Genomic DNA, 44,534 nt, shown 5'->3' with positions numbered 1-44,534 from the left:
GCCCATCCCGACTCACCCTCGCGAATTTCCCGGTGACGGACGGCAACGGGTTATCGGGTGGGAGAGAGGGGTCAGATCCCTTTTCCGCAGGAAAAGGGATCTGACCCCGAGAGCCGCTGGCTGTTGCTTCTGCTTCTTTCTTTTGATCTTCCGTGGCTGGCGCACACGGAAACTGTCAGAGGCCGGGCGGGGTGGGTTGCGCAGGGGCGTGAGCCGCATGGATGCGGCGACCGAGCTTACATGGACGTGCTTGCAGCGGCCCCTGCGCAGCCCATCCCGCCCGGCCAAGCACGGCTGTTGCTTCAGCCTTGTCCCCAGCCAGCCACGAGGGGCTCCGCCGTTGGCCGTATCCGCGCCGAAGGCGCGATAATGACCGGATGGAAACCGTCCGCATCGCCACCCGCAAGAGCCCGCTCGCCCTCTGGCAGAGCGAACACGTCGCCGACCGCCTCCGCCAGGCCCATCCCGGCCTGCACGTGGAGCTGGTCCCGATGAGCACGCGCGGCGATGAAGTGCTCGACCGCTCGCTGGCCGCCATCGGTGGCAAGGGCCTGTTCCTGAAGGAACTGGAGCTGGCCATCCTGCGCGGCGACGCCGACTGCGCCGTGCATTCGCTGAAGGATGTGCCGATGGAACTGGATGCGCCGTTCGTGCTGCCGGCCATGCTGCCCCGTCATGACCCGGCCGACGGCTTCGTCTCCAACCTCTATGCCTCGCTTGATGCGTTGCCCATCGGCGCGCGCGTCGGCACGTCCTCGCTGCGCCGCCAGGCCCAGCTGCGTGCGCTGCGCCCGGACCTGGAACTGCTGGACCTGCGTGGCAACGTCAATACGCGCCTGGCCAAGCTCGACAACGGGGGCTACGACGCCATCGTGCTGGCCGTCGCCGGGCTGGAGCGCCTGGGACTGGGCGATCGGATCGTGCTGCGCCTGCAGCCGCCGCACTGGCTGCCGGCGCCGGCGCAGGGCGCCGTGGCCGTGGAGTGCGACGGCAGCAATGCGCCGCTGATGGCCTTGTTCGCTGCGCTCGATGACGCCGCGACACGCGCCTGCGTGGAAGCGGAGCGGGCAATGAACCGCGCGCTGCATGGCAGCTGCCATGTGCCGGTGGCGGCGATCGCGCAGTGGCAGGGGCAGGACCTGCACCTGCAGGGGCTGGTTGGCAGCGCCAGCGATGGCCGTGCGGTGCGCGCCGAAGGCGTGGGCCCGGCCAGCGACCCGGACGCGCTGGGCCAGCGCGTGGCGCAGAGGCTGCTCGATGGCGGGGCGGGTGAGCTGCTGAACGCCTGACCCGGCCGATTCCCTCGGCCAGGCGCTGCGGAGCAGAAACGAAAACGGGCGCCAGGCGCCCGTTTCGCTTATTTGAACTTGTAGACCACGTTCATGGTGGTCAGCGTATCGGTCTTGCGCTTGTCCACCGCGACGTCGCTGTTGTAGCGGGCCTGCCAGCCGGCCTTCAAGGCCAGGTGTTCATTCATGCTCACCGACAGGCCGAAATCGTTCTGGCCGAAGGTGTTGTACGACCCCGATTCGACCAGCAGCGTGTTGACCAGATCGGTGTTCTCGGTAAGCGAGTACTTCATGTCGAACAGGCCACGACCGATCAGCCCGGTACGGGTGCGATCATCCTCGGTGCTGTGGGTGCGGCGCACACCGGGGCCGACCTGGGCATCGAAATAGAAGCGCTCGGTACTCCACAGACGGGTGCCGTAACCCAGACCGAACGAGCTCTGGCGGTCGTAGGTGGCGAAGTCATCGCGCTCGGTACGCACCGTGGCGGTCAGCTGGCGGTGCTCGCCCAGCTGCAGCGCGCTGCCGGCGCTGCCGGTGTAGCGGTTGGCGGTGGTGTTGTTGCGGCGGGTGGTGGTGCCGTCGTCGTTGGTCTCGGTCACCTTGGAGCTGGAACGCAGGCCGAACAGGTCCATGCTGTGCACCCAGTCACCGTCGGTGTAGCGCAGGCGCAGGCGGCCGTTGAAGCTCTCGGTGCTGCTGTTGCCGCGTGCCGAGGCGAAGCCGAGCTCGCCGCCGCTGCCGCTCCAGGGCGAGGACATCGCCGCCAGTTCGGATGCATCCTGCGCGTACGCCAGCGGGGCGCAGAGCAGCAGGGGAATCAGCAGGGACACGCGCAGGGACATCGAGGCTTCTCCGAAGCGGTTAACAACCCGTGATGATACTGGAAGCGTGATGGCCGTCCGCCCCATGGCGCTGGCCGCTTCAGCAGGCGTTGTCACCGCTCCCCATTCAGGGCAGCTCGATGCGGAGGGAGGGGTCGTTGAAGCGCGAATAGCGCAGGCGCAGCTGGAACACCTTGCCGTTGCTGCTGCCGCTGCGCACGATCTGGCGTGGCAGGCCCTGCCCATCCACCCAGTACTCCAGGCGCTCGCCGGGGCCGGCGCCACGCAGCCGGTAGCGCCGGGTCTGGACCCCGTCCAGCGTCTGGCTGCCCAGATCCTCGGCCTGCAGCGCCGCGGGCGCGACGTCGGCCGGCAGCGGCGTCCGCCATTGCTCGAGCAGACCGGGCGGCGTCGGCACCTGGCGGATGGCCCCGTCGGCCTGCAGGAACATCGTGTCACCGATGATGGTCTGTGCACCGGCCGCGGTCTGTACCCGGAATCGGTCCGGGGCCACGAAGTCCATCGCACTGCGGACCGGCTGTGGCGTACCCAGCACTTCCAGTTCCGCGTGGAAGCTGCGCAGGGCGGCGAACCGTTGGCTGGCGGCCAGTACCGCCTGCGCCGGGTCGGCCTGCGGAACGACCGCGTCGCCGCCGGACGGCGCTGGGGGGCGACCACAGGCAGCCAGCAGCAGGCAGGCCAGCAGGGGCAGGGCGGGCAACCGGCGCATGGGAGGGCTTTCGCAGAGGGCGGGGCGCCCACGATAGCCCAAACCCCCCACACAAGACCCGCGACTCGGACATAATCGGGGGCATGGACCGATACGAACGCATCACCGCCCTGCATCGTCTGCTCAAGTCCGCGCGCTATCCGGTGACGGTGGCGACCCTGCAGGACAAGCTCGGTTGTTCCCGTGCCACCGTCTACCGCGACCTGGCGTTCCTGCGCGACGCGCTGATGGCGCCGATCGAGGGCGATGGTGAGGCCGGCTTCCGCTATCACGCCGACGAAAGCGACCGCTTCGAACTGCCCGGCCTCTGGCTCAGCTCGGAGGAGCTGCATGCCCTGCTGGCATCGCAGCACCTGCTGGCCCGTACCGGCGGGGGCGTGCTGTCTTCGGTGCTGGCACCGCTGCAGCAGCGCATCGAAAGCCTGCTGGCCGCCCAGGCGGGGGTTTCCAGCTGGCCGGTGGACCGGGTGCGGGTCATTCCGCATCGTGGCCGCAAATTCGACGAAGGCAGCTTCCGCAGCGTGGCTTCGGCCGTGCTCGAGCGGCGCCAGCTGGGCTTCGAGTACCGCGCCCGTTCCACCGACGAACCGACCAAGCGCACTGTTTCGCCGCAGCGCCTGACCCACTACCGCGACAACTGGTACCTCGATGCGTGGGACCACGACCGCGAGGCCCTCCGCAGCTTCGCGGTGGACCGGATCCACAAGGCGCGGGTGATCGACCACACGGCCCGTGACGTGGCCGACAGCGAACTGGACGAGCAGCTGGGTGCCAGCTACGGCATTTTCTCCGGTGCGCCGAAGGGCTGGGCCACCATCCTGTTCAGCGCCAAGGCTGCGCGCTGGGTCGCCGATGAGCACTGGCATTCCAAGCAGCAGGGCCGTTTCCTGGCCGACGGCCGCTATGAACTGAAAGTGCCTTACAGCGTGTCACGCGAACTGCTGATGGATGTGCTGCATTACGGCTCGGATGCCGAGATCGTCGAACCGACGATGCTGCGCGAGCAGGCCAAGGCGCTGCTCGAGCTGGCCCTGAGCAACTACGATAGATCCTGACCTCCCCCCGAGAATCATTCCGCCCATGAAGAAGACCCTGTTGCTGCCCCTGCTCGCCGCTGCGCTGGTCCTGACCGCCTGCGGCAAGTCCGGCGAGCCTTCGCAGAAGCTGGTGGTGGCCGCCACGGCCGTGCCGCACGCCGAAATCCTCGAGGTGGTCAAGCCGATCCTCAAGCAGGAAGGCGTGGAACTGGACGTGCGCGTGTTCAACGACTACGTGCAGCCCAACGACCAGCTGGTGCAGAAGCAGGTGGACGTGAACTACTTCCAGACCGAGCCGTACCTGGACGCCTACAACCGCGACCGCAAGACCGATCTGGTGACGGTGATCGGCGTGCACATCGAGCCGTTCGGCGCATACTCGCGCAAGATCAAGTCGCTGGCCGAACTGCGCGAAGGCGCGGATGTGGTCATCCCGAACGATCCGAGCAACAACAGCCGGGCGCTGATCCTGCTGCACAAGGCCGGTGTGATCGAGCTGAAGGATCCGACCAATGCGCTGGCAACCCAGCGCGACATCGTCTCCAATCCGAAGCAGCTGAAGTTCCGCGAGCTGGATTCGGCGATGCTGCCCCGCGTACTGGATCAGGTGGACCTGGCCCTGATCAACACCAACTATGCATTGGATGCGGGTCTGAACCCGACCCGGGATGCGCTGGCGATCGAGAGCAAGGACTCGCCGTACGTGAACTTCCTGGTGGCCCGGCCCGACAACAAGGATGATGCGCGCGTGCAGAAGCTGGCCAAGGCGCTCACCAGCGCACAGGTGAAGGCGTTCATCGAGACCAAGTACAAGGGTGCCGTGCTGCCGGCGTTCTGATGTTGGGGTAGCGCCGGTCCATGCCCGGCGGATTGGGGATTGATTCGCCGGGCATGGCCCGGCGCTACCGCCCTCAATCGACGTGGAAGGCCAGGGTGGCGGCGACCGCCTGCTGCCACCCGGCATACAGCGTCTCGCGCCGTGCTGCCGGCATCTGCGGCTCGAAACGGCGGTCCAGTCCCCATTGCGCGGCGATCTGTTCGCGGCTTTCCCAGAATCCCACCGCCAGCCCGGCCAGGTAGGCCGCGCCCAGCGCCGTGGTCTCGGTCAGCCGTGGCCGCAGCAGCGGAACGCCCAGAATATCGGCCTGGAAGCTGGCAAGGAAGTCGTTGCCGATCGCGCCGCCGTCGGCACGCAGCTCGCTCAGGCCGATACCTGCATCGGACTGCATGGCATCGAGTACATCGCGGGTCTGGTAAGCCATTGCTTCCAATGCTGCACGCACGAAGTGCGACCTGCTGGTGCCCCGGGTCAGGCCGAACATCGCTCCACGCACGTCGCTGCGCCAGTAAGGCGCACCCAGGCCCACGAACGCCGGCACCAGATAGACGCCAGCGCTGTCGCCGACCTTCGCGGCCAGCGCCTGGCTGTCGCTGGCCCGATCGATCATGCGCAGGCCGTCGCGCAGCCACTGCACCACCGAGCCGGCGATGAAGATCGACCCCTCCAGTGCGTACTCCACGCGCCCGCCCAGGCCCCAGGCGATGGTGGTCAGCAGGCCGTTGTGCGAACGCACGGCCTGCGTTCCGGTGTGCATCAGCATGAAGCAGCCGGTGCCGTAGGTGTTCTTCACCATGCCCGGCTGGAAGCAGGCCTGGCCGAACAGCGCGGCCTGCTGGTCGCCAGCGATACCGGCGATCGGAATCGGGTGGTCGAAGAAGAACTGCGGCCGGGTGTGCGCGTACACCGCGCTGGAGTCACGCACCTGCGGCAGCATGGCGCGCGGAATGTCCAGCAGCGCGAGCAGCTCGTCGTCCCAGTCCAGGGTGTGGATGTTGAACAGCAGCGTGCGTGCGGCGTTGCTGTAGTCCGTCACGTGTGCCTGGCCGCCACTGAGATTCCAGACCAGCCAGCTGTCGATGGTGCCGAACAGCAGTTCGCCACGCTCCGCGCGCTGTTGTGCGCCTTCCACGTGATCGAGGATCCAGCGCACCTTGGTGGCCGAGAAGTAGGCATCGATCAGCAGGCCGGTGCGTTCACGGATCAGCGCTTCGTGCCCCTGCGAGCGCAACCGCTCGCAGATGGCCTGGCTTTGCCGGGACTGCCAGACGATGGCGTTGTGGATCGGCTGGCCCGTGGCGCGTTCCCAGACCACGGTGGTCTCGCGCTGGTTGGTGATGCCCAGTGCGGCGATGTGGCGCGGGTCGATCTGTTCGCGGCTGAGCAGCTCGGTCAGCGTGGCGTAGACGCTGGTGAGGATCTCGCGCGGGTCATGTTCCACCCAACCGGGCTGCGGGAAAATCTGGGCGAACTCACGTTGCGCGCTGCCGACGATGTCGCCGGCGTGATCGAACAGGATCGCGCGCGAACTGGTGGTGCCCTGATCGATGGCCAGCACGTAGCGGGGCGTCATGCGGCGTCTCCGGTAGCGATGGGGAAATCCTACTGCATCGGCAGCGACGGGCCATGCCGGGTGTCACCGCGATCGGCCGGGCATGGCCTGGTGCTGCTGTTCCTCCAACCAGTCCTGCAGGCGTGCCACCTGTGCGGTGTCCAGCCGCAGTCCCAGCTTGCTCCGCCGCCACAGTATGTCCTCGGCGGTATGCGCCCATTCGTGATCGCGCAGGAACACGACCTCATGGGCGTGCAGCCCACCGCCGAAGTGTTCGCCGAGATCGTCCATGCCCTGCACCCCGTGCAGCAGCTCGGTGCTGCGGCTGCCATAGGCCTCGGCCCAGCGCCGCGTAGTGTCCTCAGGCAACCACGGTGCGAGTGTCCGCAGGTGAGAGCGTGCCTGCACGGCATCGCCCCAGTCGCTGCCCGGCAGCGGCGTCCCGGCTGCCGTCCATGCCGGCCCCATCTGCGGCAGGTGGGGCCGCAGCAGATCCAGCGCTTCTTCGGCCAGAACGCGGTAGGTGGTCAGCTTCCCCCCCAGCACGTGCACGGCGGGCGCGCCCTGCACCTGCAACTGCAGGCGATAGTCGCGGCTGAGTCGTGCCGCGCGCGGATCCGGGTCGGCCAGCAGCGGGCGCACGCCGGCAAACTGCCAGACCACCTCCGTCGCCGTGATCGGCTGGCGCAGATAGCGGTTGGCTGCCTCGCACAGGTATGTCACTTCCGAAGGCAGCACGTGGCAGCGCGCCGGATCGCCCTGATAGTCGGTGTCGGTGGTACCCACCAGCAGGTGGTCGTGGGTGAAGGGCAGCAGGAATACGACCCGTCCGTCGGGCTGCTGCAGCAGGCAGGCGCTGTCATCGGGCCAGGGCCGGCGCAGCACGATGTGGCTGCCCTGCACCAGGCGCAGGGCCGGTGTGCCGCTGCGCGCCTGCATGCGTTGCAGCAGGCCTCCGGCCCAGGGACCGGCCGCGTTGGCCACGGCATGTGCATGCACCGTCTGCTGCTGTCCCGCTGCATCGACCAGTACCGCCCGCCAGTGGCCCTGCTCGCCGTGCAGTTCGACGCAGCGGCTGCGGACCTGCACACGGGCACCGCGTTGCGCGGCATCCAGCGCGTTGAGCAGGACCAGGCGTGCATCGTCCACCTGCGCGTCGGCATAGCTGAAGGCCTGGTGCAACGATGGCGACAGCCACGTGCCCAACGGGTCGTGTGGCAGGTGCAGTGCGCGCGAAGCCGGAAACGCTGCGCCGCGATGGCCGAGGTGGTCATACAGCCACAGGCCGAGCCGCAGCATCCAGCGTGGCCGCAGGTGGGGTTCCCAGGGCAGCACGAAGCGCAGCGGCCGGACCAGGCAGGGCGCCTGCCTGCGGAGCACATCGCGTTCGCCGAGCGCCTTGCGCACCAGGCCGAACTCGCCCTGTTCCAGGTAGCGCAGCCCGCCATGGACCAGCTTGCTGCTGGCGCTGGAGGTATGTGACGCAAGATCGTGCTGCTCGCAGAGCAGCACGCGCAGGCCGCGGCCTGCGGCATCGCGCGCGATGCCGGCGCCGTTGATGCCACCTCCGATCACCAGCAGGTCGACGTTGTCCATCACGATCACCGGCCTTCCGTCCTTTGCAGAGTCAAGCCCTGCTCGACGTCCGGAGAAAAGCAGTCGAGCACGGCCCGACTCTACACAGAACGCGGGTGACGGAAACGACGACGGGCCCCGAAGGGCCCGTCGCGTACAGACAGTGAAGCAGGCGGTGCTTAGAAGCGGGCGCCGATACCCACGCCGACAGTCCACGGATCCAGCTTGGCTTCGCCGATCTTCTCGCCACCCACCTTCACGTCCGGGCGGGCGCGCATGTAGCGGGCATCAGCACGGGCGAACCAGGTGGAGTTGATGTTCATGTCGACGCCGACGGTGCCGATCACGCCCTTGGCATCCTTCAGGCGGATGTCGGAGCTGCTGCCGTCAGCCAGCGATTCGTTGCTGAAGGCCGACTGGAAGTAGCCCACGCCCACGAACGGACGGAACACGTTGTCGGCCTGGCCGAAGTGGTACTGGCCGCTCAGTGCGACCGGCTGCTGCTCGACGCTGCCCAGGCGGGTGTTGCCCGGACCCTTGACGCGGTGATCGAACTTGTCGGCAGCGCCCCACAGCTCAACGGCCCAGTTGTCGTTGACGTAGTAGCTGAAGCTGACGGTCGGCGCCGGGCCGCCATCGAGCTTCTTGACGCCGGTGATCGGATCATTCTTCGGCTGCAGCAGCGTGACGCCGCCAACCACGGCAAAATGCTTGCCCGAGGCGGTGTCGGTGGTGCTGCTGTCCTGGGCGAAAGCGGCCGGCGCGAAGGCGGCGGAGGTCAGCAGGGCGAGACTCAGGATACGGATGGAGCGCATGGGGGTATCTCCTAATGTTTCTTGTTTTTGGGCCCCCGGTTGCGGGGCGAGCACACCGTAGTCGCCTCAACATGAATCGAATCCGACGCGCGTTAAAAAATAGTTCGCTCTGTTCAGCGATGAGTTCGAAAAGCCTGTTTTCATGGGGTTTTTGCTCTGGAGGAATGTTCATGCAGTTGCACAAACCGTGAGCGCGCCAACGCTCTGCACCGGCCTGCCCGCGCAGGTGAACACGCGATCGCGCGTGTTGCTGCTTGGTTCGATGCCGGGTGCTGCGTCGCTGCACGCTGGCCAGTACTACGCGCATCCACGCAATCGTTTCTGGCCGCTCATGTCCGATATCTGCGGCTTTGACGCCGGTTTGCCCTATCCGCAACGCATGCGCGCGCTGAACGCCGCCGGTGTCGGGGTGTGGGATGTGATCGGCCGATGCGAGCGCCGGGGCAGCCTGGATGCGGACATCGTGCGTGGCACGGAAGTGGCCAACGCGCTGCCGGAACTGATCGCCCTGCTGCCTGAGCTGCAGCTGATCGGCTGCAATGGTGCTGCGTCGATGCAGGCATTCCAGCGCTGGGTGCTGCCTGTCCTGGGGGCGCCACCGCGTGTGCTGGCGCTGCCCTCGACCAGCCCGGCCAATGCGGCCTGGTCGCTGCAGCGCCTGCGTCAGGCCTGGCAGCCGGTGGCCGATGCACTGGCGACATGAAGCGGACATCGTGCGGACAATACGCTACCCACTGGAGGTGCCTGCGCCCCATGGGCAACAGCGTGTCCCGGCTGCGTGCGTACTGAAAACACCTGTAACGGTTGGCGCTGGCCCCCGCTGGCCGCACAATAGACGTTTCCCTACACCAGATTGCCGGAGTTATCCCCATGGCCGAAATCAAGGAAGCACTTGTCCCCGATATCGGTGACTACAGCGATATCCCGGTAATCGAGGTGCTTGTCGCCGTTGGCGATACGGTCAGGAAGGACCAGGGCCTGGTGACGCTGGAAAGCGACAAGGCGACCATGGAAGTGCCGTCTTCGGTGGCCGGTGTGGTCAAGGAGATCAAGGTCAAGGTGGGTGACACCCTGTCCGAGGGCAAGGTCGTGGCGCTGATCGAAGTGGCGGCAGACGAGGCCGCAGCGCCGGCCGCTCCGGCCGCTCCGGCCCCGGCCCCGGCCCCGGCCAAGGCCGCTGCCCCGGCGGCGGCCACCCAGAGCGCCCCGGCCCCGGCGGCTGCCGCGCCGGCCGCCCCGGCTGCCGGTGGCGGTGCGGTTGAAGCCCGGGTGCCGGACATCGGCGATTACACCGACATCCCGGTCATCGAAGTGCTGGTCGCCGTGGGCGACACCGTCAAGAAGGATCAGGGCCTGGTCACGCTGGAAAGCGACAAGGCGACCATGGAAGTGCCGTCCTCGGTGGCCGGTGTGGTCAAGGAACTGAAGGTCAAGGTGGGGGACACCCTGTCGCAGGGCAATGTGGTGGCCATCATCGAAGCCGAGGGTGCTGCTGCGCCGGCGCCGACCCGCGAAGCGGCTGCGGCGGCCCCGGCCGCTGCCGAGACCGCCACCCAGGTCGAGCCGGTCGCTGTGCCCGCCCAGCCGGACAAGCTGGCGGCTCGTGAGATCGCGTCGGCCGGCGCTCCGTCCAGCCCGCCCGTACAGTTCAACGCCGATGGCGTGCTGCCGGCCAAGGTGCCGTATGCCACCCCGGCGGTGCGCGTGTTCGCCCGCGAGCTGGGCGTGGACCTGCTGCAGATCAGCGGTACCGAGAAGGGCGGGCGCATCACCAAGGGTGACGTGCAGAAATTCGTCAAGGCCGCGCTCAGTGGTGGCGTTCCGGCCGCGGGCGGCACCGCTGCCGCCGCAGGCGGTGGGCTGAACCTGCTGCCGTGGCCGAAGGTCGATTTCGGCAAGTTCGGCGAGACCGAAGTGCAGCCGCTGTCGCGCATCAAGAAGATCTCCGGCGCGAACCTGGCCCGCAACTGGGCGATGATTCCGCACGTCACCCAGTTCGACCAGGCCGACATCACCGATCTGGAAGCACTGCGCGTGGCACTGAACAAGGAGAACGAGAAGGCCGGCATCAAGCTGACCATGCTCGCCTTCCTGATCAAGGCCAGCGCCGCAGCGCTGAAGAAGTTCCCGGAGTTCAACGCCTCGCTGGACGCCAGCGGCGAGAACCTGACCCTGAAGAAGTACTTCAACATCGGGTTCGCCGCCGATACGCCGAACGGCCTGGTCGTGCCGGTGATCCGCGACGTCGACAAGAAGGGCGTGGTGCAGATCGCGCAGGAAACCGGCGAGCTGGCCAAGAAGGCGCGCGACGGCAAGCTGGGCCCGGCCGACATGAGTGGCGGCTGCTTCTCGATCAGCTCGCTGGGCGGGATCGGTGGCACCGCGTTCACCCCGATCGTCAATGCGCCGGAAGTGGCCATCCTGGGCGTGTCCAAGTCCTCCATCCAGCCGGTCTGGAATGGCAAGGAATTCGCACCGAAGCTGCTGCTGCCGCTGTCGCTGAGCTACGACCACCGCGTCATCGATGGCGCCCTGGCCGCACGCTTCACCACGTACCTGTCGCAGGTACTGGCCGACATGCGTCGCGTGCTGCTGTAAGGCACCCGCTTCGCCCCCACCGTGTGGCCGTCGCCCTTGGCGCGGCCGCCTGACGAAACGCAGTGACAGCCCGCCGGCCACCCCGGCCGGGCATGAGGAAAACCACCATGGCCACGATTGAAGTCAAGGTTCCCGACATCGGCGATTACAGCGATGTGCCGGTGATCGAAGTGTTGGTCGCCGTCGGCGATACGGTGAAGAAGGACCAGGGCCTGGTGACCCTGGAATCGGACAAGGCCACGCTGGAAGTGCCGTCCTCGGCCGCCGGTGTGGTCAAGGAACTGAAGGTCAAGCTCGGCGATACGCTGTCCGAGGGGGCCGTGGTGGTCCTGCTGGACACCGAAGGAGCCGCCGAGGCCCCGGCCAAGGCAGCCGCACCTGCGCCTGCGGCCGCCGCCCCGGCCAGCAAGCCGCCGGTGACCCCGTCGCATCGTGCCCCGGCCGAACCGGCCGCACCGAAGCCGGCACTGGCCAGCGGCAAGCCGGCCGACATCGAATGCGAGATGGTCGTGCTGGGCTCCGGCCCGGGCGGCTACACCGCCGCGTTCCGCGCAGCCGATGTCGGCCTGGATACGGTACTGGTCGAGCGCTACGCCAGCCTCGGCGGCGTCTGCCTCAACGTCGGCTGCATTCCGTCCAAGGCACTGCTGCATGCGGCGGCGGTCATCGATGAAGTCGCCCATGCCGGCGATTTCGGCGTGGAGTTCGGCAAGCCGACGATCACGCTGGACAAGCTGCGCCAGTACAAGGAAAAGGTCGTCAACCAGCTGACCAAGGGTCTGGCTGGCATGGCCAAGCAGCGCAAGGTGCGCAACGTGCAGGGTGTCGGTCGGTTCCTGTCGGCCAACGAGCTGGAGATCACCGCCGCTGACGGCAGCACGCAGCTGCTGCGCTTCCAGAAGTGCATCATCGCCGCCGGTTCGCAGGCGGTGAAGCTGCCTAACTTCCCGTGGGGCGACAAGCGTGTGATGGATTCCACCGACGCGCTGGAGCTGGCCGAAGTGCCGGGTTCGCTGCTGGTTGTCGGTGGCGGCATCATCGGCCTGGAAATGGCGACCGTGTACGGTGCGCTGGGCAGCAAGGTTACCGTGGTCGAATTCATGGACCAGCTGATGCCGGGCGCCGACAAGGACCTGGTCAAGCCGCTGGCCGACCGCCTGAAGAAGCAGGGCATCGACGTTCACCTGAAGACCAAGGCGTCGGGCGTCACCGCCGATGCCAAGGGCATCACCGTGACCTTCGAGGCGGCCGAGGAAGGGCAGTCGCCGGCGCTGGCGCAGGGGACCTTCGACCGCGTGCTGGTCGCCGTGGGTCGTTCGCCGAATGGCAAGAAGATCGATGCCGAGAAGGCTGGCGTGCAGGTCACCGAGCGTGGCTTCATCCCGGTTGACCGGCAGATGCGTACCAACGTGCCGCACATCTTCGCCATTGGTGACATCGTCGGCAACCCGATGCTGGCCCACAAGGCCACGCACGAGGGCAAGCTGGCGGCTGAGGTGGCGGCCGGCCACAAGAAGGAGTGGGTGGCCCGCGTGATTCCGTCGGTGGCCTACACCAATCCGGAGATCGCCTGGGTGGGCGTGACCGAGACCGAGGCCAAGGCCAAGGGCCTGAAGGTCGGCGTGGCCAAGTTCCCGTGGGCGGCCAGTGGCCGCGCGATCGGCATCGGTCGCACCGAGGGCTTCACCAAGCTGATCTTCGACGAAGAGACCCACCGCATCATCGGTGGCGCGATCGTCGGTGTGCATGCCGGTGACCTGCTGGCCGAGATCGGTCTGGCGATCGAGATGGGCGCGGAAGCTGAAGACATCGGCCACACCATCCATGCCCATCCGACGCTGAGTGAATCGGTGGCGATGGCTTCGGAAATCTACGACGGCACGATCACCGATCTGTACATGCCGAAGAAGAAGTAAGGCGCTTGCGCCGGGCCATGCCCGGTGAAACGGAAAGCCCGGCGAAAGCCGGGTTTTTTGTTGGTGGCTTCTGTGGCTTCGGTGACTGTGGTCGCGAGCTTCCGGGCCGCTGCGCGGGTGGCAGGCATTTGGACACATGTCCCCCGTCGCCAGCCTGCGGCGGTCGCCTCCTCCTTTACTGTGTCCAAACGCCTGCCACCCACGCAGCGGCTCGGCGTGCGGACGCTCCAGCAGAGCCAGTTCAACAGACGCGTGGAGGCCTGACACGCGGAGGGAGAGGGGGCTGCGTGCGAAGTAAAGGAGGAGGTGACGGCCGCAGGCCGGCGCCGGGGGACATTCGCATGCAGCCTCCTTTCCCTCCTGCGCGCCAGCGATCCTGCGAGTGCGGCCTATGTGATCGCGAGCTTCCGGGCCTCTGCGCAGGCGGCAGGCATTTGGACACATGTCCCCCGTCGTCCGCCTGCGGCGGTCGCCTCCTCCTTTACTGTGTCCAAACGCCTGCCACTCACGCAGCGGCTCGGCTTGCGGAGGGTGCAGCCGCAGAGCCAGTTCAACAGACGCGTGGAGGCCTGACACGCGGAGGGAGAGGGGGCTGCGTGCGAAGTAAAGGAGGAGGTGACGGCCGCAGGCCGGTGCCGGGGGACATTCGCATGCAGCCTCCTCTCACTCCTGCGCGCCCGCGATCCAGCGATTGCTGCATGTGTAATCGCGAGCGTCCGGGCCGCTGCACAGGCGGCAGGCATTTCGACACATGTCCCCCGTCGTCCGCCTGCGGCGGTCGCCTCCTCCTTTACTGTGTCCAAACGCCTGCCACTCACGCAGCGGCTCGGCTTGCGGAGGGTGCAGCCGCAGAGCCAGTTCAACAGACGCGTGGAGGCCTGACACGCGGAGGGAGAGGGGGCTGCGTGCGAAGTAAAGGAGGAGGTGACGGCCGCAGGCCGGCGCCGGGGGACATTCGCATGCAGCCCCCTCTCCCTCCAGCGCTCGACCATGCCGCTTTACCCCGGCAGGACAAAGCAGCACAAAAAAACGCGGCCCCCGATGTTCCGGAGGCCGCGCCAGGAGAGAGTGCGATGGAAGGGGCAGGAATCAGAACACGAAGCTGACGCCGGCCACCGGGCCCTTGAATTCCTGCTTCAGACCGATGGTGCCGTCGCTGCCCTTCTTGTCCGCATCCAGCTTGAACCAGTCGTAGCCGGCGAACAGGCCGAAGTTCTTGGTCAGGCGGTAATCGACGATGGCATTGGCGCGGCTCAGGTCACCCTTGTAGTCGTCGAAGCTGCCCCAGCGGGTGTTGAGGTACTGACCCTGCAGGGTGATCATCCACTTCTCGGACGGGGTGAAGCTCAGGCGTGCACCGACCACCGGTGCCACACCGTCGGTCTTCTCGTCCAGGAACTGGCCTTCATACACGGTGCCCAGGTCCGCATAGCCCTTGGTGCTGACCTTGGCGTACTCCGCACCCAGCTGCAGGCCCAGATCGAAGGTGTCGGTGTCGACAACGGAGTAGTCGTAGACCAGGCTGGCCACCTGGTACTTCAGCTCGGCCTTGACGAAGCTGTCAGCCGGCACGTTGACGCCGCCGAAGGAGATGTCCTGGCCCAGCGTCTCGCGGCGGTCCTTGTCGTACTTGAAGTAGTTGAACAGGAAGCGCTGGCGGTCGCTGAGGCGGAACATGCCGTCTACCCGCGGTTCCCATTCCTTGCCGCCGAGCTTGAAATCTTCCGAGAAACCGACGTCCTGGCCGGCGACAGTGGTGTTGCCGCGCAGCGTGTTGTCCGAATCGATGTTCATCGCACCCAGGCGCAGGGCGAAACGGTCATCGCCTTCGGCGGCATGGGCGGCGCTGGCGAACGATGCGCCGGCGGCAAGCAGGGAGAGGGCGAGCAGGGTGGGGACGGAGCGCATCGAAAGAGTCCTTGCAGTGGTTCATCAGAATGAAGCCCACTGTGCAGGACGCGCTCGTCCACCATGCGTGAACGTATGGTCGATGGCGTGTGCACGGTTCAGCGCTGTCACGACCATGAAAAAGGATGGCCCCGGAGCCGGGCTTCGGGGCCATCGTGGACCTGCGGGGCGAAGCGTCGACGAGGTTGCTGCAGGCAGGTCGGAAGGTCGGACCGGCAAGGTCGCGGAAAGTTCCCAGGCGTGCGACCAAAGTTCAATACGCTGCACCGCAGCATCATGTGGACGTCATTGTCCCTTGGGCGGCACGCAAAAATGTAACCGTTACCGCAACTTGCGCCCTTCCGGGATGAACAGGCAGCGGTTGTCTCGCAAATTGTCCCATTGCTATAATTTGGCGGCTCGATGAGGCCCCCCTGCTGTAGCCGCCTCAGCCCTCCACTTGCAACCACGCGGGACGTCCTGTGCTGAACTCCGTTGAAGCGGGTCGGCGACTGATGCTGCGCGCCGCGGTCTACCCGCTGGCCGCAGTGGCTGTCCTGGCCCTGGCCTTCCTGCTGGTAGGGCCGAAGTACGCGCTCGGTGCCCTGGCATCCGGCGTGGCGATCTCGGCCGGTGGCTGGGTCGCGGCACGGATGGCGCTGGGCGGGGGTGCCCTGGCTGCGGGGTCGGCAATGGCACGGCTGATCATTGCGATCGTGGCGAAGTGGGTAGTCGTTTTCGGCGTCCTGCTGGTGGGGTTCCTGGTCTTCAAGCTGCCTGCATTGGCGCTGTTGGCCGGTATCGCCGTCGGCTTGATGTTCCAGGTCCTGGCGATGGCCAGGCGTTGACAGAATTCAATTAACTAAGGTTCCGGACACATGGCGGGCGAGGCTCTAACCCCTACCAGCTACATCCAGCATCACCTGCAGAACCTGACCGCACCGGTCGGCAACGGCGACGGGATGTTCTGGCATATCCACGTCGATACCTTCCTCACCGCGGTCCTGATGGGCCTGGTGATCGTGGTCGCCTTCTGGCTGGGCACCCGCAAGGCCACGGCTGGCGTGCCGGGCAAGTGGCAGGCCTTCGTGGAGATCTGCCTGGAGTTCGTCGACCGCCAGGCCAAGGACACCTACCACGGCAAGAGCAAGCTGGTCACGCCGATCGCCATCACGATCTTCTTCTGGATCCTGATGATGAACCTCATCAAGATGATCCCGGCCGACTTCATCGCCAAGCCGCTGGAGCTGGCGGGCATCCATTACTGGAAGCCGGTGCCGACCGCCGACGTCAATGCCACCCTGGGCATGGCCATCAGCGTGTTCTTCCTGATGCTGTTCTTCGCGCTGAAGTCCAAGGGACTGGGCGGCTTCATCAAGGAGTTCCTGACGGCTCCGTTCGGCAAGTGGATGATGCCGTTCAACCTGATCCTCAACATCGTCGAGTGGCTGAGCAAGCCGATCTCCCTGGCGATGCGACTGTTCGGCAACATGTTCGGCGGCGAAATCGTGTTCCTGCTGATCTGGGTGCTGGGTGGTGCCGGTTTCTTCGGCGCCATTGCCGGTGGTGCGTTCGGCCTCGGCTGGATGCTGTTCCACCTGCTGGTGATCCCGCTGCAGGCCTTCATCTTCATGATGCTGTCGATCGTGTACCTGAGCCTGTCGGAAGACGCTCACTGAGTTTCAAGCTTCAACGCGTTTCAACCTTCATCCGTTTCATCACCCTTAGCAACTTAAGTTCCTGGAGATAACCATGTACTTCGCCGTCCTGACCAACTTCGCGCAGATTCAGAGCTCCACCGCCCTCGCCGTCGGCATCATGATCGGCCTGGCCGCGCTGGGCGCCGGTCTGGGTCTGGCCATCATGGCTGGTAAGTTCCTGGAGTCGGCCGCCCGCCAGCCGGAACTGATCCCGGTCCTGCAGGTCCGCATGTTCATCACCGCCGGCCTGATCGACGCCGCGTTCATCATCTCGGTCGCCGTCGGCCTGCTGCTGGCCTTCGCCAACCCGCTGTCGGCCGCCTTCGCCGGTGCCGTCACCAAGGCTCTGGCCGGCTGATACAGCGGTTTGAGACGACCGGGTGCTGATGCACCCGGTTTCGGATGAAGGCCGGATGCGCCGCCCCGGCGGCGCGTCCACCCCGAAACCAGCGATCGAGCTAACCATGAATATCAATTTCACCCTTCTTGCGCAGGCGCTCGCCTTCGCTGGTCTGATCTGGATCATCGCGACCAAGATCTGGCCGCCGCTGATGAACGCGATCGAAGAGCGCCAGCAGAAGATTGCTGAAGGCCTCGCTGCTGCCGACCGCAGCCAGAAAGATCTGGCCCAGGCGCAGGAGAAGGTCAACGAAGCGCTGAAGGAAGCCCGCACCAAGGCCAACGAGATCATCGACCAGGCCCACGCGCGCGCCAACCAGATCGTCGACGCAGCCCGTACCGAAGCGATCACCGAAGCCACCCGCCAGAAGGAACTGGCCCAGGCTGAGATCGACGCCGCCGCCAACCGTGCCCGTGAAGATCTGCGCAAGCAGGTGTCCGCGCTGGCCGTGACCGGTGCCGAAAAGCTGCTCAAGCGCGAAATCGACGCCAACGCCCACAAGGCGCTGCTCGACGAGCTGGCCTCGGAGATCTAAGGATGAGCCAGGCCCTCACGCTTGCCCGCCCGTACGCCCGCGCCGCGTTCGCGACCGCGCGCGACGAAGGCGCGTTCGCGCCGTGGTCGGACGCCCTGGCGTTCTCCGCCCACGTCGCCGCCGACCCGCGCGTGGCGGCCCTGCTCGCCAACCCGGAGCTCGGTCGTGACGACGCTGTCGCCCTGCTGGCGCCGGCGACCCACGGCGAAAGCTTCTCGCGCTTCCTGGCCATCCTGGCCGAATCGCATCGTCTGCCGCTGCTGCCGGAGATCTCCGGCATGTTCGACGCCCTGCGCGCCGAATCCGAGCACGTGGTCAAGGCCACCGTGACCTCGGCCGCCGAACTGTCGGCCGGCGAGCTGGACGCGATCAAGGTCGCGCTGCGCAAGCGCTTCAACCGCGAGGTCGATGTGACCACCGCGGTCGATGCCTCGCTGATCGGCGGCGCCGTGATCGACGCCGGCGACGTGGTCATCGATGGTTCGCTGAAGGGCAAGCTGGCCCGCCTGCAGACCGCGCTCGCTAACTGAATTCATTTAACGTCCGGCCCCGCTGCCGGCACTAGGACTTGACGATGGCAACCACGCTCAACCCCTCCGAAATCAGCGAACTGATCAAGAACCGCATCGAGAAGGTCAAGCTGGCCGCGGAATCGCGCAACGAAGGCACCGTGACCAGCGTGTCCGACGGCATCGTGCGCATCTTCGGTCTGGCCGACGTGATGCAGGGCGAAATGATCGAACTGCCGAACAACACCTTCGCCCTGGCCCTGAACCTGGAGCGCGACTCGGTCGGCGCCGTGGTCCTGGGTGACTACGAGCACCTGCGCGAAGGCGACGTCGCCAAGACCACCGGCCGCATCCTGGAAGTGCCGGTCGGTCCGGAACTGCTGGGCCGCGTCGTCAACGCGCTCGGCGAGCCGATCGACGGCAAGGGCCCGCTGGGCACCGACGTGACCGCTCCGGTGGAGCGTGTTGCTCCGGGCGTGATCTGGCGCAAGTCGGTCGACCAGCCGGTGCAGACCGGTTACAAGTCGGTCGACTCGATGATCCCGATCGGCCGTGGCCAGCGCGAGCTGATCATCGGTGACCGCCAGACCGGCAAGACCGCCATGGCGATCGACGCGGTGATCAACCAGAAGGGCACCGGCATCAAGTGCGTGTACGTTGCGATCGGCCAGAAGGCATCGACCATCGCCAACATCGTGCGCAAGCTGGAAGAAAACGGCGCCCTGGCCCACACCATCGTCGTGGCCGCCACCGCGTCCGAATCGGCTGCGATGCAGTACATCAGCGCCTACTCGGGCTGCACCATGGGCGAGTACTTCATGGACCGCGGCGAAGACGCGCTGATCGTGTACGACGATCTGTCCAAGCAGGCCGTTGCCTACCGCCAGATCTCGCTGCTGCTGAAGCGCCCGCCGGGCCGTGAAGCCTACCCGGGCGACGTGTTCTACCTGCACTCGCGCCTGCTGGAACGCGCTGCCCGCGTGTCCGAGGAGTACGTCGAGAAGTTCACCGAAGGCAAGGTCACCGGCAAAACCGGTTCGCTGACCGCGCTGCCGATCATCGAAACCCAGGCCGGCGACGTGTCCGCCTTCGTTCCGACCAACGTGATCTCGATCACCGACGGCCAGATCTTCCTGGAAACCGACCTGTTCAACGCCGGCATCCGCCCGGCCGTGAACGCCGGTATCTCGGTGTCGCGCGTCGGTGGTTCGGCGCAGACCAAGATCATCAAGAAGCTGTCGGGCGGCATCCGCATCTCGCTGGCCCAGTACCGTGAGCTGGCTGCGTTCGCGCAGTTCGCTTCGGATCTGGACGAAGCCACCCGCAAGCAGCTGGAACGTGGCCAGCGCGTCACCGAGCTGATGAAGCAGAAGCAGTACGCGCCGATGTCGATCGCCAACCAGGCGCTGTCGATCTACGCCGTCAACGAGGGTTACCTCGACGACGTGCCGGTCAACAAGCTGCTGGCGTTCGAAGAGGGCCTGCACGCCCACTTCGCCAACACCCAGGGCGAGCTGATCAACAAGGTCAACGCCACCGGCGGCTGGGACAACGATATCGAAGGTGCCTTCAAGAAGGGCATCGCCGACTTCAAGACCACCGGCAGCTGGTAACAGCGCATGGGGAACGGGGCCTGGCCCCGTTCCACCGTTGAACAACGCGGGGCATCAGCCCCGCGCCACGGGAAACAAGAGATGGCAAGCGGACGCGAAATCAAAACCAAGATCAAGAGCGTGCAGAACACCCGCAAGGTGACGCGCGCCCTGGAGATGGTCTCGGCCTCCAAGATCCGCAAGGCGCAGGATCGGATGAAGACCTCGCGTCCGTACGCGCAGGCGATGAAGCAGGTGATCGGCCACCTGGCGCAGGCCAGCACCGATTACCAGCATCCGTTCCTGGTCGAGCGCGAGCAGGTCAAGCGGGTCGGTTTCATCGTGATCTCCTCCGATCGCGGCCTGGCCGGCGGCCTGAACAACAACCTGTTCCGCAAGATGCTGGGCGAAGCCAAGGCATGGCAGGACAAGGGTGCGGAAGTGGATCTGGTGACCATCGGCCAGAAGGCATCGACCTTCTTCCGCCGCGTCAAGGTCAATATGGTCGGCAGCGTGACCCACATCGGCGACGTGCCGAAGCTGGAATCGCTGATCGGTGTGATCAAGGTCATGCTCGACGCCTTCACTGAAGGCAAGGTCGACCGCGTGTACCTGGTCTACAACCGCTTCGTGAACACCATGACGCAGAAGGCCAGCTTCGATCAGCTGCTGCCGCTGCCGGCGGCCGAGAAGCAGGTCGCGCACCACGACTGGGATTACCTGTACGAACCCGATGCCGCGACCGTGCTCGAGCACGTGATGACGCGTTACATCGAGTCGCTGGTGTACCAGGCATTGCTGGAAAACGTCGCCTCCGAACATGCCGCACGCATGGTCGCGATGAAGGCGGCGAGCGACAACGCCAACAAGCTGATCGGTACGCTGCAGCTCGTCTACAACAAGGCGCGCCAGGCAGCGATCACCCAGGAAATCTCCGAAATCGTCGGCGGCGCGGCAGCAGTCTGACCGCGTTCGTTCAAAGCACACATTTAGAGGATGCAGCAATGAGTCAGGGCAAGATCGTTCAGATCATCGGCGCGGTCGTCGACGTCGAATTCCCGCGTGAGTCGGTGCCGAAGGTGTACGACGCACTGAAGGTCGACAACACCGAAATCACCCTTGAAGTCCAGCAGCAGCTGGGCGACGGCGTGGTGCGTACCATCGCCCTCGGTTCCACCGATGGCCTGAAGCGCAACCTGGTCGCCACCAACACCGGTCGTGGCATCTCGGTGCCGGTCGGCGCCGGCACCCTGGGCCGCATCATGGACGTGCTGGGCCGTCCGATCGACGAAGCCGGCCCGGTCGCTGCCAGCGACAACTGGGAAATCCACCGTGCGGCACCGTCGTACGAAGACCAGTCCCCGGCCACCGAGCTGCTGGAAACCGGCATCAAGGTCATCGACCTGATGTGCCCGTTCGCCAAGGGCGGCAAGGTCGGCCTGTTCGGCGGCGCCGGCGTCGGCAAGACCGTCAACATGATGGAACTGATCAACAACATCGCCAAGGCGCACAGCGGTCTGTCCGTGTTCGCCGGCGTGGGTGAGCGTACCCGTGAGGGCAACGACTTCTACCACGAAATGAAGGACTCCAACGTCCTCGACAAGGTGGCGATGGTGTACGGCCAGATGAACGAGCCGCCGGGCAACCGCCTGCGCGTCGCGCTGACCGGCCTGACCATGGCCGAGTACTTCCGCGACGAGAAGGACGAGAACGGCAAGGGCAAGGACGTGCTGCTGTTCGTCGACAACATCTACCGCTACACCCTGGCCGGTACCGAAGTGTCGGCACTGCTGGGTCGTATGCCGTCCGCCGTGGGTTACCAGCCGACCCTGGCCGAGGAAATGGGCGTCCTGCAGGAGCGCATCACCTCGACCAAGAACGGTTCGATCACCTCGATCCAGGCCGTCTACGTTCCCGCGGACGACCTGACCGACCCGTCGCCGGCGACCACCTTCGCCCACCTGGACTCGACCGTGACCCTGTCGCGTTCGATCGCCTCGCTGGGTATCTACCCGGCCGTCGATCCGCTGGACTCCACCAGCCGCCAGATGGACCCGCTGGTCATCGGCCACGAGCACTACGACACCGCCCAGCGCGTCCAGCAGACCCTGCAGAAGTACAAGGAACTGAAGGACATCATCGCCATCCTGGGCATGGACGAACTGTCCGAAGAAGACAAGCAGGCCGTGTCGCGCGCCCGCAAGATCGAGCGCTTCTTCAGCCAGCCGTTCCACGTGGCCGAAGTGTTCACCGGTTCGCCGGGCAAGTACGTGCCGCTGAAGGACACCATCCGTGGCTTCAAGGCCATCGTCGATGGCGAGTACGACCACCTGCCGGAGCAGGCGTTCTACATGGTCGGCGGCATCGAAGAAGCGGTCGAGAAGGCCAAGAAGATGGCCGAGAAGGCCTGATCCGGGAGGGGCGGGAGCGATCCTGCCCGACCTGACGCCGGCGCCGGGCAGCCGCCCGGGCCGGTGGACCTCCACGGTGGCATCGCGCCACCGCGAACAGCGAAGAGATTTGCATGAGCACGATCCGTTGCGACATCGTCAGCGCCGAGCAGGAAATCTTCCGTGGCGAAGCGACCCTGGTCGTGGCCACCGGTGAGCTGGGCGAACTGGGCATCGCGCCCAAGCACGCACCGCTGATCACCCGCCTGAAGCCGGGCAAGGTGGTGGTGACCACGCCGAACGGCGAGCAGCTGGATTTCGCCATTTCCGGCGGCATCCTGGAGGTTCAGCCGCAGGTGGTGACCGTGCTGGCCGACACCGCGATCCGCGCGCAGGACATCGACGAAGCCTCGGTCCGCAAGGCCAAGGAAGAAGCCGAGCGCATCCTGGCCAACCGTGGTGAAGCCATGGAAGTGGCCGAAGCCCAGCAGAAGCTGGCCGAGGCCGTGGTCCAGTTGCAGGCGCTGGAGCGCCTGCGCAAGAACCTCAAGCACTGAGGCTCGCCACACCCACAGGAACGCCGGCCTCGTGCCGGCGTTTTTGTTTGTGCGCCATCACCGCCGGTCAGCGGTAGACCACGTGGCGCATCAGCAGGAACGACACCGCCGCCAGTCCGCCCTCGACCAGCGGCTTGGCCAGCCACGCGTAGCGCAGGCCCAGAGCCTGGTCGACCAGGCTGACCAGCAGCGTGCTGGCCGCCGTCAGCAGCAGCCACAGCGCGCAGAAGCGCGCAAAGCGCTTCCAGCCCAGCTTGTGCGTGCCCGGCTCGGCGAACGTGTAGCGACCGTTGAGCCAGAAGCCCAGCAGCATCCCCGCCAGCCGGCCCGTGACGTTGGCCGGTGCAACCGGCAACCCCAGTGCGGTGGCCGCCACGAAGACCACCCAGTCGACCAGCAGCTGCACGAGCCCGATGACGAGGTAGGTGCTTCCCTGGCGGATGAGGCTCATCGGCATGCTGAAGAAGGAGGGGCATCCATGTTAACGGGCCACGCTCTAGAATCGGTGTCATCGAACCACGGATTCCCCCCATGACCCAACCCCTGCACGTGATCATCCTGGCCGCAGGTGCCGGCAAGCGCATGAAGTCGGTGCTGCCGAAGGTGCTGCAGCCGATCGCCGGGCAGCCGATGCTCGCGCATGTCATCGCTGCCGCCCGCGAGCTGGACCCCGCTGCGATCCACGTGGTGTATGGCCATGGTGGCGAGGCAGTGCGGCGCCACTTCGCCGACCAGACCGACCTGCAATGGGCCGAGCAGGCACAGCAGCTGGGGACCGGCCACGCGGTCGCGCAGGCGATGCCGCAGGTGCCCGACGCCGCGCAGGTGCTGGTGCTGTACGGCGATGTGCCGTTGATCCGCGCGCAGACGCTGCGCGACCTGCTGGCGCAGCCGGGCCGGCTGGCCGTGCTTGTGGCCGATGTCGATGACCCGACCGGTTATGGCCGCGTGCTGCGCGACGCCGAGGGCCGGGTCGGCGCCATCGTCGAACAGAAGGACGCCAGCGATGACCAGCTGCGCGTGCGCACGATCAATACCGGCATCATCACCGCCGAATCGACCGCGCTGCGCCGGTGGCTCTCGCAGCTGTCCAACAGCAACGCGCAGGGCGAGTACTACCTGACCGACGTATTTGCCTTTGCAGCCCGTGAGTTCACCCCGGCCGAGATGGCACTGGTGGCCGATGTGCAGGAAGCAGAAGGGGCGAACGATCCCTGGCAGCTGGCGCAGCTCGAGCGCGCGTGGCAGCGCCGCGCAGTACGTGCGCTGTGCGCGCAGGGCGCGCGCGTGCTGGACCCGTCACGGCTGGATATCCGCGGCAGCGTGACGGTCGGCAGCGATGTGCTCATCGATGTCGATGTCATTCTTGAGGGCAAGGTGGTGCTGGGAGATGGCGTGACCATCGGCCCGTTCAATCGACTCAAGGACGTGACGCTCGGGCCGGGCACCGAAGTGCGCGCGCACTGCGACCTGGAAGGGGTGGTCACCGAAGGTGCCGCATCGGTCGGTCCGTTCGCCCGGTTGCGCCCGGGCACCGTGCTCGCCGATGGCGTCCACGTAGGCAACTTCGTGGAGACCAAGAAAGTGACCCTCGGCGTGGGCAGCAAGGCCAACCACCTGACCTATCTGGGCGATGCGGTGATCGGCAGCAAGGTGAACATCGGCGCCGGCACCATCACCTGCAACTACGACGGCGTGAACAAGTCGACCACGACCATCGGCGACAATGCCTTCATCGGTTCCAACAGCTCGCTGGTGGCGCCGGTGCTGATCGGCGAGGGCGCCACCATCGCCGCCGGTTCGGTCATCACCCGCACCGCGCCGGACGGCAAGCTGACGCTGGCACGCGCACGGCAGGAAACCATCGATGGCTGGAAGCGGCCGGTCAAGAAATCGTGAGCCACGGGTTCCGCATGCCGACGAGCTCGGCGTGCTGCCGGCGATCGAACAGCGTGCCGGCGAACTGCTGAAGGGCCACGAAGCCTATCCGGTGTTCGCCGGCCACGGCCTGGATCTGCAGGCGCTGCGGGACGGCCTCCGGCGCGGCCAGCTGTGGGTGGTGGATGACGCCGACGGCGGCGGCATCGCCGGTTACCTGCTGGCAGGCGGGCTGTGCGGCGAATTCCATGTGCTGCAGATGGATGTGGACCCGGCGCATGCGCGTCGTGGCCATGGTCGTGCTTTGCTGCGGCACGCGTTGGCAATGGCCAGGACCCAGGGCTATCGCTCTGCGGTGCTGACGACGCTGGCAGACGTGCCGTGGAATGCGCCGTTCTATGCCGGCGAGGGATTCGTGGGGCTTGCGCAGGAGGAATGGGGTGACGGGCTGCAGGCCGTGATGGCGGAGGAAGCCGCATTGGGGTTTCCGATGCATCTACGGGTGGCGATGCGGCGTGTCCTGTCTTCGATGGATGGCTGAAGGTCGTTCCGGGGTGCCTTCGCCAATGATGTCGGGCAGCGCCGGGTCATGCCCGGCGAGTGGAGCGGCCGCTTCCGCTTCCCGGAGCGTCACCTCACCCCGCCGGCAGCAGGATCGAAACACACAACCCACCCTCACTGCGGTTCTGCAGCGACACCCGTCCACCGTGCGCCTCCACGATCTCCCGGGTCAGCGCCAGTCCCAGCCCGGTACCGTTGCGCTTGGTCGAATAGAACGGCATCAACGCATTCTGCAGTACCTGCTCGTTCATGCCTTTGCCGCGATCAAGCACATCCAGACGCAGCCACTGGGGCAGGCGGGTCAACTGCACCTGCACGTCATCGTTGGGCGGATCGGCTTCCGCGCAGGCTTCGTGCGCGTTCTTCAGCAGGTTCAGCAGTGCCTGCCCGAACTGCGCGATATCGATGCGGCTGCTCATCTCCTCGTCCGGCTCCTGCTCCATGCCGAACGGAATCTGCTGGCGCAGGCTGGACAGGAACGGGGCCCAGTGCACGGTCTGCAGCTGGGGCTGTGGCAGCTTGGCGAAGCGTGCGTATCCGCGGATGAACCCCTCCAGGTGGCGGGCGCGATCTTCGATGGTGGTGAAGATCTCCGGCAGGCGGTCGAACCGCTCACGCTTGACCAGTTCCCCTCCGGAATGCGCCAGCGAGGCAATCGGTGCCAGCGAATTGTTCAGCTCGTGGCTGATCACCCGGATCACCTTCTTCCAGGTCTGGACTTCCTGCCTGCGCAGCTCGGCGGTGAGCAGACGCACCAGCAGCAGATCATGGGGCCGTCCATTGAGATGGAACGCGCGCCGCGAGAGATGGTAGACCTGCTCGTCATCCTCGTCGCCGTCCTCGCCTTCGGCCTGCACCGCGAACAGGCTGTCGCCGCCGCGGGCGATGGCGTCGCGCAGTTCCACCGGCACCTGCTCCAGCACCTCCTCCAGGCGCTGGCCCTCCAGCTTCCAGCCACCATGCAGCAGCTTGCGCGCAGCCAGGTTGGAGAACACCACACGGGCGATGCCATCACCGCCTGATGCGATCAGCAGCATCGCCACGGGCGTGTTCTGCACCATCGTGTCCAGCAGCAGTTCGCGTTGCACCAGACCCTGGCGCTGCTCGCGCAGCACGTCGCCCAGCTCGCGATGTGCCTTCACCAGGTCACCCAGTTCGTCGTTGCCTTCCCAGTGAACGCCGAAGTTGTACTCGCCATCGCGGTAGCTGCTGGTGGTGCCGGACAACGCACGCATCAGCGAGCGGACCGGTGCGGTGGCGCGGCGCAGCGCCCACCACATCAGGGCAAGCAGGATCACCGTGGATACGATGGCCACCGCCCAGCCGTGGTCGAGCCAGTAGGCCAGCAGCCAGGGCAGCGCGGCAGCCAGCGCCAGCACCGGCAGCAGGCGCAGGAACAGGCGGAAGGTGAACGAGCGTCGCTTCATTCGCGCGGAATGCCGTGGCGGTCCATGCGCCGGTACAGTGCCTGGCGGCTGAGACCGAGTTCGGCGGCCGCCTGCGCGATGACCCCATGATTGCGCGCCAGTACCTCCTCGATGCGCGTGCGGTCCGGATCGTTGCCGGCGCTCGGCGCCGGGCGTGGCGCAGCCGGAGCGCGTGGCAGGTTGAGATCGGTCACTTCGATGCGGTTGCCGGTGGCCAGCAGCTCGGCGCGCTGGATCACGTTGCGCAGTTCGCGCACGTTGCCCGGCCACGGGTGCCGTTGCAACGCGGCAGCGGCGGCGCTGGACAACGGCTTGCCGCCCGCCAGGAAGCGTTCGGCCAGCGGCAGGATGTCGCCGGGCCGCTCGGCCAGCGGCGGCAGCACCAGCTCCACGGTGTTGAGGCGGTAGTACAGGTCCTCGCGGAACGTGCCGTCGCGGATCATCGCCGGCAGGTCGGCATTGGTGGCGCTGACCACGCGTACCTTGACCTGGCGTTCGCGGTTGGAGCCCAGGCGCTCGAAGCGACCGGTCTCCAGCACGCGCAGTAGCTTCATCTGCCCGCCCAGCGACAGGTTGCCGATCTCATCCAGGAACAGGGTGCCTCCATCGGCCGCCTCGAACTTGCCTTCGCGCGCCTTGTTGGCACCGGTGTAGGCACCTGCCTCGGCGCCGAACAGCTCGGCTTCGATCAGCTCGGACGGCAGCGCACCACAGTTGACCGTGACGAACGGTCCCTTTGCCACCAGCGAATTGGCCTGGATGATCTGCGCGATCTTCTCCTTGCCGGCGCCATTGGGTCCGGTGATCAGGACCGGCAGTTCGGAGCGTGCGACCTGGCAGGCCAGGGCGATCACGCGTTCACTGGCGGGATCGGCGAAGACGGCACCACTGAGGTCGTACTTCTGTTCCAGCGCGGCGCGCTGACGCTGCTCGCGTTCGCGCCGACGGTCCAGTTCGCGACGTGCTTCGGACAGTTCCAGCAGGTTGTTGACCGTGGTCAGCAGCTTGCGGTCGTCCCAGGGCTTGGCCAGGTAATCGGCCGCGCCGGCCTTGACCAGGTCCACCGCGCTGCTCAGATGGGTCCAGGCGGTCAGCAGGATCACCGGCAGGTCGGGGTGGCGTGCGCGGATCTGCGCGAACAGGGCTTCGCCTTCCTCGCCGGAGGTGGTGTCCTCGCTGAAGTTCATGTCCTGGATCACCAGGTCCACCGGCTGCGATTCGAGCAGGGCCAGGCCTTCGGCCGGGCTCTGTGCCTGCAGCGTGTCGATGTCGTGCAGGGAGAACAGCACGTCCAGCGCGGTGCCCACGCTGGCGTTGTCGTCGATGATGAGGATCGCGGGCATGGACCGGTTCTGGAAAAAGGGATGGGCAGCGCCGGAGAGAGCTGTAGGTTCCAGGGCGCCGGCAGGAGCCGGCGCCACCCATCAAGCATAGCTAAAAGCTGCCGCCCTGCAGCCGGTGCCGGATCACCGTCGTGGCGGCGGCGGAGCCGGCGGCGGTGGTGGTGCGGTGGGCGGTGACAGCAGGGGCCGCCAGCCAGCCAGGGACACCGGCACGGTCAGCGTCTTTCCATCGCGCTGCAGCAGCAGCCGTACGCTGGATGCGTCGGTGGCCTGCATCGCGGCTGTCAGCTGGTCGACCTGCTGCACGGCGGTATCGTCCACGCGCAGGATGCGGTCGCCACGGCGCACGCCGAAGCGCGCCTCCGGATGCGCCGCATCGACCCGCACGTGGCCGCCCGAGGACGCCAGCGCCACATGGGCGCCGTCGTCCTGCCAGCTCATGGTCTGCTGGTTGCTGCTGCCGGCAAGGGCCGGCAGCGGCAGCATCAGCATCAGCATCAGCATCATCGCCAGGAAAGGTGCGCGCATGTCAGGCCCCCCGCGTGGCGACGGCCGGAGGCACGGCGGCCGCCCGGCGCGCAGGGCCGAACACGGCGATCTGGCCCAGTGCCCACAGCAGCACCGCACCCAGCGGCAGGTACAGCAGCGGCATGCGAGGCAGCTCGTACATGTTCATCAACCACAGATTGATGGCGTAGGCCGCCAGCATGCCCAGCACGATGCCCAGCGAGGCCAGCAGGAAGTTCTCGGTCTGGAAGTAGCGCAGCACCTGGCCGCGGGTGGCACCGAGCGCACGGCGGATGCCGATCTGCTTGCTGCGCTGCTGCACCCAGAAGCTGGCCAGGCCGACGATGCCCAGCGCCGTCACCACCAGCAGGGCGATGCATACGGTGACCAGCAGCCCGACCATCGCCCGGTCGTTCTTGAAGTAGTCGTTGCGCTGGTCCTCATAGCTGAGCTTCTCGCGCACCAGGCGGTTGGGATCGTTGCGTTCAAGAGCCGCCAGGGCACCCTTCAGCACTTCATCGCGGCGTTCGGGCGTGGTGCGCAGCATGTACGGGCCGCCGCTGGCGAAGTCGGTGCGCACCGGCAGGATCATCGACAGGGTGGTGTTGTTGTTCCAGTCCGTCGGCGGCGCGAGGTGGGCAACCACGCCCACCACGTGCAGCGCCTGCCGACCCATGTAGAAGGTCTTGCCCAGCGGGTTCTGGCCCGGAAACATCTTCTCGGCCACGGCCTGGTTGAGGATCACTGCCGATGCCTTGTCCGGCGTGGTGCTGGCCGACTTGCGTGCGTCCTCGAAGTCGATGTACTCGCCGGGCAGGAAGTCACGGCCGGCCACCAGCTGCAGGCCCAGGGTGGACAACGCACCTTCGTTGAACATGTACAGCGTCGCCGAGGTCGTCGGCCGTTCCTGGTCGCGCTCGCGCGAGATGCTGGTATTGGACGAGCTGGGGCGGAACGGCAGCTGGTTGACCTTGGTCACGCTGGTCGCACCGGGAACGGCGCGCAGCGCGGCCAGGTCTTCCTGGGTACGCGCCATGGCATTGGTCTGGGTGCCGATGCCGCTGGTACGGACGATCACCAGTTCGTTCTCGGCCAGGCCGCTGGGCTGGGTGATCTTCTCCACGCGCTGGCTGACCAGGAACAACGCATTGCAGACGATGGCGCAGGTCAGCGCGATTTCCAGCACGATCAGGGCAGCGGCGGTCTTGTGCCGGCGCAGCGTGCTGAGGATGGGGCGGATATCCATGGCAGTGTCCTTGTGCTTACTGCGACTTGAGCTGGATGGCGGGGGTGACCTGCATGGCACGCCAGGCCGGAAGGAATCCGGCGGCCAGGCTGGCGAGCAGGGTCAGGCCGAGTGCGAGCAGCAGCATGCTGCCGTCCAGATGGGCCAGCTGGGCGTACTCCACCGGCTGCCTGCGCACTGCGGCCAGACCGATCAGGGCCAGGCCGATGCCGAGCACACCGCCGACCACGCCGATGGCACCGGCTTCGACCAGGCATTGCAGGAAGATCTGCCCACGGCTGGCACCCAGCGCACGCCGCACGCCGATCTCACCGCTGCGGCGCAGGAATTTGGCCAGCAGCAGACCGACCGTATTGACCAGGCACACGCCCAGGAAGCCCAGCGCCAGCCACATCTGCAGGCGCACGTCGCTGGGCACCGCACCGTTGAAGTCCAGCCACTCCATGACGCTGCGCACGCGCACATTGGCGGGACGCTCGAAGCGGCCTGCAGCGCGCTGCTGGTCGGAGTAGTTCACCAGATAGCGACGGTAGTCATCGACCTTGCCCGGCTCCAGCTCGACCCAGTACTGGATCCAGGTGCAGGCCGCACTGAGCGAGTGGCTGTCGCCGCCCGGGCCACCGTCGCGGAAGCAGTTCATGTTGCCGTTGTTGCCGAAATCCAGATCCATGGCGGTGGAGAACGGCACCAGCAGGTCCTCGTCCTTGCCGTAGGAACCGGTGGTCAGGTCGAAGAACTGCGGTTCGGGATTCCATTCCTTCATCACGCCGATCACGCGCAGCGACTGGCTGTTCACGCGGATCTCCCGGCCCACGCTGTTGGCGCCCTGGAACAGCTTTTCATTGATGGCCTTGGACAGCACCACCACGCGGCTGTGTGCATCGTCGTCGCTGGCAGACCAGGCGCGGCCGTACTGCATCGGCACGTTGAACATCGGGAAGAAGTCCGCCGAGGTCCAGCGCGTATCCACCGAGAACGGCTTGAGGGTGCTGCCCTCCGGCTCGACGATGGCACTGCCGCCACTCATCATCGCCTGGTGCACGGCGCGCTTCTCGCGCAGCAGGGCTTCGGCGTCGAACCGCGTCATCTGGCCTTCCGGCTCCTCGTCCGTCAGGTAGCCGGAGCGCGGCCGCGGATCGAGCTGCGCGTAGAACAGGCGGTCGCTCTTCTCCGGAATCGGATCGCCGGACAGGACATGGAACACGGTCAGGGTGGTCATCGAGGCACCGATGCCCAGTGCGATGGCCACCACCATCAGCGCGGTCAGTACCTTGTTGCGGCGGAAGCTGCGTACCGCCAGTCGAGCGTAGTAGGCGAACATGGGCATGCCCTCACTCGTTGACGGCGACGATGCGGCGCGGGGTGGCCAGCACCGGCTCGCGCACCAGGTCGGTGACCTGGCCATCGACGATGTGCACGTTGCGCTGCGCACGCGCGGCCAGTTCCGGATCATGGGTGACCATGACGATGGTGGTGCCGGCCGCGTTGATTTCCTCCAGCAGCTCCATCACGCCACGTGCCATCTGCGTATCCAGGTTGCCGGTCGGTTCGTCGGCCAGCAGCAGGCGCGGGCTGCCGGCGAGGGCACGGGCAATCGCCGCGCGCTGCTGCTGGCCGCCGGACAGTTCGTTCGGGTAGTGCTTCATGCGTGAGCCCAGGCCGACCTGGGTCAGCGCCTTCTCGATGCGCTCACGGCGCTCGCCGGCACTCATCTTGCGGTAGCGAAGCGGCACGTCGACGTTGTCGAACAGGTTCAGGTCCGGAATCAGGTTGAAGCCCTGGAAGATGAAGCCGATCTTCTGGTTGCGCAGGCGGCTGCGCGCATCGTCACCGAGCTGGCTGACATCCTCGCCATCAAGCAGGTAGGTGCCGCTGGTGAAGGTTTCCAGCAGGCCGGCGATGTTGAGGAAGGTGGTCTTGCCGGAGCCGGAGGGACCGGTGACGGCGACGAACTCGCCCTCCTTGACCTGCAGTTCCAGCGAGCGCAGTGCATGGGTTTCCACCTGTTCAGTGCGGAAGACCTTGGCGACCGAACGCATTTCGAGCATGTACATGGGGTGTCCTCTCTCCAGGATGTATCAGTTGACGGAGACGCGTTCGGCGTCCTTGAACAGGTCGCTGCCGGAGACCACGATACGGTCGCCCGGCTGCACACCCGACTTGATTTCCACTTCGCCCAGGCTGCTGACGCCCAGTTCCACCGGACGGCGCACCGCCGTGCGGCCATCCATCACGTAGGCCACGCCGTTGCCCTGTTCGACGAACGGGCCGCGCTCGACCTTCAGCACGTTCTTGCGGGTATCCAGCAGCACCCGGACCGACATGCGCTGGCTCTGGCGCAGGCCTTCGGGCTGCTTGTCGGCGAAGCGCACGCGGGCATTGACCTCGCCGTTCACCACTTCCGGCGACACCGCGCTGATCTCGCCCGGGAACGGCTGGCCGTTGCCGCCGGTGAGCTGTGCGGGCATGCCGATGGCCAGATCACGAGCGAAGCTTTCCGGAACCTTGATCTCGACTTCGAACTTGGACAGGTCCACCACGCCCAGCACCGGCGCATTGGCCGCCAGGTTGGTGGACTGGGTGGCCTGTACCTGGCCCACCTGGCCATCGAACGGCGCGCGCAGGGTCAGCGCATCGACCTGGCGCTGCACTTCGGCCACCACCGCCTTCTGGCGATCGGCCAGCAACCGCTTGTTGCGTGCATCCAGGTCGGCGCCCTGGCTCTGCAGGCGGGCATCGGTGGTGGCGTTGGCAAGGCTGATGTCGGCCTTCTTCAGGCTGTCCTGGGCCTTGGCCAGGTCGATCTGCGGCACGGCACCGCCGTCGAAGCCGCGCTGGTAGCGTTGCAGGTCGCGATCGGCAGCCTGGCGCTCGATGGTGGCCTGATCGGTTTCCTTGCGCGACTTGGCGCGGGCCAGCGTTGCGTCCAGCGCGGCGCGGCTGGCCTCGGCTTCCAGGCCAGCCAGGGTGGCCTGTTCCTGGGCCAGCTTGCTGCGCAGTTCCGGGCTGTCGATGATCGCCAGCTCCTGTCCCTTCTTGACCACGTCGCCGGCCACGACCTTCAGGTCCACGGTACCGGCGGAGATCGCATACAGCACCGGGCTGTTGGCGGCGATCACACGGCCGTCGGCAGCGATGTCACGCACCAGGTCGCCACGTTGCACTTCGGCGATGCGCACCCGGCTGCTGTCGAACGAGCGGCTGGCGTTTGCCCAGGCGTACACGGCCCAGCCGATGCCGGCGAGCAGGGCGATGCTGCCCAGTGCCGGCCAACGGTAGCGATGCCAGGCGGCGGCGGTCGGGCGGGCCGGGGTGGAGGAAACGATCTGGTCCTGGGCGGAAGTGTCGCGGATCATCGGGTTCGTGCCTGACGGTGGTGATCCATACCAAGCACGTTGCGTGCCAACTTTATTTCCTTTTTTATCAATGATTTGCAATTCGAGTGGCGGTGTCCGGGTGTCCGCGGACACCTGTGCGGACACATTCATTAAGCGGACAGGAGGGGGAAACCGGACACGCACGCTAGAATGCCGCGACCGTCTTCAAGGAAATGCGTGACATGTGTGGAATCGTGGGAGCGATCGCTGATCGCGACGTGGTGCCGGTGCTGATCGAAGGTCTGAAGCGACTGGAGTACCGCGGCTACGATTCTTCAGGCATCGCGGTGATCGACGCGACCGATCAACCTGACGTGCACCGCGTCCGCCGTACCGGCCGGGTCGCCGAGATGGCCGCGGCCGCCGCCGCCGAGGGGTTCAATGCGCAGCTGGGTATCGGCCATACGCGTTGGGCCACCCATGGCGGCGTCACCGAGGCCAATGCGCATCCGCACATCAGCCAGGGCGTGGCCCTGGTCCACAACGGCATCATCGAGAACCATGAAGAACAGCGCGAGCGGCTGCGCGCGCTGGGCTACACCTTCGAGTCGCAGACCGACACCGAAGTGATCGCCCACCTGATCCATCATCATCTGCAGAGCGGTGACGATCTGCTGGTGGCGCTGCAGCGCACCGTGAAGGAACTCACCGGCGCCTATGCACTGGCCGTGGTCAGCCGTGCCGAGCCGGAGCGCTTCGTCTGCGCACGCATGGGCTGCCCGCTGCTGGTCGGCCTGGGCGAGGGCGAGAATTTCGTTGCCTCCGATGTCTCGGCGGTGATCTCGGCCACCCGCAAGGTGATCTTCCTGGAGGAGGGCGACACGGCCGAGGTGCGCCGCGAGGGTGTGCGCATCTTCGACGAGCACGATCATCCGGTACAGCGCGAGGTGCACCTGTCCGACGTGTCGCTGGCCTCGCTGGAACTTGGCCCTTACCGCCATTTCATGCAGAAGGAAATCCACGAGCAGCCGCGCGCGCTGGGTGACACCATCGAGGCGGCGATCGACGCCGGTGGCTTCCCGGCCGAGCTGTTCGGCAGGAATGCCGAGGCGGTGCTGGCGGGCATCGAAGGCGTGCAGATCCTGGCGTGTGGCACCAGCTACTACGCCGGCCTGACCGCGCGCTACTGGATCGAGTCCATCGCCGGCCTGCCGTGCAGCGTGGAGATCGCCAGCGAATACCGGTACCGCGCGGCGTATGCGAACCCGAAGCACCTGGTGGTGACGATCTCCCAGTCGGGCGAAACGCTGGACACGATGGAGGCGTTGAAGTACGCCAAGTCGCTCGGCCACCGACACACGCTGTCGATCTGCAACGTGCCGGAAAGCGCGATTCCGCGTGCCAGTGAACTGGTCTGCTATACCCGTGCCGGTGCCGAGATCGGCGTGGCCTCGACCAAGGCATTCACTACCCAGCTGGCCGCGCTGTTCCAGCTGACCGTGGTGCTGGGCAAGCTGCATGGGCGCGTCGATGCCGCACAGGAGGCCGACTATCTGGAGCAGCTGCGCTTCCTGCCGGGCAGCGTGCAGCACGCGTTGAACCTGGAGCCGCAGATCGCGGCCTGGGCCGAGCGCTTCGCGCGCAAATCCAACGCGCTGTTCCTGGGTCGTGGCCTGCACTATCCGATCGCACTGGAAGGTTCGCTCAAGCTCAAGGAGATCTCCTATATCCACGCCGAGGCGTATCCGGCGGGCGAGCTCAAGCACGGTCCGCTGGCGCTGGTGGACGAGGACATGCCGGTGGTGGTGATCGCCCCCAACGACAGCCTGCTGGAGAAGGTGAAGTCCAACATGCAGGAAGTCCGCGCGCGGGGAGGCGAGCTGTTCGTGTTCGCCGACCAGGACAGCAACTTCTCCGAAAGCGAAGGTGTGCATGTGATCCGTACGCCGCGCCACGCGGGTGTGCTCAGTCCGGTGGTGCATACCATTCCGGTGCAGCTGCTGGCCTACCACACCGCACTGGCGCGTGGCACCGACGTGGACAAGCCGCGCAATCTGGCCAAGAGCGTGACGGTGGAGTAACCGCCATCGGCTGCATGGGATGCTTCAGGTGAAGGGGGCCGCGTGGCCCCCTTTCGTTTGCGCCGCTCACAGCGCCAAGTGGGACACCCGCAGGGTGTTCTGTCCGCGCTCGGCAGCAGGCAATCAATCTTTAACGTGCAGCTCCGCGTGTGTTCAGCGGCGGTTTCAGCCGCAGTGCCATTCTCTGGATCGTCGGCAGGTTCCCACGACGTACTGTCCTATCGATGCCGGTAGTGACCGAGGATCGCAGTCGTAGAATCGAGCCGACCGAGATACGGGTTGCGTTGCCGGACCCGCCTCGTTCGCGTTGCAGCACCTCGCCTTGCCGATGCATTTCCCATGGGCAGACCGGTGCGCCAGACGTGCGCTGAAAGGTCTGTTCCCGGGGAGGGGGCGAATCGGAAGAGCACACTTTTTTGACTTCAGTGACCTGCAACAGGAAACAAGAATGAACGTCCGCGAACTCCTGCAATCCAAGAAAGAAGCTGTCATCACCATCGATGCGGAAGACACCATCGGTGCCGCCGCCCACAAGATGAGCGCGAACAGGATCGCTGCCCTGGTGGTGATGAAGGATGATGCGCCGGTCGGCATCATCTCCGAGAAAGACATCGTGCGTACCCTGGCTGACGATGGCCCGCAGGCCGGCCGCCGGGTGATTTCCACCTTGCCATCCACGGGACTGGAAGGCATCGCACCGGAGGCCACCCTGAAGCAGGCCATGTCGTTGATGACGTACTCGCGGCGCCGTCATCTGATGGTCACCGATGGCGCGCGCCTGGTCGGCATCCTCAGCCTGGGCGACATCGTGAAGAATCTGCTGGGCGAGCTGGAGCTGGAAAAGGCCGTGCTGCAGGACATCTACATGGCCGCGCATTGACGCCGGCGCAGTAGAAAAAAAGAAGCCGGGCACTGCCCGGCTTCTTCGTTCACGGCAGCGGTGGAATCAGAACGTCACCTTCACCGAATCGGCGCTGTAGCGCGCCGGGCCGTGATAGACCACCTCGATGTTGTTGCCATCCGGGTCAAGCACGAACGCGCCGTAGTAGCCCGGATGATAGGGGCGCTCGCCCGGTGCGCCGTTGTCGGTGCCGCCAGCGGCGATGGCGGCAGCATGAAACGCATCGACGGTCGCCGCATCGCGCGCCTGGAATGCCAGGTGGTGGCGTCCGGTCAGCTGGCCGGCAGCGGCTTCGCTGCTGGCGGTGGAAATGAACAGCTCGTCAGCCCAGAAATAGTCCGGCCCTTCGCCGGCAACCGGAATGCCGATCGTGTCGAACACCGCCTGGTAGAAGCGGCGGCTGGCCGGCAGGTCGCGCACCACCAGCTGCAGGTGATCGATCAATCGACCGCGGTGCAGTTCCATAGTTTCCATGCGTACCTCTACAGAAAAGGGGACAGTGTGGATAGCGCCGGGCCGCGCCCGGCGAGCGCGCAGCGCGGCCTGCTTCCCGTGCGATGAATATCGGAGCAAGGCCGCCGGGCATGGCCTGGCGCCAGCGCAATTGTGCCCCTTTCCGGATCAGGCGTTGGCGATGATTTCCACCCAGTAGCCGTCAGGGTCCTTGATGAAGGCGATGTTCTTCATGCGACCGTCGGTCAGGCGCTTCTGGAACGGCACGCCCAGATCTTCGAAGCGCTGGCAGGCAGCTTCCAGCTCGGGCACCGAGACGCAGATGTGGCCGAAGCCGCGCGGATCGCTGTTGCCGTCGTGGTAGACCGGGCCATCCTGGGCTTCAGTGCCGTGGTTGTGGGTCAGCTCCAGCACGCCCGGCAGGCCGGCCATCCACAGGCGGCGCTCGGCATCGTCTTCCGGCACCACGGCGCCGGACGGCACGTAGGCCAGGAAATACAGGCTGAACTGCGCTTCGGCGAAGTCACGCTTGTCGATCAGCCGGTAGCCCAGCACGCGGGTGTAGAAGTCCAGCGAGGCGGTGATGTCCTTCACCCGCAGCATGGTGTGGTTGAACACGAAGCCGGTGGTTTCGGCCGGGGCCTGGGCGGCGACGCCGGGGACCTGTTGGAGGGAAGAAAGGCTCATGATTCGCGTCCTGTCAGCAGTAGAGGGAAATGACCCGCGGAGAGTGGCTGGAAGTTGCATCTGAAACCGGCAGTTGCCGGAACCCGCACTTCGCTTGCATCCTCGTTGTCGATCTGGGATCGTCGGGTCATGTTGCAGCGCAGGATAATCGGTGTGCGTCCGCAATGGGATGAGCGCTTCCGCAACGCCGGGTGAAATACCTGCAACCGGAGCAGTACGGCGCGGCAGTGGGACGCAGGGGAATCCGGCAGGGATGGCGAGACGCCCGCGCATCGTCGCGGGCGGTTGACAGCCCGTTGCCTGCCGCGCTAATGATTGTATGTATATACAAATAACCGAGGGTCTTCAGGGGTCCCATGCCTTACCGCCGATGGCTGCCGCTGCTGCTGATGGCCGTGCTCCTCTTCGAAGGTGTCTTCGGAGCGTGGGCGGGGACGCGCATGGCGCTACCTGGCGGGGACGCTGCAGGCTCCGCGGGCCGGGCGATTGCGGGCTGCCAGGCAACACCGCGCAGCGCGGCACCGGCGTCGGGCCACACCCGCCATGATCAGGCGCCGGTGGCCGCCGGCGACGTGCACAAGGATCACTGCAGCTGTGTCGATGCGGCCGGCTGCGACTGCCGCTGCCTGTTGAGTCTCTACCCTCCGATGCCATCGCTGCTGCTGCCCAGCGCCCATCCGCGCATCGCGCTGGACATTGCGCTGCCGGCACTGATCCTGCCTGCCAGCAAACTTTCCCGCGTATTCCGACCTCCCATCGCCTGAGCGGCTGTCCCCGCGTCGACATGACGCCGTCGTGTCCCTTTGCCCGAATCGTGGCGGGGGCACCCAGAGACAGTATTCCTGCGGGAGAGAGAACATGTATCTGAAGTCCAATGCCATGGCTGCGGCCATCGGCAGTCTGCTGTGCGTCTCCGTTGTCCACTCCGTCGCCGCGCAGGATGCGCAGTCGCCCGATGCGAAGGCACGCACGCTGGATACCGTGCAGGTGACCGGCAGCCACATCAAGCGCGCGCAGCTGTCAGGCGTCGGCCCGGTGAGCGTGGTCGATGCCGAGGCCATCGAACGTTCCGGCGCCACCTCGGTGGAAACCCTGCTGCAGCGCCTGCCGGCCTCGGCAGGGTTCGCGGGCAGCCAGAGCAATGCGTACTGGGCCGAGAACGGCTACGGCACCACCCAGGTCAATCTGCGCGGTCTCGGCATCAACCGGACCCTGGTCCTGCTCAACGGCCGGCGCATCGTCAATGGCGGCACCGGCGCCAACAGTTCGGTCGACCTCAATGTCATTCCGGTCTCACTGATCGAGCGCGTGGAGGTGCTCAAGGACGGTGCATCGGCAATCTATGGCGCCGATGCGGTGGCTGGCGTGGTCAACATCATCACCAAGCAGGGATTCGAGGGTGCCGAAGCGGTGGTGCGCTATGGCCAGACCAGCCAGGGCGACGGCGAGGAAACCTCGGTCGATGTCAGCTGGGGTGTCAGCAGCGAACGCGGCTCGCTGATGGCTGCGGTCAGCTACTTCGACAGCGGAGCGGTCAACATGGCCTCGCGCGCGCCCTGCGGCCTGATCGAATCCGATGGCCGGCTGGTCTGCTCCGGCAGTTCGTCCACCATCGGTGGTCGTGCACTGCTGGCAGATGGCCGACGGGTCAACTTCAACCAGGTGCCCGGGGGCGACGGCGATTTCTACGAGCCCTATTCGGCGGCCAAGCACAACTACAACGGCAATCCCACGCTCAACGCGGTCAACCCGATCGAGCGGCTCAGCCTGAGCGTATTCGGCGACAGCCAGTTGAATGACAGCACGCGTGCGTTCATCGAAGCGATGTACACCAACCGCCAGTCCAGGCAGCTGGCGACCTCGGGTGGACTGGGCGTCTACCGGCCGATCAACATCGCCGCTGATCACCCGACCAATCCCACCGGGCAGGATCTGCTGCTGCAGCGCCGGCGCCTGGAAGAGGCCGGTCCCCGCCACTTCTTCCAGGAGACCGACACCTACCGGGTGGTAGCGGGCCTGAAAGGCCAGTTCGGCACCAGCTGGGACTGGTCGGTGGCCTTCAACTGGGGGCGCAACACCGGCGTGGATGGTTCGGACAATGTCGCCAACCTCGATCGCGTCGACCAGACGCTGGACCGGTCCCTGTGCAGTACCGCGCCCGGCGCAGCGATTCCCTGCGGCGACTATCTCGGCTACGGGGACCTGAGCCGTGACGTGCTGGATTACATCCTGTACACCTCGCGCGATACCGGCGGAAACGAGCAGAAGAGCTTCACCGCCAATCTCAGCGGGCAGATCTTCGAGCTGCCGGCAGGCTGGGTTGGATTCGCCGCGGGCGTGGAGGTGCGCAGGGAGCGCGGTTGGCGTGATCCGGATCCGTTGACCGTGCTCGGCATCGGCAACACCAACCAGCAGGATCCGATCGCCGGGCGATACACGGCCAAGGAAGCGTACATGGAGCTGGCGGTGCCGCTGCTGCAGGACGCGGTCATCGCAGATTCGCTGTACCTCAACCTGGCCGGCCGCGTGTCCGACTACGACCTGTTCGGGCGCGACTTCAACTACAAGGCCGGGCTGGACTGGCAGGTCAGCCCTTCGCTGAAGCTGCGCAGCACCTATGCTACGGCATTCCGCATTCCCAACATCCCCGAACTGTTCGGTGGCGTGTCCGAGGGCAACCTCACCACCACCGACCCCTGCAGTGGCTGGAGCGGACTGCCGGCCAGCTCGATCGTGCGTGCGAACTGCCAGGCCGATGGCGTGCCGGCTGGTTACGTGCAGCCGGGCAACACCATCCTGACCACGTCCGGCGGCAATGCGGATCTCGAGCCGGAAGATGCGACCTCCTTCACCGCCGGGGTGGTGTGGACACCCACGTTCGCACCCGGGCTGACGCTCACCCTGGACTACTACCGCATCCGCATCGAAAACGCGATCCAGCGCATCGCCGGTTCCACCAAGTTGGCCATCTGCTACAACACTCCCTCGCTGGCGCATCCGTTCTGCGACGCCAGCAACTTCACCCGGGACCCGCGCACCGGCGAAGTGAACTACCTGTCGTCGCAGCCGGTGAACACGGCCGATGAACAGGTCAGTGGCTACGACCTGGGCGCACTCTACGAGTTCAAGCCGTGGGGCATGGACGCCAGCATCAGTGCCGACATCTCCTACCTTCAGCGTTATGACGTGCGCCCGTATGCCGGAGCAGAGGTGATCACGTATGCCGGCAGGATCACCGGCGGCCGTGGCAGCTATGCCAAGTGGCGTGGACTGATGTCGATGAACGCGTCCCGTGGGCAATGGTCCGGTACCTGGACCACCCAGTACATCGGCCGGGCCGACGACATCAATGCCGCGCGTGGCGACATCGGTGATCATGCGCCATCGGTGTTCTATCACAATCTCCAGCTCAGGTACGCGGTCAGCAAGGCGCTGGATGTGGCGCTGGGCGTGGACAACGTCTTTGATCGCTCGGCGCCGTTCATCCAGAGCTATACCGACGCCAACACAGACACCATGACCTACGACCTGCTCGGTCGTCGCTGGTATGCACGCATCGGCTACCGCTGGTGATCGCACGCGCCCCCGTCGCCTGCGGCGGGGGTGCTCCGCAAGGGAGAGAAGGTAGATGAAACCCGCATTCTGGGCGCGCCGCGCCCACAAATGGATCGGACTGGTGATCGGTGTGCAGGCGCTGTTGTGGATGCTCAGCGGGGTCTACATGACCGTGGTGCCGCTGCAGGTGATCCATGGCGACCACCTGGCGCATGTCCGTGGCGAACCGCTGGCGCCGGCGCATGATCGGGTCGGTGTCGATGTGCTGGCCGCGCGTTATCCCGGCCTGCAGTCGCTCCGCCTCAAGCGGCTGCTGGAGCGTGAGGTCTACGACGTCCAGCGCGGACCGGAACGCTTCCTGGTCGATGCCCGCAGTGGAGAGCGCCTGCCGCGGCTGGACCGGGATGGCGCCATCGCGCTGGCCACAGCGCTGTACCAGGGCGCAGGCGAGGTCGCGCGGGTGGAATGGGTGACCCGTGCGCCGTCGGAAGTGAAGACGCGACCGGTGCCGATGTGGGCCGTCCATTTCGCTGACCGCGGAAGCACCACGCTGTACCTGTCACCGGACAGCGGTGAACTGCTGGCGCGCCGGCACAGCCTGTGGCGCTGGTTCGATTTCCTGTGGATGTTCCACATCATGGACTACGAGCAGCGCACCGACGTCAACAATGGCCTGCTGCGCATCGCATCGGTGATCGGGCTGGCATTCGGTCTCAGTGGCGTGTGGCTGCTGTTCTACAGCTTCGGCCAGAGGAGGCGCGCATGACGCCGTGGCTGCGCCGGTTGCACAGGTGGATCGGGGTGCTGGTCGGACTGCAGTTCCTGGTCTGGCTCGGCAGTGGACTGGGCATGAGCCTGCTTGACCCGGACCGGATCGCTGGCACTTCGCAGCGGGCTGCGCCCCCGGCGCCCCCGGCATGGCCGGCAGACAGCGTCTCACCGGCCGATGCACTGCGAGCCGCACGATGGCCGGCCGCGACCCTGGACAGCGGCTGGCTGCTGCAGACGCCGGTGTATCGACTGCAGTCAGCGGAAGGCACCGAAGTGATCGATGCGCGTGATGGCAGGCGCATCACCATCGATCCGGTGATCGCGCTGCGCGTCGCGCAGGCCGCCTACCGTGGCCAGGGCGTGCCCGCAGTGCCGGTGCATCTGGCGCACAGTCTGGAGACGCGCAGCCATCCCGATCCGGTCTGGCGGGTGGACTTCGGTGATGCGCAGGACACCACCGTCTACGTCTCCGCCGACAGTGGACAGGTGCTCGAGCATCGCACCGCGACGTGGCGGCTGTTCGATGTGTTCTGGATGCTGCATATCATGGACTACGCGGCGCGGGCCAACTTCAACAATCCGCTGGTGGTGGGGATGGGGCTGGGGGGGCTGTGGATGGCCTTGACCGGCGCGTGGCTGCTGCTGGCAAGCGTCCGCCTGCATGAGTTCGTTCCACATCGATGGCGCAGCCGCCGGCAGTTGGCAGTGTTCGCCCCGGGAGGCACGCACCTGCGCACCGTGGCCGCGGCGCAGGGGGACAGTGTCTACCTGGCGCTGGCCCGCGAAGGCGTGAACCTGCCTTCCAACTGCGGCGGCGGGCAGAGCTGTGGATTGTGCGAAGTCCGGGTCCGTGGACAGGCTGGAACCCCTTCCGCCGCAGATCGGGCGCACCTGGCCGGATCGCGGCTGAAGGTCGGCTGCCGGCTCGCCTGCAACCTGCAGGTGGGGGCGGATATGGAGATCGAGGTGTCCGGCGGTGCCAGCCTGTGGACCGAGCATGAGGCAACGGTCGAGCGGATCGAAGCGGTGACCCCGTTCCTGCGCGAGATCCACCTGCGTCCGGACCACGCCGCCGACGCACTCTATCAACCCGGCTGCTACCTGCAGCTGCATGTGCCCGAATACGAGCTGCCCCGTTCCGCGCTCTGGCATCCGGACGAACACCGGCAGGACTGGGCACCGTTGGCCCTGCCGGAAACCCTGCACAACAAGGCGGCGGTGCGTCGTTCGTACTCGCTGGCGATGCCGGTTGCCGCCGAAGCGGGGCGCCTGGTGCTGCTGGCCCGGTTCAGCCCTGGCTGGCAGCAGGGCAAGCGGCATCCGCCGGGCAAAGGGTCCAGCTATCTGTACGCGTTGCGCCCCGGCGATCGCGTCCGCTACAGCGGACCGTTCGGTGATTTCGCGCTCAGCGGCGTGTCCCGGGAAAAGATCTTCATCGGAGCCGGCGCCGGCATGGCGCCGCTGCGGGCGATGATCGAACATCGGCTTTCCGAGGGAGGGCAGGAGCGCATCCACTACTGGTACGGTGCCCGCAGCGATCGCGATTGCCCCTACATGGCGCAGATGCAGGCCCTGCAGGCAGCGCACGCGAACTTCAGCTGGCATCCCGTCTGGTCCGGGCAGGGAACTGGCCGGCGCGTGCATGACGCCATCCATGAGGATCTGCTGCAGCGGCATCCGGATCTTTCCGGCTGCGAGTTCTACCTGTGCGGGCCACCACCGATGCTGGCCGCGACCCGGCAGCTGCTGCAGCGGCTGGGGGTGACGGAAGAGCGGATCGCATACGACGATTTCAAGATCTGAAGTGGAGGCGCCGTGGCCGTGCAGGGCGGCCGCGGCGCCCGTTGCAGCGGTGCGGGCGGAGTAGAATGCGCAGCTGTACTCACCGAAGTGGCGTTCCATGTCCCAGCGCGCCTGGGTGGCTGCGGCCATCCGCAAGATCGAAGCCGATTTCAACCGGTCCGCCGATACCCACCTGATCCCGATGGCGCTGCCCGGGTTCGAAGGCATCGATGTCTACCTGAAGGATGAATCCAGCCACCCCACCGGCAGCCTCAAGCACCGCTTGGCGCGTTCGCTGTTCCTGTACGCGCTGGCCAACGGCTGGCTGCGCGAAGGGCGGCCGGTGATCGAGGCGTCGAGCGGCTCGACCGCGGTGTCCGAAGCGTATTTCGCACGCCTGCTGGGGTTGCCCTTCATCGCGGTGATTCCGGCCACGACCTCTCCGGAAAAGATCGCTGCCATCGAATTCCATGGTGGCCGCTGCCACCTGGTCGAGCGCGCCTGTGATCTCAACTGCGAATCGGAACGGCTGGCGCGCGAAACCGGCGGTCACTTCATGGACCAGTTCACCTACGCCGAACGGGCCACTGACTGGCGCGCCAACAACAACATCGCCGAGTCCATCTTCAAGCAGATGGCCGAAGAGCCCAGCCCGGTACCCGAGTGGATCGTGTGCAGCCCAGGCACCGGCGGCACTGCGGCCACGCTGGGCCGCTACGTCAGCTACCGTCGGCACGACACCCGCATCCTCTGCGCGGATCCGGAGATCTCGGTGTTCTTCGAGGGCTACCAGGCGGCGGTGGCGGGCGAGCAGCAGTGGCGTGACCTGACCTGCAGCGGTGGCTCCCGTGTGGAAGGCATCGGCCGACCGCGGGTGGAGCCGAGCTTCATTCCAACCAGCGTCGATGCGATGGTGAAGGTGCCGGATGCATTGAGCCTGGCAGCCATGCGCCACGTCAGCCGGCAGCTCGGTCGGCGCGTGGGAGGCTCCACCGGCACCAACTTCATCGGTGTGCTGCAGGCGGCGCAGTGGATGCGCGACGCCGGCCGCCACGGCAGCATCGTCAGCATCCTGTGCGACAGTGGCGAGCGCTACGCGCAGAGCTATTACGACCCGGCGTGGTACGCACGACAGGGCATCGATGTGGACGGTGCCGATGCGCAGCTGGCCGCGGCCGTGGCGGGTCAGGGCCTGCCTGCGCTGCCGTGCTGCAGCCTGGAAGCGCTGTAAGCCTGCGGTGCCTCCGCCGGGCATGGCCCGGCGCTACCGGGATCGACGGG

The 44,534-nt window shown here is 66.3% G+C and carries 40 protein-coding genes; 24 read left to right on the top strand and 16 right to left on the bottom strand.

What is annotated here, in order from left to right:
* Positions 1-377: 377 nt before the first annotated feature.
* On the top strand, positions 378-1,289 hold the full coding sequence (gene hemC / locus N5J29_RS16960) for a hydroxymethylbilane synthase (protein ID WP_053520328.1): 912 nt from the start codon (positions 378-380) through the stop codon (positions 1,287-1,289).
* Between the two features lie 68 nt (positions 1,290-1,357).
* Here the strand turns inward: hemC and N5J29_RS16955 are convergent, their stop codons facing one another.
* Positions 1,358-2,134: a DUF481 domain-containing protein gene (locus N5J29_RS16955; protein ID WP_065175204.1), complete on the bottom strand. Its 777-nt coding sequence runs from the start codon at positions 2,132-2,134 to the stop codon at positions 1,358-1,360.
* Positions 2,135-2,240: 106 nt separating this feature from the next.
* Positions 2,241-2,843, bottom strand: coding sequence for a hypothetical protein (locus N5J29_RS16950; protein WP_065175203.1), 603 nt, complete (start codon positions 2,841-2,843; stop codon positions 2,241-2,243).
* An 83-nt stretch (positions 2,844-2,926) separates the two neighbouring features.
* Between N5J29_RS16950 and N5J29_RS16945 the strand changes: the two genes are divergently transcribed.
* Both N5J29_RS16945 and N5J29_RS16940 read left to right on the top strand, forming a co-directional pair.
* Positions 2,927-3,898, top strand: coding sequence for a YafY family protein (locus tag N5J29_RS16945; protein ID WP_053520325.1), 972 nt, complete (start codon positions 2,927-2,929; stop codon positions 3,896-3,898).
* 25 nt (positions 3,899-3,923) lie between these two features.
* Positions 3,924-4,718: a MetQ/NlpA family ABC transporter substrate-binding protein gene (locus N5J29_RS16940; protein WP_164150623.1), complete on the top strand. Its 795-nt coding sequence runs from the start codon at positions 3,924-3,926 to the stop codon at positions 4,716-4,718.
* Positions 4,719-4,791: 73 nt separating this feature from the next.
* Here the strand turns inward: N5J29_RS16940 and glpK are convergent, their stop codons facing one another.
* The 3 genes from glpK to N5J29_RS16925 all read right to left on the bottom strand — a co-directional run bounded on the left by glpK (position 4,792) and on the right by N5J29_RS16925 (position 8,660).
* Positions 4,792-6,291, bottom strand: coding sequence for a glycerol kinase GlpK (gene glpK, locus N5J29_RS16935; protein ID WP_164150625.1), 1,500 nt, complete (start codon positions 6,289-6,291; stop codon positions 4,792-4,794).
* A 63-nt stretch (positions 6,292-6,354) separates the two neighbouring features.
* A complete protein-coding gene (glpD, locus tag N5J29_RS16930; RefSeq protein WP_164150627.1) occupies positions 6,355-7,866 on the bottom strand; it encodes a glycerol-3-phosphate dehydrogenase in 1,512 nt (503 codons plus the stop codon).
* Between the two features lie 158 nt (positions 7,867-8,024).
* On the bottom strand, positions 8,025-8,660 hold the full coding sequence (locus N5J29_RS16925) for an OmpW family outer membrane protein (protein ID WP_053520322.1): 636 nt from the start codon (positions 8,658-8,660) through the stop codon (positions 8,025-8,027).
* 187 nt (positions 8,661-8,847) lie between these two features.
* Between N5J29_RS16925 and N5J29_RS16920 the strand changes: the two genes are divergently transcribed.
* The 3 genes from N5J29_RS16920 (at position 8,848) to lpdA (ending at position 13,174) form a co-directional block, all read left to right on the top strand.
* A complete protein-coding gene (locus tag N5J29_RS16920) occupies positions 8,848-9,363 on the top strand; it encodes a DNA-deoxyinosine glycosylase (RefSeq protein WP_053518745.1) in 516 nt (171 codons plus the stop codon).
* A 167-nt stretch (positions 9,364-9,530) separates the two neighbouring features.
* Positions 9,531-11,258 (top strand): dihydrolipoyllysine-residue acetyltransferase, encoded by a 1,728-nt coding sequence (gene aceF, locus N5J29_RS16915; RefSeq protein WP_279924485.1) that lies wholly within the window; start codon positions 9,531-9,533, stop codon positions 11,256-11,258.
* Positions 11,259-11,365: 107 nt separating this feature from the next.
* On the top strand, positions 11,366-13,174 hold the full coding sequence (lpdA, locus tag N5J29_RS16910) for a dihydrolipoyl dehydrogenase (protein ID WP_164150630.1): 1,809 nt from the start codon (positions 11,366-11,368) through the stop codon (positions 13,172-13,174).
* A gap of 1,089 nt (positions 13,175-14,263) precedes the next feature.
* On the opposite strand, the gene N5J29_RS16905 is transcribed toward lpdA, so the two are convergent.
* Positions 14,264-15,082, bottom strand: coding sequence for a hypothetical protein (locus N5J29_RS16905; RefSeq protein ID WP_053518741.1), 819 nt, complete (start codon positions 15,080-15,082; stop codon positions 14,264-14,266).
* Positions 15,083-15,543: 461 nt separating this feature from the next.
* Between N5J29_RS16905 and N5J29_RS16900 the strand changes: the two genes are divergently transcribed.
* From N5J29_RS16900 to N5J29_RS16860, 9 genes are all read left to right on the top strand, one after another.
* The gene (locus N5J29_RS16900) at positions 15,544-15,909 is read left to right on the top strand and encodes a hypothetical protein (RefSeq protein WP_180876808.1); all 366 of its coding nucleotides are present in this window, start codon (positions 15,544-15,546) and stop codon (positions 15,907-15,909) included.
* 30 nt (positions 15,910-15,939) lie between these two features.
* Positions 15,940-16,740, top strand: a complete 801-nt coding sequence (gene atpB / locus N5J29_RS16895) for a F0F1 ATP synthase subunit A (RefSeq protein WP_053518739.1) — start codon at positions 15,940-15,942, stop codon at positions 16,738-16,740.
* 73 nt (positions 16,741-16,813) lie between these two features.
* Complete coding sequence (gene atpE, locus N5J29_RS16890; RefSeq protein WP_005411133.1) at positions 16,814-17,119, top strand: F0F1 ATP synthase subunit C; 306 nt, start codon at positions 16,814-16,816, stop codon at positions 17,117-17,119.
* 106 nt (positions 17,120-17,225) lie between these two features.
* Positions 17,226-17,696, top strand: a complete 471-nt coding sequence (locus tag N5J29_RS16885) for a F0F1 ATP synthase subunit B (protein ID WP_053518738.1) — start codon at positions 17,226-17,228, stop codon at positions 17,694-17,696.
* Between the two features lie 2 nt (positions 17,697-17,698).
* Positions 17,699-18,226, top strand: a complete 528-nt coding sequence (locus N5J29_RS16880) for a F0F1 ATP synthase subunit delta (RefSeq protein ID WP_164150632.1) — start codon at positions 17,699-17,701, stop codon at positions 18,224-18,226.
* A gap of 44 nt (positions 18,227-18,270) precedes the next feature.
* Positions 18,271-19,818: a F0F1 ATP synthase subunit alpha gene (gene atpA, locus N5J29_RS16875; RefSeq protein ID WP_053518735.1), complete on the top strand. Its 1,548-nt coding sequence runs from the start codon at positions 18,271-18,273 to the stop codon at positions 19,816-19,818.
* 81 nt (positions 19,819-19,899) lie between these two features.
* A complete protein-coding gene (gene atpG / locus N5J29_RS16870) occupies positions 19,900-20,763 on the top strand; it encodes a F0F1 ATP synthase subunit gamma (protein ID WP_053518734.1) in 864 nt (287 codons plus the stop codon).
* Positions 20,764-20,801: 38 nt separating this feature from the next.
* On the top strand, positions 20,802-22,208 hold the full coding sequence (atpD, locus tag N5J29_RS16865) for a F0F1 ATP synthase subunit beta (protein WP_049429233.1): 1,407 nt from the start codon (positions 20,802-20,804) through the stop codon (positions 22,206-22,208).
* Between the two features lie 113 nt (positions 22,209-22,321).
* A complete protein-coding gene (locus tag N5J29_RS16860; protein WP_005419509.1) occupies positions 22,322-22,744 on the top strand; it encodes a F0F1 ATP synthase subunit epsilon in 423 nt (140 codons plus the stop codon).
* Positions 22,745-22,811: 67 nt separating this feature from the next.
* Here N5J29_RS16860 and N5J29_RS16855 read toward each other — a convergent pair whose 3' ends face one another.
* The gene (locus N5J29_RS16855; protein WP_053518733.1) at positions 22,812-23,195 is read right to left on the bottom strand and encodes a GtrA family protein; all 384 of its coding nucleotides are present in this window, start codon (positions 23,193-23,195) and stop codon (positions 22,812-22,814) included.
* An 80-nt stretch (positions 23,196-23,275) separates the two neighbouring features.
* Between N5J29_RS16855 and glmU the strand changes: the two genes are divergently transcribed.
* Together glmU and N5J29_RS16845 are read left to right on the top strand one after the other, a co-directional pair.
* The gene (glmU, locus tag N5J29_RS16850; RefSeq protein ID WP_065175197.1) at positions 23,276-24,643 is read left to right on the top strand and encodes a bifunctional UDP-N-acetylglucosamine diphosphorylase/glucosamine-1-phosphate N-acetyltransferase GlmU; all 1,368 of its coding nucleotides are present in this window, start codon (positions 23,276-23,278) and stop codon (positions 24,641-24,643) included.
* A complete protein-coding gene (locus N5J29_RS16845) occupies positions 24,612-25,163 on the top strand; it encodes a GNAT family N-acetyltransferase (RefSeq protein ID WP_164150634.1) in 552 nt (183 codons plus the stop codon). The genes glmU and N5J29_RS16845 overlap by 32 nt, the downstream gene beginning before the upstream one ends.
* A gap of 94 nt (positions 25,164-25,257) precedes the next feature.
* On the opposite strand, the gene N5J29_RS16840 is transcribed toward N5J29_RS16845, so the two are convergent.
* The 7 genes from N5J29_RS16840 to N5J29_RS16810 form a co-directional block, all read right to left on the bottom strand.
* Positions 25,258-26,610 carry an ATP-binding protein gene (locus N5J29_RS16840; protein ID WP_053518729.1) on the bottom strand — a complete coding sequence of 451 codons (1,353 nt, stop codon included), beginning with the start codon at positions 26,608-26,610 and terminating at the stop codon, positions 25,258-25,260.
* A complete protein-coding gene (locus N5J29_RS16835; protein WP_065181787.1) occupies positions 26,607-27,953 on the bottom strand; it encodes a sigma-54 dependent transcriptional regulator in 1,347 nt (448 codons plus the stop codon). Before N5J29_RS16835 ends, N5J29_RS16840 begins: the two co-directional genes overlap by 4 nt.
* Before the next feature lie 123 nt (positions 27,954-28,076).
* Positions 28,077-28,481, bottom strand: a complete 405-nt coding sequence (locus tag N5J29_RS16830; protein ID WP_239519742.1) for a PDZ domain-containing protein — start codon at positions 28,479-28,481, stop codon at positions 28,077-28,079.
* 1 nt (position 28,482) lies between these two features.
* A complete protein-coding gene (locus N5J29_RS16825; protein WP_053518725.1) occupies positions 28,483-29,706 on the bottom strand; it encodes an FtsX-like permease family protein in 1,224 nt (407 codons plus the stop codon).
* A 16-nt stretch (positions 29,707-29,722) separates the two neighbouring features.
* The gene (locus N5J29_RS16820) at positions 29,723-31,027 is read right to left on the bottom strand and encodes an ABC transporter permease (RefSeq protein ID WP_053518747.1); all 1,305 of its coding nucleotides are present in this window, start codon (positions 31,025-31,027) and stop codon (positions 29,723-29,725) included.
* A 10-nt stretch (positions 31,028-31,037) separates the two neighbouring features.
* A complete protein-coding gene (locus N5J29_RS16815; RefSeq protein ID WP_053518723.1) occupies positions 31,038-31,760 on the bottom strand; it encodes an ABC transporter ATP-binding protein in 723 nt (240 codons plus the stop codon).
* Between the two features lie 24 nt (positions 31,761-31,784).
* On the bottom strand, positions 31,785-33,062 hold the full coding sequence (locus N5J29_RS16810; RefSeq protein ID WP_053518722.1) for an efflux RND transporter periplasmic adaptor subunit: 1,278 nt from the start codon (positions 33,060-33,062) through the stop codon (positions 31,785-31,787).
* Positions 33,063-33,265: 203 nt separating this feature from the next.
* On the opposite strand from N5J29_RS16810, the gene glmS reads away from it, so the two are divergent.
* Both glmS and N5J29_RS16800 read left to right on the top strand, forming a co-directional pair.
* Entirely contained in the window at positions 33,266-35,104 is a 1,839-nt protein-coding gene (gene glmS, locus N5J29_RS16805; protein ID WP_164150636.1) for a glutamine--fructose-6-phosphate transaminase (isomerizing), read from the top strand.
* A gap of 448 nt (positions 35,105-35,552) precedes the next feature.
* Entirely contained in the window at positions 35,553-35,984 is a 432-nt protein-coding gene (locus N5J29_RS16800; RefSeq protein WP_164150638.1) for a CBS domain-containing protein, read from the top strand.
* Between the two features lie 66 nt (positions 35,985-36,050).
* Here the strand turns inward: N5J29_RS16800 and N5J29_RS16795 are convergent, their stop codons facing one another.
* Positions 36,051-36,479 (bottom strand): VOC family protein, encoded by a 429-nt coding sequence (locus tag N5J29_RS16795; RefSeq protein WP_053518717.1) that lies wholly within the window; start codon positions 36,477-36,479, stop codon positions 36,051-36,053.
* A gap of 147 nt (positions 36,480-36,626) precedes the next feature.
* Positions 36,627-37,145: a lactoylglutathione lyase gene (gene gloA / locus N5J29_RS16790; RefSeq protein ID WP_053518716.1), complete on the bottom strand. Its 519-nt coding sequence runs from the start codon at positions 37,143-37,145 to the stop codon at positions 36,627-36,629.
* 356 nt (positions 37,146-37,501) lie between these two features.
* Here gloA and N5J29_RS16785 point away from each other — a divergent pair, with 356 nt between their 5' ends.
* The 5 genes from N5J29_RS16785 (at position 37,502) to N5J29_RS16765 (ending at position 44,484) form a co-directional block, all read left to right on the top strand.
* On the top strand, positions 37,502-37,909 hold the full coding sequence (locus N5J29_RS16785; protein ID WP_053518715.1) for a CopL family metal-binding regulatory protein: 408 nt from the start codon (positions 37,502-37,504) through the stop codon (positions 37,907-37,909).
* A gap of 94 nt (positions 37,910-38,003) precedes the next feature.
* Positions 38,004-40,718: a TonB-dependent receptor gene (locus tag N5J29_RS16780; protein ID WP_111186214.1), complete on the top strand. Its 2,715-nt coding sequence runs from the start codon at positions 38,004-38,006 to the stop codon at positions 40,716-40,718.
* A 55-nt stretch (positions 40,719-40,773) separates the two neighbouring features.
* Positions 40,774-41,466: a PepSY domain-containing protein gene (locus N5J29_RS19280; protein ID WP_164150640.1), complete on the top strand. Its 693-nt coding sequence runs from the start codon at positions 40,774-40,776 to the stop codon at positions 41,464-41,466.
* Positions 41,463-43,274, top strand: a complete 1,812-nt coding sequence (locus tag N5J29_RS16770; RefSeq protein ID WP_343168221.1) for a 2Fe-2S iron-sulfur cluster-binding protein — start codon at positions 41,463-41,465, stop codon at positions 43,272-43,274. The genes N5J29_RS19280 and N5J29_RS16770 overlap by 4 nt, the downstream gene beginning before the upstream one ends.
* Positions 43,275-43,371: 97 nt before the next feature.
* Complete coding sequence (locus N5J29_RS16765; RefSeq protein ID WP_164150644.1) at positions 43,372-44,484, top strand: PLP-dependent cysteine synthase family protein; 1,113 nt, start codon at positions 43,372-43,374, stop codon at positions 44,482-44,484.
* Positions 44,485-44,534: the final 50 nt, after the last annotated feature.

The organism is Stenotrophomonas sp. GD03680, assembly GCF_029844625.1.
Classification (GTDB): domain Bacteria; phylum Pseudomonadota; class Gammaproteobacteria; order Xanthomonadales; family Xanthomonadaceae; genus Stenotrophomonas; species Stenotrophomonas maltophilia_P.
Note: the sequence above shows the minus strand (reverse complement) of the source record. Positions and strands in the feature narration are given on the sequence as shown.

What these genes read in the sequence shown, in the direction of transcription:
- hemC (WP_053520328.1), top strand. Translation starts at nt 378, where the DNA reads ATGGAAACCGTCCGCATCGCCACCCGCAAGAGCCCGCTCGCCCTCTGG.
- N5J29_RS16955 (WP_065175204.1), bottom strand. Translation starts at nt 2,134, where the DNA reads ATGTCCCTGCGCGTGTCCCTGCTGATTCCCCTGCTGCTCTGCGCCCCG.
- N5J29_RS16950 (WP_065175203.1), bottom strand. Translation starts at nt 2,843, where the DNA reads ATGCGCCGGTTGCCCGCCCTGCCCCTGCTGGCCTGCCTGCTGCTGGCT.
- N5J29_RS16945 (WP_053520325.1), top strand. Translation starts at nt 2,927, where the DNA reads ATGGACCGATACGAACGCATCACCGCCCTGCATCGTCTGCTCAAGTCC.
- N5J29_RS16940 (WP_164150623.1), top strand. Translation starts at nt 3,924, where the DNA reads ATGAAGAAGACCCTGTTGCTGCCCCTGCTCGCCGCTGCGCTGGTCCTG.
- glpK (WP_164150625.1), bottom strand. Translation starts at nt 6,291, where the DNA reads ATGACGCCCCGCTACGTGCTGGCCATCGATCAGGGCACCACCAGTTCG.
- glpD (WP_164150627.1), bottom strand. Translation starts at nt 7,866, where the DNA reads ATGGACAACGTCGACCTGCTGGTGATCGGAGGTGGCATCAACGGCGCC.
- N5J29_RS16925 (WP_053520322.1), bottom strand. Translation starts at nt 8,660, where the DNA reads ATGCGCTCCATCCGTATCCTGAGTCTCGCCCTGCTGACCTCCGCCGCC.
- aceF (WP_279924485.1), top strand. Translation starts at nt 9,531, where the DNA reads ATGGCCGAAATCAAGGAAGCACTTGTCCCCGATATCGGTGACTACAGC.
- lpdA (WP_164150630.1), top strand. Translation starts at nt 11,366, where the DNA reads ATGGCCACGATTGAAGTCAAGGTTCCCGACATCGGCGATTACAGCGAT.
- N5J29_RS16905 (WP_053518741.1), bottom strand. Translation starts at nt 15,082, where the DNA reads ATGCGCTCCGTCCCCACCCTGCTCGCCCTCTCCCTGCTTGCCGCCGGC.
- atpB (WP_053518739.1), top strand. Translation starts at nt 15,940, where the DNA reads ATGGCGGGCGAGGCTCTAACCCCTACCAGCTACATCCAGCATCACCTG.
- atpE (WP_005411133.1), top strand. Translation starts at nt 16,814, where the DNA reads ATGTACTTCGCCGTCCTGACCAACTTCGCGCAGATTCAGAGCTCCACC.
- N5J29_RS16885 (WP_053518738.1), top strand. Translation starts at nt 17,226, where the DNA reads ATGAATATCAATTTCACCCTTCTTGCGCAGGCGCTCGCCTTCGCTGGT.
- N5J29_RS16880 (WP_164150632.1), top strand. Translation starts at nt 17,699, where the DNA reads ATGAGCCAGGCCCTCACGCTTGCCCGCCCGTACGCCCGCGCCGCGTTC.
- atpA (WP_053518735.1), top strand. Translation starts at nt 18,271, where the DNA reads ATGGCAACCACGCTCAACCCCTCCGAAATCAGCGAACTGATCAAGAAC.
- atpG (WP_053518734.1), top strand. Translation starts at nt 19,900, where the DNA reads ATGGCAAGCGGACGCGAAATCAAAACCAAGATCAAGAGCGTGCAGAAC.
- atpD (WP_049429233.1), top strand. Translation starts at nt 20,802, where the DNA reads ATGAGTCAGGGCAAGATCGTTCAGATCATCGGCGCGGTCGTCGACGTC.
- N5J29_RS16860 (WP_005419509.1), top strand. Translation starts at nt 22,322, where the DNA reads ATGAGCACGATCCGTTGCGACATCGTCAGCGCCGAGCAGGAAATCTTC.
- N5J29_RS16855 (WP_053518733.1), bottom strand. Translation starts at nt 23,195, where the DNA reads ATGAGCCTCATCCGCCAGGGAAGCACCTACCTCGTCATCGGGCTCGTG.
- glmU (WP_065175197.1), top strand. Translation starts at nt 23,276, where the DNA reads ATGACCCAACCCCTGCACGTGATCATCCTGGCCGCAGGTGCCGGCAAG.
- N5J29_RS16845 (WP_164150634.1), top strand. Translation starts at nt 24,612, where the DNA reads ATGGCTGGAAGCGGCCGGTCAAGAAATCGTGAGCCACGGGTTCCGCAT.
- N5J29_RS16840 (WP_053518729.1), bottom strand. Translation starts at nt 26,610, where the DNA reads ATGAAGCGACGCTCGTTCACCTTCCGCCTGTTCCTGCGCCTGCTGCCG.
- N5J29_RS16835 (WP_065181787.1), bottom strand. Translation starts at nt 27,953, where the DNA reads ATGCCCGCGATCCTCATCATCGACGACAACGCCAGCGTGGGCACCGCG.
- N5J29_RS16830 (WP_239519742.1), bottom strand. Translation starts at nt 28,481, where the DNA reads ATGCGCGCACCTTTCCTGGCGATGATGCTGATGCTGATGCTGATGCTG.
- N5J29_RS16825 (WP_053518725.1), bottom strand. Translation starts at nt 29,706, where the DNA reads ATGGATATCCGCCCCATCCTCAGCACGCTGCGCCGGCACAAGACCGCC.
- N5J29_RS16820 (WP_053518747.1), bottom strand. Translation starts at nt 31,027, where the DNA reads ATGTTCGCCTACTACGCTCGACTGGCGGTACGCAGCTTCCGCCGCAAC.
- N5J29_RS16815 (WP_053518723.1), bottom strand. Translation starts at nt 31,760, where the DNA reads ATGTACATGCTCGAAATGCGTTCGGTCGCCAAGGTCTTCCGCACTGAA.
- N5J29_RS16810 (WP_053518722.1), bottom strand. Translation starts at nt 33,062, where the DNA reads ATGATCCGCGACACTTCCGCCCAGGACCAGATCGTTTCCTCCACCCCG.
- glmS (WP_164150636.1), top strand. Translation starts at nt 33,266, where the DNA reads ATGTGTGGAATCGTGGGAGCGATCGCTGATCGCGACGTGGTGCCGGTG.
- N5J29_RS16800 (WP_164150638.1), top strand. Translation starts at nt 35,553, where the DNA reads ATGAACGTCCGCGAACTCCTGCAATCCAAGAAAGAAGCTGTCATCACC.
- N5J29_RS16795 (WP_053518717.1), bottom strand. Translation starts at nt 36,479, where the DNA reads ATGGAAACTATGGAACTGCACCGCGGTCGATTGATCGATCACCTGCAG.
- gloA (WP_053518716.1), bottom strand. Translation starts at nt 37,145, where the DNA reads ATGAGCCTTTCTTCCCTCCAACAGGTCCCCGGCGTCGCCGCCCAGGCC.
- N5J29_RS16785 (WP_053518715.1), top strand. Translation starts at nt 37,502, where the DNA reads ATGCCTTACCGCCGATGGCTGCCGCTGCTGCTGATGGCCGTGCTCCTC.
- N5J29_RS16780 (WP_111186214.1), top strand. Translation starts at nt 38,004, where the DNA reads ATGTATCTGAAGTCCAATGCCATGGCTGCGGCCATCGGCAGTCTGCTG.
- N5J29_RS19280 (WP_164150640.1), top strand. Translation starts at nt 40,774, where the DNA reads ATGAAACCCGCATTCTGGGCGCGCCGCGCCCACAAATGGATCGGACTG.
- N5J29_RS16770 (WP_343168221.1), top strand. Translation starts at nt 41,463, where the DNA reads ATGACGCCGTGGCTGCGCCGGTTGCACAGGTGGATCGGGGTGCTGGTC.
- N5J29_RS16765 (WP_164150644.1), top strand. Translation starts at nt 43,372, where the DNA reads ATGTCCCAGCGCGCCTGGGTGGCTGCGGCCATCCGCAAGATCGAAGCC.